This is a genomic window from Paraburkholderia sp. BR10936 (assembly GCF_040965735.1).
Lineage (GTDB): Bacteria > Pseudomonadota > Gammaproteobacteria > Burkholderiales > Burkholderiaceae > Paraburkholderia > Paraburkholderia nodosa_A.
In genome coordinates this window covers 1-56,789 of the sequence record NZ_JBFRCM010000011.1, presented here as the reverse complement: position 1 = coordinate 56,789, position 56,789 = coordinate 1, and the positions used below count along the sequence as shown (strand labels likewise).

At 63.9% G+C, this 56,789-nt stretch carries 51 protein-coding genes and 1 pseudogene; 20 read left to right on the top strand and 32 right to left on the bottom strand.

Annotation, left to right across the window (positions count from 1 at the left end):
- Window positions 1-53: 53 nt before the first annotated feature.
- Window positions 54-1,205 carry a branched-chain amino acid ABC transporter substrate-binding protein gene (locus tag AB4Y36_RS22545; RefSeq protein WP_069261996.1) on the bottom strand — a complete coding sequence of 384 codons (1,152 nt, stop codon included), beginning with the start codon at window positions 1,203-1,205 and terminating at the stop codon, window positions 54-56.
- A 496-nt stretch (window positions 1,206-1,701) separates the two neighbouring features.
- Between AB4Y36_RS22545 and AB4Y36_RS22540 the strand changes: the two genes are divergently transcribed.
- Window positions 1,702-2,325, top strand: coding sequence for a helix-turn-helix domain-containing protein (locus tag AB4Y36_RS22540; protein WP_069261997.1), 624 nt, complete (start codon window positions 1,702-1,704; stop codon window positions 2,323-2,325).
- A gap of 10 nt (window positions 2,326-2,335) precedes the next feature.
- On the opposite strand, the gene AB4Y36_RS22535 is transcribed toward AB4Y36_RS22540, so the two are convergent.
- A complete protein-coding gene (locus tag AB4Y36_RS22535) occupies window positions 2,336-3,361 on the bottom strand; it encodes a DUF1338 domain-containing protein (protein WP_069261998.1) in 1,026 nt (341 codons plus the stop codon).
- Between the two features lie 155 nt (window positions 3,362-3,516).
- Here AB4Y36_RS22535 and AB4Y36_RS22530 point away from each other — a divergent pair, with 155 nt between their 5' ends.
- The 4 genes from AB4Y36_RS22530 (at window position 3,517) to AB4Y36_RS22515 (ending at window position 7,894) form a co-directional block, all read left to right on the top strand.
- The gene (locus tag AB4Y36_RS22530) at window positions 3,517-4,428 is read left to right on the top strand and encodes a LysR family transcriptional regulator (protein WP_368684115.1); all 912 of its coding nucleotides are present in this window, start codon (window positions 3,517-3,519) and stop codon (window positions 4,426-4,428) included.
- Window positions 4,429-4,530: 102 nt separating this feature from the next.
- Complete coding sequence (locus AB4Y36_RS22525; protein ID WP_368684114.1) at window positions 4,531-5,772, top strand: NAD(P)/FAD-dependent oxidoreductase; 1,242 nt, start codon at window positions 4,531-4,533, stop codon at window positions 5,770-5,772.
- A gap of 61 nt (window positions 5,773-5,833) precedes the next feature.
- A complete protein-coding gene (lhpI, locus tag AB4Y36_RS22520) occupies window positions 5,834-6,742 on the top strand; it encodes a bifunctional Delta(1)-pyrroline-2-carboxylate/Delta(1)-piperideine-2-carboxylate reductase (protein ID WP_368684113.1) in 909 nt (302 codons plus the stop codon).
- Between the two features lie 72 nt (window positions 6,743-6,814).
- Entirely contained in the window at window positions 6,815-7,894 is a 1,080-nt protein-coding gene (locus AB4Y36_RS22515; protein WP_368684112.1) for an asparaginase, read from the top strand.
- A 45-nt stretch (window positions 7,895-7,939) separates the two neighbouring features.
- Here the strand turns inward: AB4Y36_RS22515 and AB4Y36_RS22510 are convergent, their stop codons facing one another.
- Window positions 7,940-10,219 (bottom strand): amylo-alpha-1,6-glucosidase, encoded by a 2,280-nt coding sequence (locus AB4Y36_RS22510; protein WP_342946042.1) that lies wholly within the window; start codon window positions 10,217-10,219, stop codon window positions 7,940-7,942.
- Between the two features lie 247 nt (window positions 10,220-10,466).
- Entirely contained in the window at window positions 10,467-11,768 is a 1,302-nt protein-coding gene (gene gltA / locus AB4Y36_RS22505; RefSeq protein WP_069262004.1) for a citrate synthase, read from the bottom strand.
- A gap of 371 nt (window positions 11,769-12,139) precedes the next feature.
- Between gltA and AB4Y36_RS22500 the strand changes: the two genes are divergently transcribed.
- Window positions 12,140-12,541 carry a hypothetical protein gene (locus AB4Y36_RS22500; protein ID WP_028203504.1) on the top strand — a complete coding sequence of 134 codons (402 nt, stop codon included), beginning with the start codon at window positions 12,140-12,142 and terminating at the stop codon, window positions 12,539-12,541.
- Window positions 12,542-12,639: 98 nt separating this feature from the next.
- Here the strand turns inward: AB4Y36_RS22500 and AB4Y36_RS22495 are convergent, their stop codons facing one another.
- The 3 genes from AB4Y36_RS22495 to AB4Y36_RS22485 all read right to left on the bottom strand — a co-directional run bounded on the left by AB4Y36_RS22495 (window position 12,640) and on the right by AB4Y36_RS22485 (window position 15,719).
- Entirely contained in the window at window positions 12,640-13,425 is a 786-nt protein-coding gene (locus AB4Y36_RS22495; protein WP_368684111.1) for an alpha/beta fold hydrolase, read from the bottom strand.
- A 236-nt stretch (window positions 13,426-13,661) separates the two neighbouring features.
- Window positions 13,662-14,717 carry a rod shape-determining protein gene (locus tag AB4Y36_RS22490; protein WP_069262005.1) on the bottom strand — a complete coding sequence of 352 codons (1,056 nt, stop codon included), beginning with the start codon at window positions 14,715-14,717 and terminating at the stop codon, window positions 13,662-13,664.
- 351 nt (window positions 14,718-15,068) lie between these two features.
- Window positions 15,069-15,719, bottom strand: coding sequence for an alpha/beta hydrolase (locus AB4Y36_RS22485; RefSeq protein WP_069262006.1), 651 nt, complete (start codon window positions 15,717-15,719; stop codon window positions 15,069-15,071).
- Between the two features lie 276 nt (window positions 15,720-15,995).
- Here AB4Y36_RS22485 and AB4Y36_RS22480 point away from each other — a divergent pair, with 276 nt between their 5' ends.
- Together AB4Y36_RS22480 and AB4Y36_RS22475 are read left to right on the top strand one after the other, a co-directional pair.
- Complete coding sequence (locus tag AB4Y36_RS22480; protein ID WP_342946041.1) at window positions 15,996-17,567, top strand: DHA2 family efflux MFS transporter permease subunit; 1,572 nt, start codon at window positions 15,996-15,998, stop codon at window positions 17,565-17,567.
- Between the two features lie 107 nt (window positions 17,568-17,674).
- The gene (locus AB4Y36_RS22475; RefSeq protein ID WP_069262008.1) at window positions 17,675-18,601 is read left to right on the top strand and encodes a glutaminase; all 927 of its coding nucleotides are present in this window, start codon (window positions 17,675-17,677) and stop codon (window positions 18,599-18,601) included.
- Between the two features lie 56 nt (window positions 18,602-18,657).
- On the opposite strand, the gene yfcF is transcribed toward AB4Y36_RS22475, so the two are convergent.
- Together yfcF and AB4Y36_RS22465 are read right to left on the bottom strand one after the other, a co-directional pair.
- Window positions 18,658-19,290, bottom strand: coding sequence for a glutathione transferase (gene yfcF / locus AB4Y36_RS22470; RefSeq protein ID WP_368684110.1), 633 nt, complete (start codon window positions 19,288-19,290; stop codon window positions 18,658-18,660).
- A 92-nt stretch (window positions 19,291-19,382) separates the two neighbouring features.
- On the bottom strand, window positions 19,383-19,652 hold the full coding sequence (locus AB4Y36_RS22465) for a hypothetical protein (RefSeq protein WP_069262009.1): 270 nt from the start codon (window positions 19,650-19,652) through the stop codon (window positions 19,383-19,385).
- Between AB4Y36_RS22465 and AB4Y36_RS22460 the strand changes: the two genes are divergently transcribed.
- Window positions 19,639-19,890 (top strand): hypothetical protein, encoded by a 252-nt coding sequence (locus tag AB4Y36_RS22460; protein ID WP_368684109.1) that lies wholly within the window; start codon window positions 19,639-19,641, stop codon window positions 19,888-19,890. The genes AB4Y36_RS22465 and AB4Y36_RS22460 overlap by 14 nt on opposite strands.
- A gap of 177 nt (window positions 19,891-20,067) precedes the next feature.
- On the opposite strand, the gene AB4Y36_RS22455 is transcribed toward AB4Y36_RS22460, so the two are convergent.
- Complete coding sequence (locus tag AB4Y36_RS22455; RefSeq protein WP_368684245.1) at window positions 20,068-20,712, bottom strand: response regulator transcription factor; 645 nt, start codon at window positions 20,710-20,712, stop codon at window positions 20,068-20,070.
- Window positions 20,713-20,754: 42 nt separating this feature from the next.
- Window positions 20,755-21,660: a S1C family serine protease gene (locus tag AB4Y36_RS22450; RefSeq protein WP_368684244.1), complete on the bottom strand. Its 906-nt coding sequence runs from the start codon at window positions 21,658-21,660 to the stop codon at window positions 20,755-20,757.
- Window positions 21,661-21,822: 162 nt separating this feature from the next.
- On the opposite strand from AB4Y36_RS22450, the gene AB4Y36_RS22445 reads away from it, so the two are divergent.
- Window positions 21,823-22,755: a hypothetical protein gene (locus tag AB4Y36_RS22445; protein ID WP_368684108.1), complete on the top strand. Its 933-nt coding sequence runs from the start codon at window positions 21,823-21,825 to the stop codon at window positions 22,753-22,755.
- A 185-nt stretch (window positions 22,756-22,940) separates the two neighbouring features.
- On the opposite strand, the gene AB4Y36_RS22440 is transcribed toward AB4Y36_RS22445, so the two are convergent.
- Both AB4Y36_RS22440 and AB4Y36_RS22435 read right to left on the bottom strand, forming a co-directional pair.
- Window positions 22,941-23,570, bottom strand: coding sequence for a glycine zipper 2TM domain-containing protein (locus AB4Y36_RS22440; RefSeq protein ID WP_141710563.1), 630 nt, complete (start codon window positions 23,568-23,570; stop codon window positions 22,941-22,943).
- Between the two features lie 203 nt (window positions 23,571-23,773).
- A complete protein-coding gene (locus AB4Y36_RS22435) occupies window positions 23,774-24,019 on the bottom strand; it encodes a hypothetical protein (RefSeq protein ID WP_342946036.1) in 246 nt (81 codons plus the stop codon).
- A 303-nt stretch (window positions 24,020-24,322) separates the two neighbouring features.
- On the opposite strand from AB4Y36_RS22435, the gene AB4Y36_RS22430 reads away from it, so the two are divergent.
- On the top strand, window positions 24,323-24,511 hold the full coding sequence (locus AB4Y36_RS22430; RefSeq protein WP_342946035.1) for a hypothetical protein: 189 nt from the start codon (window positions 24,323-24,325) through the stop codon (window positions 24,509-24,511).
- Between the two features lie 24 nt (window positions 24,512-24,535).
- Here the strand turns inward: AB4Y36_RS22430 and AB4Y36_RS22425 are convergent, their stop codons facing one another.
- Window positions 24,536-25,567, bottom strand: coding sequence for an alpha/beta fold hydrolase (locus AB4Y36_RS22425; RefSeq protein WP_368684107.1), 1,032 nt, complete (start codon window positions 25,565-25,567; stop codon window positions 24,536-24,538).
- Window positions 25,568-25,841: 274 nt separating this feature from the next.
- Between AB4Y36_RS22425 and AB4Y36_RS22420 the strand changes: the two genes are divergently transcribed.
- Together AB4Y36_RS22420 and AB4Y36_RS22415 are read left to right on the top strand one after the other, a co-directional pair.
- On the top strand, window positions 25,842-26,384 hold the full coding sequence (locus tag AB4Y36_RS22420) for a hypothetical protein (protein ID WP_069262016.1): 543 nt from the start codon (window positions 25,842-25,844) through the stop codon (window positions 26,382-26,384).
- Between the two features lie 483 nt (window positions 26,385-26,867).
- The gene (locus AB4Y36_RS22415; RefSeq protein ID WP_368684106.1) at window positions 26,868-28,229 is read left to right on the top strand and encodes an MFS transporter; all 1,362 of its coding nucleotides are present in this window, start codon (window positions 26,868-26,870) and stop codon (window positions 28,227-28,229) included.
- 17 nt (window positions 28,230-28,246) lie between these two features.
- Here AB4Y36_RS22415 and AB4Y36_RS22410 read toward each other — a convergent pair whose 3' ends face one another.
- Window positions 28,247-30,475: a SulP family inorganic anion transporter gene (locus AB4Y36_RS22410; protein WP_368684105.1), complete on the bottom strand. Its 2,229-nt coding sequence runs from the start codon at window positions 30,473-30,475 to the stop codon at window positions 28,247-28,249.
- Window positions 30,476-30,662: 187 nt separating this feature from the next.
- Between AB4Y36_RS22410 and AB4Y36_RS22405 the strand changes: the two genes are divergently transcribed.
- A complete protein-coding gene (locus AB4Y36_RS22405; RefSeq protein ID WP_368684104.1) occupies window positions 30,663-33,977 on the top strand; it encodes an adenylate/guanylate cyclase domain-containing protein in 3,315 nt (1,104 codons plus the stop codon).
- Window positions 33,978-34,014: 37 nt separating this feature from the next.
- On the opposite strand, the gene AB4Y36_RS22400 is transcribed toward AB4Y36_RS22405, so the two are convergent.
- From AB4Y36_RS22400 to AB4Y36_RS22365, 8 genes are all read right to left on the bottom strand, one after another.
- Window positions 34,015-34,800, bottom strand: coding sequence for a DUF899 domain-containing protein (locus AB4Y36_RS22400; protein ID WP_368684103.1), 786 nt, complete (start codon window positions 34,798-34,800; stop codon window positions 34,015-34,017).
- Between the two features lie 190 nt (window positions 34,801-34,990).
- A complete protein-coding gene (locus tag AB4Y36_RS22395; RefSeq protein ID WP_368684102.1) occupies window positions 34,991-36,406 on the bottom strand; it encodes an aspartate ammonia-lyase in 1,416 nt (471 codons plus the stop codon).
- Window positions 36,384-37,385 (bottom strand): LysR family transcriptional regulator, encoded by a 1,002-nt coding sequence (locus AB4Y36_RS22390; RefSeq protein ID WP_368684101.1) that lies wholly within the window; start codon window positions 37,383-37,385, stop codon window positions 36,384-36,386. The genes AB4Y36_RS22395 and AB4Y36_RS22390 overlap by 23 nt, the downstream gene beginning before the upstream one ends.
- Window positions 37,386-37,461: 76 nt before the next feature.
- The gene (locus AB4Y36_RS22385; RefSeq protein ID WP_368684243.1) at window positions 37,462-38,823 is read right to left on the bottom strand and encodes an MFS transporter; all 1,362 of its coding nucleotides are present in this window, start codon (window positions 38,821-38,823) and stop codon (window positions 37,462-37,464) included.
- 308 nt (window positions 38,824-39,131) lie between these two features.
- A complete protein-coding gene (locus tag AB4Y36_RS22380; protein ID WP_368684100.1) occupies window positions 39,132-40,220 on the bottom strand; it encodes an asparaginase in 1,089 nt (362 codons plus the stop codon).
- Between the two features lie 281 nt (window positions 40,221-40,501).
- Window positions 40,502-41,026, bottom strand: a complete 525-nt coding sequence (locus AB4Y36_RS22375; RefSeq protein WP_368684099.1) for an AAA family ATPase — start codon at window positions 41,024-41,026, stop codon at window positions 40,502-40,504.
- 695 nt (window positions 41,027-41,721) lie between these two features.
- The gene (locus tag AB4Y36_RS22370; RefSeq protein ID WP_368684098.1) at window positions 41,722-42,174 is read right to left on the bottom strand and encodes an SgcJ/EcaC family oxidoreductase; all 453 of its coding nucleotides are present in this window, start codon (window positions 42,172-42,174) and stop codon (window positions 41,722-41,724) included.
- A 29-nt stretch (window positions 42,175-42,203) separates the two neighbouring features.
- Entirely contained in the window at window positions 42,204-42,455 is a 252-nt protein-coding gene (locus tag AB4Y36_RS22365) for a hypothetical protein (protein ID WP_368684251.1), read from the bottom strand.
- A 151-nt stretch (window positions 42,456-42,606) separates the two neighbouring features.
- Between AB4Y36_RS22365 and AB4Y36_RS22360 the strand changes: the two genes are divergently transcribed.
- The 3 genes from AB4Y36_RS22360 to AB4Y36_RS22350 all read left to right on the top strand — a co-directional run bounded on the left by AB4Y36_RS22360 (window position 42,607) and on the right by AB4Y36_RS22350 (window position 44,631).
- Entirely contained in the window at window positions 42,607-43,113 is a 507-nt protein-coding gene (locus tag AB4Y36_RS22360; RefSeq protein ID WP_069262399.1) for a GNAT family N-acetyltransferase, read from the top strand.
- A 236-nt stretch (window positions 43,114-43,349) separates the two neighbouring features.
- Window positions 43,350-43,577 carry a hypothetical protein gene (locus AB4Y36_RS22355; RefSeq protein WP_069262027.1) on the top strand — a complete coding sequence of 76 codons (228 nt, stop codon included), beginning with the start codon at window positions 43,350-43,352 and terminating at the stop codon, window positions 43,575-43,577.
- Window positions 43,578-43,809: 232 nt separating this feature from the next.
- Entirely contained in the window at window positions 43,810-44,631 is an 822-nt protein-coding gene (locus AB4Y36_RS22350) for a DUF4377 domain-containing protein (RefSeq protein WP_368684097.1), read from the top strand.
- Window positions 44,632-44,873: 242 nt separating this feature from the next.
- Here AB4Y36_RS22350 and aroE read toward each other — a convergent pair whose 3' ends face one another.
- The 5 genes from aroE to AB4Y36_RS22325 are packed head-to-tail and all read right to left on the bottom strand — an operon-like array spanning window position 44,874 to window position 48,728.
- Window positions 44,874-45,710, bottom strand: a complete 837-nt coding sequence (aroE, locus tag AB4Y36_RS22345) for a shikimate dehydrogenase (RefSeq protein WP_342946021.1) — start codon at window positions 45,708-45,710, stop codon at window positions 44,874-44,876.
- Between the two features lie 6 nt (window positions 45,711-45,716).
- Window positions 45,717-46,928: a CaiB/BaiF CoA transferase family protein gene (locus AB4Y36_RS22340; protein ID WP_368684096.1), complete on the bottom strand. Its 1,212-nt coding sequence runs from the start codon at window positions 46,926-46,928 to the stop codon at window positions 45,717-45,719.
- Window positions 46,928-47,386, bottom strand: a complete 459-nt coding sequence (locus AB4Y36_RS22335; protein WP_368684095.1) for a MaoC family dehydratase — start codon at window positions 47,384-47,386, stop codon at window positions 46,928-46,930. Before AB4Y36_RS22335 ends, AB4Y36_RS22340 begins: the two co-directional genes overlap by 1 nt.
- A gap of 2 nt (window positions 47,387-47,388) precedes the next feature.
- Window positions 47,389-47,781 carry a VOC family protein gene (locus AB4Y36_RS22330; protein ID WP_069262032.1) on the bottom strand — a complete coding sequence of 131 codons (393 nt, stop codon included), beginning with the start codon at window positions 47,779-47,781 and terminating at the stop codon, window positions 47,389-47,391.
- Window positions 47,778-48,728 (bottom strand): ketopantoate reductase family protein, encoded by a 951-nt coding sequence (locus AB4Y36_RS22325; RefSeq protein WP_368684094.1) that lies wholly within the window; start codon window positions 48,726-48,728, stop codon window positions 47,778-47,780. The genes AB4Y36_RS22330 and AB4Y36_RS22325 overlap by 4 nt, the downstream gene beginning before the upstream one ends.
- A 106-nt stretch (window positions 48,729-48,834) precedes the next feature.
- Between AB4Y36_RS22325 and AB4Y36_RS22320 the strand changes: the two genes are divergently transcribed.
- Both AB4Y36_RS22320 and AB4Y36_RS22315 read left to right on the top strand, forming a co-directional pair.
- Window positions 48,835-49,740: a LysR family transcriptional regulator gene (locus tag AB4Y36_RS22320; RefSeq protein ID WP_069262034.1), complete on the top strand. Its 906-nt coding sequence runs from the start codon at window positions 48,835-48,837 to the stop codon at window positions 49,738-49,740.
- A gap of 141 nt (window positions 49,741-49,881) precedes the next feature.
- Window positions 49,882-50,169: a DUF1330 domain-containing protein gene (locus tag AB4Y36_RS22315; protein WP_342946016.1), complete on the top strand. Its 288-nt coding sequence runs from the start codon at window positions 49,882-49,884 to the stop codon at window positions 50,167-50,169.
- Window positions 50,170-50,345: 176 nt separating this feature from the next.
- Here the strand turns inward: AB4Y36_RS22315 and AB4Y36_RS22310 are convergent.
- Window positions 50,346-50,480: pseudogene (locus tag AB4Y36_RS22310) on the bottom strand (RidA family protein); the annotation flags it as partial.
- 71 nt (window positions 50,481-50,551) lie between these two features.
- A complete protein-coding gene (locus AB4Y36_RS22305) occupies window positions 50,552-53,491 on the bottom strand; it encodes a GH92 family glycosyl hydrolase (RefSeq protein ID WP_368684093.1) in 2,940 nt (979 codons plus the stop codon).
- 365 nt (window positions 53,492-53,856) lie between these two features.
- Between AB4Y36_RS22305 and AB4Y36_RS22300 the strand changes: the two genes are divergently transcribed.
- Entirely contained in the window at window positions 53,857-54,201 is a 345-nt protein-coding gene (locus AB4Y36_RS22300; protein ID WP_368684092.1) for a cupin domain-containing protein, read from the top strand.
- A 139-nt stretch (window positions 54,202-54,340) separates the two neighbouring features.
- Here the strand turns inward: AB4Y36_RS22300 and AB4Y36_RS22295 are convergent, their stop codons facing one another.
- Together AB4Y36_RS22295 and AB4Y36_RS22290 are read right to left on the bottom strand one after the other, a co-directional pair.
- Window positions 54,341-54,745 (bottom strand): SRPBCC domain-containing protein, encoded by a 405-nt coding sequence (locus AB4Y36_RS22295; RefSeq protein ID WP_368684091.1) that lies wholly within the window; start codon window positions 54,743-54,745, stop codon window positions 54,341-54,343.
- A gap of 862 nt (window positions 54,746-55,607) precedes the next feature.
- Window positions 55,608-56,261: an isochorismatase family protein gene (locus AB4Y36_RS22290; protein WP_368684090.1), complete on the bottom strand. Its 654-nt coding sequence runs from the start codon at window positions 56,259-56,261 to the stop codon at window positions 55,608-55,610.
- Between the last annotated feature and the right edge of the window lie 528 nt (window positions 56,262-56,789).

Below are 56,789 nucleotides of genomic sequence, written 5' to 3'. Positions count from 1 at the left end.
CATTGGGGCGCCGGCAGTGCCGGCCCCCTTCAAGGTAGCAGAGGCGTGTGATCTCAGTCCGCGGTTCGCGTCGTGACCGGCACCCACGCCACGTTCTTGACCTGATACAGCGTCGAACTCGGGCTCTTCAGGTCGCCCTGGGCGTTGAAAGCGATCTTGCCCGTAATGCCGTCGTAGTTCGTGGCCTTGAGCGCGGCGTTGAACTGCGCGGGCGTCGCCGAGCCGGCCTTCTCCATCGCCGTGATCGCGACCCACGCCGCGTCGTAGGCGAACGGCGCGTAGGCGAGCATGTCGATGCCGTACTTCTGCTTGAACTTCGCCTCGAAGCCCCTACCCTTGGGCAGCGTGCCGAGCGGCTGGCCGTATTCCCACACCGAAGCGCCATCGGCGGAATCGCCGGCGAGCTTGATGAAGTTCGCGTCCATGACGCCGCCGCCCGCGAGGAATTGCGCTTTCAGGCCAAGCTGGCGCATGCGCTTGACGATCATGGCGGCCTGCGCGTCGAGGCCGCCGAAGAACACGAGATCCGGATTCGTGCGCTTGATGCTCGTGAGCTGGGCGCTGAAATCCACCGCCTTGTCGTTCGTGAACTCGCGCGCGACGATCGTGCCGCCGCTTGCCTTCACGGCCTTCTCGAACTCGTCGGCTTCACCCTGGCCGAAGGCCGTGCGGTCGTCGATGATGGCAATGCGTTTCGCCTTCGTCACTGTCGCCGCATAGTTGCCCGCGTTGCCTGCGTTTTGCGAGTCGGTGGCGATCACGCGGTAGATGGTCGGCGCGCCGCTTTGCGTGATGGCCGGGTTGGTGGCGGCCGGCGTGATCATCGGAATGCCCGCCTTCGCGTAGATCTTCGAGGCCGGCAGCGTCGTGCCCGAATTGAAGTGGCCGATCACGACCGCCACGTTGTCATCCACGAGTTGCTGCGCGACCTGCACGCCGATGCGCGGATCGCTCTGGTCATCCTGCGAGTCGATCACGAACTTGACCGGCTTGCCGCCGATGGTGGGATGCGCGGCGTTGGCTTCGTCCACGGCCAGACGCACGCCGTTCTCGATGTCCTTGCCATACGCTGCCCCGCCGCCCGTAAGCGGGCTGGCCACGCCGATCTTCACGACCATTTCCTGTGCGCTCACCGCGCCGGCAACCAACATCAACGACGCTGCGATCGCGCAGCCACGACGAGAAGCGAGGAAACGAGGAGACATGCGATATTCCTTCGGTATCTGGAGCCGGCACGTGATGCGTTCGAATGGTCGCGCGGACCTTCGGACGCACTGGATTCATCCCGCGATGCCGAGCGGCGGGACGTAAGCGGATTGTCGGCAGCCGTGCAGGCGGCATCAAACGAAATCTAATCACCACGTAATGCGCTTTTCTCATCAAGCCCGTCCACGCGGGGAATACGGCAAGGCGTGACGCGGGCCCCGCTGGCATTGGGAAATACCCGATAACGCCGATATGCCCCCTGTGCGTGGATGCCATGCGAGCCCGGATCGAGCGCACGCCAGCCCTTGCGCCGTCTGGGTTTGCGTCAGAAATCATCAACTTCCGGGTGATCGATTTACTTAGCCATGCTTGTTAATTGCCGGATGCCGCAGCAGACGTCGCGCGATACGCAAATGTTATGATCGGAAACATAGAGTACGATACGAACCATCAGTGAGCACCCGCGAACCATCAGCGAGCACTTCGAGTTCCCGAATGGAAACCCCGTCCCTCAAGGCCGCCGAGAATGCTTCGGCGGAGCTGGGCAAGCGCGTCAAGGCGGCCCGGCTGAAGCACGATTACACGCTCGAGGCCGCCAGCCGCGTGTGCGGCGTGTCGCGCTCCACGCTCTCGAAGGTGGAAAACGGCGTCATGTCGCCGACGTTCGACGTGCTGCAGAAGATCGTTCACGGTCTGAAGATCGACCTCGGCGAACTGTTCGGCTCTGCGCCCAGGCCGCGCGCGAGCGGACGCCGCGCGCTCACCCGCAAGGGCGATGGGCAACAGCATTCAGCAGGCTGTTATCAGATGGAGTTGCTGGCGACGGAACTCGCCCACAAGGCGATGCACCCGTTTCGCATTCGCGTGACGGCGCACTCGCTCGACGAGTTCACGGAATGGGGCCGGCATGAAGGCGAGGAATTTCTCTTCATATTGAGCGGCTCGGTGTGTCTCTACTCCGAGCTTTACGCACCGACACATCTCGAAACCGGCGACAGTCTCTATTTCGACAGCCGCACGGGGCATGCGGCCGTCTCCACGAGCGAAGAGGACGCCGAAGTCCTCTGGCTCATCAACGAACCGCACCCGGACACGCAGGACGGCGCGCCGGGCGTTTGATCCTTCATGCTTACGCGGCGTTCGCGGTCATCTTGAAGATGCCCGTGGCGTTACCCGCATCGAAGCGCAGATCGGTCTGCCAGCGCCGCGTGACCTGATCGAACGTGCGCTTGCGCGTGATGAACTCGTAGAACGAGCCCGGCACCTCACGCGTCACACGCTGGCCGTCCGCCGCGCGAAACTCGCGCGTCACGGTGTCGGCTCGATAGGCCGTCTGAAACACGCGGCCCGAGCGCGAAGTCTCGACGCTGGGCTTCATCGGGCGCCCCTTGGCCTTCTCGTCGTCCGAAAGCTGAAATACGTCTTCCACGCGGTCGGTCGCGTGATTGAAGGCGTTGCCTTCCGTGGCGATCCATGCCATTTCCGCCGATTCCTGCAGCAATGTCTCGTAGTCCGAAATAGATGGCACGTCGTGCTGTCGTGCGAATGCACCGACGATCACGGGCAGCAGTTGCAGCGCCGCGTCGAGCGGCAGCGAGCCGTCGCGTTCCAGTTCGGAGAGCTGCGCCACGGCCAGCGGCGTAAGCGGATCTTTCGATGCGCCCACCACGTTCGTCACGGCTTGCTGGAACGCCGCCGAAAAGCGCTCGGGGTGCAGCTCGCTCACGAAGAACTGCGCGATCTCGTCGGGTGCGTCTTCGTGGGCGTAGGCGCGCCCCGTCATGCCGAGCTTGTCCAGCGGATAGCGGCCATTCAGGCGAAAGCCGAGCGGCCGCAGAATGCGCGTGAACGCCGCTTCGCCGGGGGGCAGCGCGCCGTTCTGTGCCCAGCGCACCGTGCGCAGCGCGCCATGGTCGAAGTACACCGCACCGCCCTGCGCCACCGTGTCGTTCGTGTACGTGCGGCCGTTGGGAGAGCGCTCCAGCAGGTCTTCGAACAGCGCCATGTTCATCGCCTGGGCGAGTTCGGCACGCGTGACGGTGCCGCTTTCCCAGTCGCCGAGCATCGACGGAAAGTTCAGCGTTGCAAACAGGGTTTCAGTTTTCTCGCGGCCCAGCAGCGCGGACAACAAGCGTTCTACGTTCGAATTGCGCATCACCAATCTCACAGGAAACGACCGCCTGGCGGCAGTCATCAAAGGGGCCTCTGGCCATCGGTTTCGGCCAGCTATACGTAAAACGCATTATTCAAATGGTTGCGCACCGCGTAAAGCGAGTTTAAATTGTCACTTGATGAGTTTCTGGAATCACCATGCGCAAGTTCAAGATCCCGAATATCGGCGCGCTGACGGCCTTCGAAGCCGCGGCGCGGCACGAGAGCTTCACTCACGCCGCCAAGGAGCTGTTCCTCACCGAAAGCGCGGTCTCGCGCCAGATCGCCACGCTCGAATCGAATCTCGGCGTGCGCCTGTTCGTGCGCGCCAAACAGCGGGTCGTGCTCACGCGCGCGGGCCGGCTCTATAGCACCCAGGTGCGGCGTGCGCTCGAAAACCTCGATCGCGACACGCTCTCCATCATCGCGCACGGCAGCGGCGGCGGTTATCTGGAGCTCGCCGTGCTGCCGACCTTCGCGTCCGAATGGCTGCTTCCGCGCCTCAAGGACTTCTACGACCGCACGCCCGACGTGCGCGTGAACATGGGCGTGCGCACCGAGACGTTTTCGTTCGAGGAGTCGCATTTCGAAGCCGCGATCCACTACGGCAAGCCGACCTGGCCCGGCACGTCCTCCGACTTTCTGTTCGGCGAGGAAGTGGTGCCCGTCTGTTCTCCGTCACTGCTTGCGCGCCCCGTCAAGAAGGCGCACGAACTGCTCGCCTACCCGCTGCTGCACTCCACCACGCGCCCCGACGCCTGGACGCGCTGGTTCTCCGACCTCGGCGTGGAAGACAACGCCACCATGCACGGCGTGCGCTACGAGCTGCACACGATGCTGATCGCCGCGGCCGCCGCCGGCCTCGGCGTGGCGCTCGTGCCGAAGTTCTTCGTTGAAGGCCAGCTCGAGCGGTTCGGCGTCGTCATTCCGTTCGAAGCCCCTGCTATTGCCGATGGCGGCTACTACTTCGTCTATCCCACCGAACTCAGCCACGGCAAGCCACTCGAGATGTTCCGCGCGTGGCTGCTCGAGCAGGCGAGCGCCTACCACGCTTCGCAAGTGCAACGCTGATCGGCGGGTCGAGTACGCGTGATATACGATCAGAAAAAAGTTTCCTATAGGAAATAGTTGAGTTAGCATCGGACCAAATCACTTCTTCGTCGCGAGACTGACATGGAAGATGTCGTCGTCATCGGTGCAGGCATCATCGGGGTCTGCGCCGCCCTCAATCTGGCGCAGCGTGGCATGCGCGTACATATCGTCGACAGCGCGCCGCCCGGTTCGGGCTGCTCGTTCGGCAACGCGGGCCTGATCGCGGTCGATCACGTCGCGCCGCTCGCGAGCCCCGAGACGATGGCCGGTCTGCCCCGCATGCTGCTGCGCCGCGACAGCCCGCTGCGCCTGCACAAACGCAGCCTGCCGCGCATGGCGCCGTGGGTGCTGGAGTTCGCCGCGCAGGCGCAGCGCCCGCGCTTTCGGCGCAACACGCGTGCGCTCGCGAGTCTCGTGACCGGTGCGGCACAGGCCTGGCGTCGTCTGCTCGATCAGCGCATCGCCGCCGACCTCTTTCGCGACATCGGCTCGCTCTACGTGTTCGAGCGACCCGTTGCGCACGCAACGGAATGCGCGCAACTCGATCTGCTCGACCGGTACGGCGTGCGCTACGTGAATCTCACAGCGGAGCAGGTACGGCGCGACTATCTACCGTCGCTCACGCCGCATATCAACCATGCGCGCTACTTTCCCGGCATGGCCTCGGTCACGAATCCGCAGCAGGTCGTCGAGCGCATTTTCGAGGCGGCGCTCGCAGCGGGCGCGAGATTCACGAGCGCTGCCGTCGACGCCTTGCGCGCCCTCCCCGACGGCCGTATCGGCGTCACGCTGAACGGCGCGACGCACCCAGCCGCCAAGGTGCTGATCGCAGCCGGCTCGCGCAGCGCCGAACTTGCACAGCAACTGGGCGCCAGGATTGCGCTGACCAACGAGCGCGGCTATCACGTCCAGCTCGGCGCGCCCTCGCAAGACACGCTGCGCGTGCCCGTGAGCTTCGTCGAGCGCGGCTTCACCTGTAACCCGATGGCGCAAGGCATCCGGCTTGCCGGCACCGTCGAACTCGGCGCGCGCGGCGCACCCGACTGGCGCCGCGCCGATCTGCTCGCCACGCAATTCCAGACGCTCTTTCCCGGCGCGCCCGCGGTGCAGGTCGCAAGCCGCTGGTACGGCGAGCGCCCCACGCTGCCCGACTATCTGCCGATGATCGGCGAGATGCGCGGCGCGCGGAACGTGTTCGTCGCGACCGGCCATCAGCATCTGGGCCTCACGCTCGGGCCGCTCAGCGGCGAACTCGTCGCACAATTGATGGCGCGCGAGACGCCCGCCGTCGATCTCGCGCCGTTTCGCATCGACCGCTTTTGAGGCCGGCGGCAGGAACGCACGCCGCCCCACACACGCATCATTCATCAGGAGAGAAGATTCGATGGAGCCCATCGCGATTTACGACGCAACCGCCACGGCGCGACTGCTCGACTTCGGCGTGCTGCTCGACGCCCTCGCCACGGCCGCGCAGGATCACGACGCGGGCCGCATTCACGCGCCCGTGCGCACGGGCGTGCCGCTCAAGGGCAACGGCGTCATGCTTTCGATGCCCGCCAGCGCCGACGACATTGCCATCCACAAGCTCGTGAGCGTGTGCCCGGCCAACACGGCGCTCGGCATGCCGACCATCTTCGGCGCGGTGACGGTGTGCAACGGCGCGACGGGTCAGCCGGAGTTCATCCTCGACGGCCCGACCGTCACCGGGCGCCGCACCGCGGCGCTGTCCATGCTGGGCGTGCGCCTCTTTCACCCCGGCGCGCCGCGTGCATTCCTGGTCATCGGCACCGGACAGCAGGCGCGATTTCATGCCCAGGCGATCGGCCAGCTGTATCCGTCGGCGACGCTCTACGTGAAAGGCCGGACCGAAGCGTCCGAAGCGGCATTCCGCGCCCACTTCGCGCAGGCTGGCGTGGACGTGACGCCCGCGCACGGTGCGGCTCCGAAAGAAGTCGACGTCGTCATCGCCGCGACAACGAGCAAGACGCCCGTGTACGACGAAGCGGCACGCAAGGACCGGCTCGTGATCGGCGTGGGCGCCTTCACGCCGGACGCGGCGGAAATCGCCCAGGACACGGTGCGTGCGAGCTGCGTGTTCGTCGACGATTTCGCAGCCGCGCGCGAAGAAGCCGGTGACCTGCTGCAGGCAGGCGTCGACTGGGCGAACGTGCGCACGATCGGCTCCGCTGTAACGGACGGGGCGGCACATGACGGCGGTCCGGTGCTGCTGAAGACCGTCGGCAGCGGCGCCTGGGATCTCGCCGCGTGCCGCGTGGCCCGGCAAATGCGCTGACCCGAACACGCGGATTAGAATCGCATCGACCGCGCAGCACGATCCCATCCGAGACCCAAGGCAAACGGCACCATGACGACGAGCGCTCCCCAACCCGCCGTGAAAGTCCTGCGCGGCGATGTCATCGAAACCACGCATATCGCCCACATTGCCGTGGTCGACGCTCAGGGCCGCCTGCTCTACGCGCTCGGCGACCCGCATCGCATGACGCTCGTGCGCTCGGCGGCCAAGCCCGCGCAGGCGCTCGCCGTGGTCGAAACCGGCGCGCTCGAGCGCTTTGGCTTCGACGACGCCGATCTCGCGCTCATGTGCGCCTCGCATAGCAGCGAGGACCGCCATACCGAGCGGACGCGCGCGATGCTCGCCAAGGTGTCCGCCACGGAATCGGATTTGCGCTGCGGCGGCCATGTGCCGATCTCCGACGCCGTCTACAAGGCGTGGATCAAACGCGACTTCACGCCGGGCGCGGTGTGCAGCAATTGCTCGGGCAAGCACGCGGGCATGCTGGCCGGCGCCCGCGCCATCGGCGCGGCGCTGGCCGATTACCATCTGCCTTCACACCCCTTGCAGCAACACGTGAGGCGGGTCGTGGCCGAGGTTTGCGATCTTCCCGAGACGGGCGTCGAGTGGGGCATCGACGGCTGCAATCTGCCCACGCCCGCCTTCCCGCTCGACCGGCTCGCCCGCCTGTTCGTGAAGCTCGCCGATGCGCAGGACCACGCGGCCTTGCCGGGCTCGGCCGCGGCCGATGCGCGCTCGCAGGCGCTCGCCCACATCTATCGCGCCATGACGTCGTATCCGGAACTCGTGGCGGGCGAAGGCCGCTTCTGCACGACGCTCATGAGCGCGTTCGAAGGCGCGCTCGTCGGCAAACTCGGCGCGGCGGGCAGTTATGCGATTGGCGTGCGCGCAAACGCGGCGACCGCAACGCATACGGGCGGCCCGGCATTGGGTATCGCGGTGAAGATCGAGGACGGCGATTTGACCGCGCTCCATGCCACCGTCGTGGAAGTGCTCAGACAACTGGGCATTGGCACGCCACAACAGCTGGCACAACTAAGCAAATTCGAAGCCCCGCGCATCGTCAACACGATGGGCGTCGAGACGGGTTGCGTCGCGCCGCAGTTCTCACTCGAGCGCGTCGCTTCGTAGCCAGCACAAAATGAGCGCGCGGGCTTTGCAAGCCCGCGCCAAGATTCACAGCAACGCCACGACTTTCACGTCGCTGCGATCGGCCGATGCCACCACCTTGCCGTCCACACGGCGGAACATGAGCGTCACCGTATTCTTGCCCACACGCAGATCGTCCACTTCCAGCCAGTCGATGCCTTCGGGCAGCATGGGCTGCTCGACACGCACCTCGTTGCGCGCCGCGTCGATCGTCACGCCAAGACACGCTTCGAGCATCATGAACGGCGAGCCCGCGGCCCAGGCTTGCGGCAGGCAGGCCACCGGATACGCGGTGGGCGGCTCGCCGCGCCGGCGCGGGAACCCGCAGAACAGTTCGGGCAGACGCATGTCGAAGGTCACCGCAGCCTCGAACAGCGCCTGCAAGAGGCGCACTGCTGCCGCCTTGCGGCCATAGCGCGCGAGACCGCGTGCGCACAGCGCGTTGTCGTGCGGCCAGACCGAGCCATTGTGGTACGCCATGGGGTTGAAACGGGCCTGGCCCGCCGCGAGCGTACGCACGCCCCAGCCCGTGTGAAACAGCGCCGATTCGAGCACTTCCGCCACGGCGCGGCCGCGCTCCTCCTCGGGCAGCCCGAAGGCGAGCAGATGTCCGGCGTTCGACGCGAGCACGCGGCACAGATCGCCGTGGCCATCGAGCGCAATGCCGTAGAAGTCCGACTCCGGCATCCAGAACTTCTCCTCTACGCAGAGGCGGATTTTGGCGGCGCGTGCGGCGTAGCGCGCTGCGTCTTCGATCTGGCCGCGATGCGTGGCGAAGCGCGACATCGTTTCGAACGCAGCGCTCGCATATGCCTGCACTTCGACGAGCGCAATCGGGCCATCGGGGAAACGGCCGTCCGCGTGGAATACAGAGTCGTGGCTGTCCTTCCAGCCCTGGTTCGCGAGCCCGCCCTCCGATTCGCGCCGGTAGTCGAGCAGACCGAGTTTATTGCGGTCGCATACACCTGCGACCCAGGCCGCCGCACGCTCCAGCGCCGGCCATAACTCGTCGATCAGCGAAACGTCGCCCGTGCGTTCGACATAAGCGCCCGCCAGCACGACGAAGAGCGGCGTGGTGTCCACCCCGCCGTAGTAGAGCGCAAACGGCACTTCGCCTGTGGCGGCCATCTCGCTCTTGCGCATTTCGTGCATGATCTTGCCGACCGCCGCGTCGCGGAACGCCGAATCCTCGCGCGCCTGATGTTCCGCGAGAAAACGCAGCACGCCCTGCGCGAGCGCGGGCGTGAGCCACAGCGTCTGCAGCGAGGTGATGACCGCGTCGCGGCCGAACGGCGTGGAAAACCATGGAATGCCCGCATACGGATACGGGCCGGTCGGCAGGTCGGTGGTGAGCAGACCGAGGTCGGCGATCGAGCGGTTGATCCACGCATTGAAGAGCGGATTGCTCGAACGCAAGTGCGCCGCCGCTCGGCGGCGTTCGCGCATCACGATATGCGAATCCACCAGCGCGGCGCGCTGAGCGGCGCGGCCCACGCGCTGCTCCTGCGAGTCCGCGAGGCAATGCGGCGGCTGGAAGATGCCCGCGCTCTGTGTGCCGGGCGCGGCGCCGGGCATGGCCTCGACTTCGATCGCCACCGTGAGATAGATCGAGACGCAGGCCTGCGCGGGCAGATCGACCGTGAAGTCGGCGCGATCGGCGAGGAGTTTGTTCGGCGTGGGCGAGAACTCGATACGCACGCGCCGCGCAACCTTGTCGAGGCCGATGTATTCGAGCCGGACTTCGCCGTCTTCGACTCGCGGCGGCATGAGCGTGCCGCGTTTTTCGCGCTTCAGGCCGCGTACTTCGAACATGTCGCGGAAGTCGCTCGCGAACGAGATGGAAAGCGGCACCACGGCGTCTTCCGTGCCGTAGTTCGTGAGCTCGATGGCCTCGGTCATCATCGTGCCGGAGAGCACGCGCTCGCGCTGCACGTGAATCACGCCTTCGGGCGTGGTACTGCCGCCGAGCGGCGGCAGCGGACGATTGGTCAGGTGGGCCGTGAACACGGCGTTGTCGCTGCTCACGCTGCCCGAGAGCAGTGAAGGCACGCGTCCGCCGAAAGTGAGGCGCAGCGACGAGAGCACACGCGTGTCGTTGACGAACAGGCCGTCGTCGATGCCGGTGATGTCGCCGAGCGGATCGTTGACGATGAAGGTGCCACCCGACTTCAGCACATGCTGGTCGGCGCTTGCGACCTCCGGCGTTTCGGGCGCGATGAACGCGCTGTCGGTTTCCCGCGTGTCCTGGTCGGGATGATCCACGCCGCTTGAGCGCGTGACGCCGCCGAGTGTTTCAGGATCCTGCATTGCGTGCCTCCTGGGTGCCATGCAAAGGGTTACGGTACGGTTCGCTTGCGGTTGATTGTAGTGGCTTCGGCGCACGTGTTGGGCGAATGCGCAAAGAACGGCCGAAAGATACGCGCGAAATGAGTGGCAAATCGCAGTGCGGAGCAAGGAACGTGCGCGGAAAAAATTGCGGGCGCCGGCACGACGTAACGTGCGGGCGCCCGTGGAGGCCATGCGCTCGCGCCGGAAGCGGCGCGCGCCGTGAGGATCAGCGTTGCGAAATCGGCTTCGCGACGCGCGGCGTTTCGCCGATGAAGAGTTGGCGCGGACGGCCGATTTTCTGCTCGGGGTCGGCGATCATTTCGTTCCACTGCGCGATCCAGCCCACCGTGCGTGCCATCGCGAAGATGCAGGTGAACATCGAGGTCGGGATGCCCAGCGCGCGCTGCACGATGCCCGAGTAGAAGTCGACGTTCGGGTACAGCTTGCGCGACACGAAATATTCGTCTTCCAGCGCGATCTTTTCGAGCTGCATGGCGAGCTTGAACAAAGGATCGTCGTGCAGGCCCAGTTCGTTCAGCACTTCGTAGCACGTTTCGCGCATGAGCTTCGCACGCGGGTCGTAGTTCTTGTACACGCGGTGGCCGAAGCCCATCAGCTTCACGCCCGAGTTCTTGTCCTTCACCTGCTCGATGAACTTCGGGATGTTATCGACCGAGCCGATTTCTTCGAGCATGTTCAGTGCGGCTTCGTTCGCACCACCGTGCGCCGGGCCCCACAGGCAAGCGATGCCCGCGGCGATACACGCGAACGGATTCGCACCCGACGAACCGGCCAGACGCACGGTAGACGTCGAAGCGTTCTGCTCGTGGTCGGCGTGAAGGATGAGAATGCGGTCGAGCGCGCGCACGAGCACGTCGTTGACCTTGTACTCCTCGCTCGGCGCGGAGAACATCATGCGCATGAAGTTCGCGCTGTACGACAGGTCGTTCTGCGGATACACGAACGGCTGGCCGATCGAGTACTTGTACGCCATGGCGACGAGCGTCGGCAGCTTCGCGATCATACGGATCGCCGACACCTCACGATGCTCCGCGTTGTTGATGTCGAGCGAGTCGTGATAGAACGCGGACAGCGCGCCGACCGCCGCCACCAGAATCGCCATCGGATGTGCGTCACGGCGGAACCCCCGGAAAAAGAAGTGCATCTGCTCGTGAACCATCGTGTGGTTCGTCACCGAGGCCACGAATTCGTCCTTCTGCTGCTGCGTGGGCAGCTCGCCCTTGAGCAGGAGGTAGCAGCTTTCGAGGAAGTCGGCGTTTTGCGCGAGGTTGTCGATCGGGTAGCCGCGGTAGAGCAACTCGCCCTTGTCGCCGTCGATATAGGTGATCGCCGAGTTGCACGACGCCGTGGACATGAAGCCCGGGTCATACGTGAACATGCCGGTCTGGCCGTACAGCTTGCGGATGTCGATCACGTCCGGGCCCTGGGTGCCCTTGTAGACCGGCAACTGCACGCCTTCAGCGTGGCCGGGGATCGTGAGCGTGGCGTGTGTCTTCGAGTCGATCATTGTGTGTCCTTGAATTGCTGTCACATCGCAATACTTCGCGCATAACTTCGCGCAACAGGACGCAGCCGCCGGAATGGCCGGCATCGCTGCGACCGCTTGCCGCATTCTACGGCGCGGTGCAGCATCGATTGATAGTGCAGCCAGCAACAATCCCTCTTCAACGCCGCAACACTGCGAAGCTTGCGGCTTCCTTAACGCCGATTCCTGCAACAATATTTTGCTCTTGCAGCGCAACATGTCGCACCCCATCTTTGCGATACTGCTTGACATGCAAGGGTTTTCCATTACTTGCATTTTGTAATCCAGCCGGATCTCACGGGCGGCCGTTTTCACCGCCACACGCGCTTAAAGCAAACGTAAGGAAGCAACAGATGAACATCTCGGTCGACACCCTGTTCGCAGAAGACGAACAAGCAGAGGGCGCCGTTGTCACGGCACTCAATCACCAGGACATCGTGGTCGCACTGTCTGCTGCGCTCGCCAGCGAACGCGTGGCCGTGCTGCACATGCTGTATCCGCGCACCGACGCGCGCACGCACCGCAGCCTCGATCACCTCGTGGACGCGCTCAACGGCCACGGCCTGCACCAGGTCGCCCGCCTCGTTTCGCAGGAAGCGCACTATCTCGTGTTCAAGGATCCGGTGAAGGCATGGAAGGCCTTTCACGAAATCCGCAACGATTCGCTCGCGATCGGCGTGCACCTCTACTACGCGGGCCTCGTCGGCGAGGCGGCCGAGCACAAGCTCGACGCCCACGCGCACGGTCGCGACTAGGCGAGAGTCCTTCGGACTACGGTATTTCTCGCAGCAACGAAAAGGGGCGGCCGCATCGCGTGGCCGCCCCTTTTTCGCATCGCGTGAATCAGCGCGCGTCAGCGCCCGTGGCCGCTCACGAAGCGGTCGATCAACTCGTTGAACGCCGCGGGCCGCGCCAGATTCATCCCATGCGATGCGCCCGCCACACTCGCGCGGCGCGCATCGGGCAGCCAGGCGTCGAGCGCGGCCACGGCCCGATGAAACACTTCCGGGCTCAGCTCGCCGTCGATCAGCAGCACGGGGCATTGCACCTCGGCGGCTTGCTCGCGCGAGTACGCAAGCAGCGGATCCTGAAACTGCGGCCCAAGCGTGTGCGCGTTGTCGGTGGCCATGCGGCGAAACCCATGTGTGCTCTTCGCCCAGAAGCCGGGCCGGCTCACCGAATCGACGAACAACTCCAGCCCCGCGTCCACCTGGCCCGACTCGATCAGCGCCACGGCGCGGGCGCGCAGCGCATTGACGTTCTCGGGCAGCGTGGCGAGCGTCTGGCCCGGCTGCTGGACCGGCCCGCCAGGATCGGCGAGCGTGAGCGTGCGCAGGTGCTGCGGATGGCGCCGCGCGAACTGGAACGACACGAGGCCGCCGCGCGAATGCCCGATCACATGCGCCGGGCCGGCGCCCAGGGCATCGACGAACGCCGCAAGCTCATCCGCATGCTGCCGCCAGCTGAACGGCAGGCCGCGTGCCGCCTCCGCGGCGGGCCAGTAGTGCGTGAGACTCACCGAGACACAGCGATACTGCTGCGCGAGGCCGGCCAGCTGTGGCTGCCAGTAGCGGTAGTCACAAAGCGAGCCGTGCACGAAGAGAAGAAGTTCGCCCGCGCCTCGTTCGACATAGGGCATGGGCAGGCCTCCGGGCAGTTCGATGAACGTACCGGGGGCCGGAAAGGCGGCTGGATTCACGGCTGGACGATGTGGAGACAACGGGACAGCGGCGCATTGCAACGGACAACGGCCTACGGGCAGTCCATCGCGGCGCATGCCGGCAAAGTGGCGTATTGTCCCATGCCCGCGGCGCCAACAGCGGTCAAGCCGGCGCCCTCGCGAAGCGGCCTTGCCTCGTGCGCCGGCTTGGGCCGTTATTCGACCATTTCGAAAGCGTGCTCGCTCATGAGCGAGGCCGCCGCGCCCGCGCCGCGCACCGCGCAGGTGAGCGGCTCGTCGGCCACGCGCACCGTCACGCCAAGTTCGGCAGCTAGGCACTGGTCGAGCCTGCCGAGCAGCGAACCGCCGCCCGTGAGCACGATGCCGCTATCGGCGATATCGGTGACGAGTTCGGCGGGCGCCGTCTCCAGCACCTGCCGCACCGTGTTGATCACCACGCGCAAGGGCGCGGCTAGCGCGTCCACCACGTCGTGGCTCGTGATCTCGACCGTGCGCGGCAGACCGTCTTCCATGCTGCGTCCGGTCGCGCGTATGCGTTCGATGGGTTCGCCGTAGAGCGCGCAGCCAATCGTCTTTTTCACGTGTTCCGCGGTCTGGTCGCCCAGCACGACGCCATAGAGCGTGCGCACATGATCGACGATGGCGCGGTCGAACTGGTCGCCGCCCACGCGCACCGAGCCGCTGCACGCCACGCCGCCTAGCGCGACGATGCCCACTTCCGTCGTGCCGCCGCCGATATCGACGACCATCGAGCCCGTCGCCGCGTGCACCGGCAAACCCGCACCGAGCGCCGAAGCCAGCGACTCGCCGATCAGGTTCACGCTCGCCGCGCCTGCCGCGAAGGCCGCCTCGCGAATCGCGCGGCGCTCGACGCGCGTCGCGCCCGCCGGCACGCACACCGTGAATGCCGCACGGCGGCCGAGCAGACGGCGCGGCTGCGCCATCGCCACGAAGCGGCGCATCATGTGTTCGGCAGCGGAGAAATTGGCGATCACGCCGTGCGAGAGCGGCCGCACCGTCTCCATATTGGCCGGGGCGCGGCCAAGCAGATCCTTCGCCTCGCGGCCCACCGCCGCCACCGTCGTCTCGCTCGCCCCCGCGCGGCGTTCGAAGCAGACCACGGAGGGCTGATTCAGCACGATGCCCTTGTCGGCGGTGTAGATGAGCGTGTTGGCCGTACCGAGATCGAGCGCCACGTCCTGGCGGAACAGCCTTTTGGAAAAAATGGATTGCGGCTTGGCTCGGGCCATATTGGTCTGAAGTTCAGTTCTTTTTGGCGACCCGGCAGACGACGCGCCGCCGGATGGCATTCCCGATGGCGGCCTCGTCCAGGCAGCGCGAACCAGCCGCGCGCCGGGCGGAACGGGCCTACGCGGCCCATAAGGTCGCGGCGACTCCCCGTATTAACGGCCGCGACCGGCGCGAACTTTAGCCGGTCCAAAAACAACTGCCTAGGTTATGCGGAAAATATGGCCGAAATACGACACTACGGGCTTATGCCACTGCCAATTTGTACCGATTTAGCCCGCCGATGCCGGCCGATACCTGCTGATTAACGGGGACTGACCTCGTCCCCGCCAGCGACCGGATCGGTCTCGCGATTAGCCGCGCGCGAGCGCGCGCACCAGGGCGTCGCGCCCAAGCATGACGCCCTGCGGCGTGATCGTGTGGCCGACGCCCGGCAGCGCGAAAGCGGTGACCGCGAAGCCCGCGTCGCTGAACGCGGCTGCGGCGCGCTCCAGTTCGCTCGCCGGAATCACTTCGTCGTCCTCGCCGTGCACGAGCGTGAGCACCGTGCGGCTTTTCGCGACCACGGGCGTAACGAGCCGGCCCGCATACGCGACCACGGCCGCCGCGCCCGCCGCCTGTGTGGCCACGTGGTACAGCGACATGATCGAGCCTTGCGAGAAGCCCACCAGCGCGAGCGCGTCGTGACCGAGCCCCCAATGGGCGAGTTCGGCGGCGAGCCGCCGCTCGAACACCTGCGAGGCGGCAACGACGCGCGCCTCGCGATTGGTCTCGCTGATGTCGCGCAGGCTGAACCACTGGCGTCCGCCGAAGCCGCCGTCGAACGGCTCGCTGCCGTCGAGCGACGAGAACGCGACGCCCGGCAGCGCGTCGCGCCACACGTCGGCGAGCGGCGTGAGGTCCTGTGCGTTGCTGCCTACCCCGTGCAGCAGCACGACGAGCGCGTGCGCGGCGCCATCGGCCGGCGCCAGACGCCAGCCCCCTTCGAATGCTTCCCAGCTCATGGTCGGACCTCCCCTGTACTGACGATCGTATTGTGTGTCCAGCGCACGCATTTTGCGCGGCGCGCGGCAGGCGCAAGGATACGCTCGCCGCGCTACGCGTGTACGAAAGACTCCATTTCCCGGCGTTACATAAAGCCGCAACGGCAGCCCGATCGCGCGCGAAAGCCATTCGCAAGCCCCATGACCCTGCGCCGCATGGGGATGCTCCGCGGCTGGCGATGACAAAAGGCGATTACAGGTATCCTGTGCCGCAAACCGAATACGCGGAGAACACGCTTGAATCAGCCCGCCGCATCATCGGCGCCGCCCGCGCCGCCGCCGCCGCTCCAGGGAGGCAGTCTGGTCCTCGGCACTATCGCGGTCTCGCTCGCGACCTTCATGAACGTGCTCGACACGTCGATCGCCAACGTCGCCATTCCGACCATCTCCGGCGACATGGGCGTTTCCGTCGACGAAGGCACATGGGTCATCACCGTGTTCGCGGCGGCCAACGCCGTTTCCATTCCGCTGACCGGCTGGCTCACGCAGCGTTTCGGCCAGGTGCGCCTGTTCGTCACCTCGATTCTCTCGTTCGTGCTGGCGTCGTGGCTGTGCGGCATCGCGCCGACCCTGCCGTTCCTGCTCGTCGCGCGCGTGCTGCAAGGCGCCGTGGCCGGCCCGCTCATTCCGCTTTCCCAGGCCGTGCTGCTCGGATCCTGGCCGAAAGACAAATCGTCCACCGCGCTCGCCTTCTGGGCGATGACCACGACCGTCGGCCCGATCGCGGGACCGGCGCTCGGCGGCTGGATCACCGATAGCTACAACTGGTCGTGGATCTTTTACATCAACATTCCAGTGGGCCTCTTCGCGGGCTTCGTCACGTGGACGATCTATCGCAACCGCGAGTCACCCACGCGCAAGCCGCCTATCGACATCGTGGGCCTCGGTCTGCTCATCACCTGGGTTGCTTCGCTGCAGATCATGCTCGACAAGGGCAAGGACCTCGACTGGTTCAACTCGCCGGTGATCGTGACGCTCGGCATCCTCGCGCTCATCAGTTTTGCGTTTTTCCTCGTGTGGGAGCTGACCGAGGAGCACCCGATCGTCGATTTGCGTTTGTTCGGACAACGTAACTTCCTCGGCGGCACGATTGCGATTTCAGTGGCGTACGCGGTGTTCTTCGGCAATCTGGTGCTGCTGCCGCAATGGATGCAGGAGTACCTCAATTATCGCTCCGTGGACGCAGGCCTCGTGACCGCGCCGCTCGGCGTGTTCGCGGTGATCCTGTCTCCGGTCGTGGGGCGCCTGTTGCCGCGCTCCGACGCGCGCATCATCGCGACGATCGCGTTCGTGATGTTCGCGGGGGTGTTCTACATGCGTTCGCAGTACGTGATCGAAATCGATACCTTCCATCTCGTGCTGCCCACGCTGCTGCAAGGCATCCCCATGGCGCTCTTCTTCGTGCCGCTCACCGCGATCATTCTCGCGGGGCAGCCGCCGAGCCGCGTGCCGGCGGCGGCTGGCCTCTCGAACTTCGTGCGCGTGTTCTGCGGCGCAGTGGGCACCTCGATCGCGACCAACGCCTGGAACAACCGCACGATCCTGCATCACGCGCGACTCACGGAACAAGCCTCGGTCAACAACCCGACTTTCGTGCAGGCGATGGACCAGACCCAGAAGGTGCTGAATATGAGCGAGCCCTCCGCACGCGCGCTGTTCGACTTCCAGCTCACCACGCAGGCCGCCATGATGGGCCTGAACGACATTTTCCATATCTCGGCGATCATCTTTCTCGTGATCATTCCGCTCATCTGGATCACGAAGTCGACGAAGGGCGGCGCAGGCGGCGGCGCAGCAGGGGCGCATTGACCCGAGAGGTCGAGTCAGGGCGCGCAATGAAGCCGTGGCGGTAAGCGCGAGCCGCTACAATCGCGGGACCGCGGCGGGCGCTCTGCCGCGATTGCCTGGCTCCCTCCATGAATCACACGTTCGACTACACGCCCATCCTCGACGCCATCCATCGCGACCTGCAGCCGTATATCGGCACGGGCCGCGTTGCCGACTACATTCCCGAACTCGCCACGGTGCGCGCCGATCACTTCGGCATGGCTATCGTCACGGTGGACGGCCAGGTGTACCGCACCGGCGACGCCGATGTGCGCTTTTCCATCCAGAGCATTTCGAAGCTGTTCGCCTGCACGCTCGCGTTCCAGCTGCTCGGCGACGTGCTCTGGCAGCGCGTGGGCCGCGAGCCTTCGGGCACGGCATTCAACTCGCTCGTGCAGCTCGAATTCGAGGCGGGCAAGCCGCGCAACCCGTTCATCAACGCGGGCGCGCTCGTCGTGACCGACGTGCTGTGCCGCCGCTTCGTGCAGGCGGAAACCGCGCTCGTCGATTTCATGCGGCGCCTTTCGGGCGAGCCCGGCATCGGCTACGATCTGCGCGTCGCGCAGTCGGAACTCGCGCACGCCGAACGCAATCGCGCGATGGCGCATTTCATCGCAAGCTTCGGCAACCTGGAGATGCCCGCCGATACCGTGATCGACGCGTATTGCCGCCAGTGCGCGATCTCGATGAGCTGCGTGGAACTGGCGCGCGCAGCACTCTTTCTGGCCAACGGCGGCGTCTCGCCCGCGAGCGGCGAACCCGTGCTCGACGCAAGTTCGGCCAAGCGCCTTTCCGCGCTGATGCTGACCTGCGGCACCTACGACGCGGCCGGCGACTTCGTGTACCGCGTCGGTTTGCCCGCGAAGAGCGGTGTGGGCGGCGGGATCATCGCGGTGCTGCCCGGCGAATTCGCGGTGTGCGTGTGGTCGCCGGGCCTCGACGCGACGGGGAATTCGCTGGTCGGCTCGCTGGCGCTGGAGTGGTTGACGACGCGCACCGGGCGCTCGATTTTCTGAGGCTGGGGTAAACGTCATCCGGTCAGCATCCGCAAGCCCTGCGTGACGACACAGCCTTAGAGCGGCGGCCGCTCGAGCGTGAGCCAGCGCTGCACGGAGGGCCTCTGCCACTGAGCCAGGGCGTATTGCGCCAGCCGATGCGGCACCGGATCGCCGTTCAGCACCAGACGGTTCAGCATCAACGCGAGGTCCACGTCGGCGATCGACCACTCGCCGAAAAGATGCTTTTCGCCTTGTGCGAGCAGCGCGTCGGCCATCGCGAAGAGTTTCTCCGCCGCGAGTTGCGCCGCGCCGGAAAGGGGCGCCGTGGTCGGGCCGTAAAACACGACCTCGGTCGAGCGCTCCTGGCGGATCGGCATGAGATCGCTGCGCAGCCACGCCTGAACCTGGCGCGCGCGGGCGCGCTGTTGCCGGTCTGCCGGATAAAGCGCCACGCCGGGGAAGGTTTCTTCGAGATACTCCGTGATCGCCGAGGACTCCGAGAGCGCGAAGCCGTCGTGGATCAGGGTCGGCACGCGCCGCGTGAGCGACTTCGCCGCGAATTCCGGCTGCTGGTTTTCGCTCTTCGCGAGATCGACCGTCGAAAGCTCGAACGCGAGCGCCTTTTCGTGCAGCGCGACGAAGACGGACATCGCGTAGGGACTGGCGTACTGGGCGTCGGCGTAGAGGTGGAGAGCGGGGTTGGTCACAGTCGGCTCCGTTGTTGGCGCCGACGATAGTAGCAAGCCCAGCCGCCGTTGCGCTCGGCCACCGGCAGGCTGATCGACTCAGCCTGCCCCGCCTAAGCCGTCGCCGAGACCAGCCCCGTGGTCTTGCCGCTCGCGACCATCAGCTGCGCCAGCGAAGTCTGCACGCTCGCCAGTTGCGACGCGATCTGGCTGACCTGGCTCGCGTCCGATTGCGACGCCGAGCTCAACGCGCTCTGCGCATTCTGGATCTGCGCCTTGATCTGGCTGACCTCGCCCGAGTTCGAGCCTTGCGCCGCGGCGCTGGATGTCTGCGACGACACCTGCGCGAGCTGCGCCTGAAGCGACGCGATGAGCGCGTTCAATTCGTCGACTTCGCTCGAAGACGAACTGCTGGAGGATGCCGCTGCGCCTCCACCGCCGCCGCCCGACTTCGAAGACGCCGAAGTGCCCTGCGTCGAAGTCGACGTCGACGTGGTGCCGCTGCTGGGTGTGCTCGTCGACGAACTCGTCGTGCTGCTGTCATTCGGGTTCGACGATGCCGCGCCCGAGGAAGCGCCGTTGCCTGCGCCGCTCGTCGAAGCCTGCGTGCCGCCGCCGTAGGCGGTCGTCGTGGTCGTCGTCGCGGTAATGGGTTGAATCTGCATGGAATCTTTCTCGCCGTAAGTCAGGGGCTGCGCAGCGCTGCCGAATAACGCCCTATCCGTGTGTTATCGGCAAGCTTGACGGTTTCTTGAGCGCTGTCCGTGCCGCTTTTATCGCGGGGCGGTCGTGGCCTGCTTACACCATGATGTATCCGTGCCGCATGCCGAGCATCACCGCCTCGGTGCGATTGGTCGCGCCGAGTTTGCCGAAGATGGACGAGAGGTGCGATTTCACCGTGTTGTCCGAGATGTCGAGTTGCCGGGCGATCTCCTTGTTGCCGAGTCCGTCGGCGAGCATCGCCAGCACTTCGATCTCCCGTAGCGACAAGGCTTCGAACGGTCCGCCGGATGCCGACTGGCGCAACGGTTTTCGTCCAGCGAGCAGCCTTGCGAGGATGTCGGGCGACAGCACGCACAGGCCGGCGGCCGCCGCTTCGATGGCCGCGACGATCTCGGCGGGCGTCACGTCGCGCGACAGGATTGCCGTCGCATAGGCGGGCAGTTCGTCGAGGAACGCGTCGCTATCCGGGTCGTCGAGCAACAGGACCAGCGCCGCTGGTGCGTGGCCTGGGTCGAACAGCGTCTTGAGCGCGTCGCTCGCCTGAGGCTCGATGTCGGCTACGACGACATCCGGCACCGAACCGGCGAGGTAAGCGGCGAGCGTTTCGGCGTCGGCGGCGCTACCGAGGAACGCGAGTGCCGGCTGCGCCTCGACGATCGCCTCGAGGCTCCCACGCACCTCCGGCGATGCCGCGATTACCGCCACCCGCACCGGCCCCATGAGTTCCATCGTTCCATCCCACATATCGCCGTGTCCCGGACCTCACCTGCATGCATGCCGTTGGGGCCGTTCGCCCACGGCGACCGTGCACGCGTGGCGCTCGCCGCCCCGGATCAACGTGACTGGCAACGGCTGCCCGATGCCCGTCGAGCCCAGCGCGGCGTGCAGGTCACCGATGTCGCGGCAAGGTTGGCCGTCCAGTTCGATCAGCACATCGCCGATGAGCACGCCTGCCTGTTCCGCAGGACCGCCCGGCGCAAGCGAGCTGATCAGCAATCCGCTATTGAACGACAGGTTCATTTTGTCCACCCATGCGTTCGGCAGGCTGACCTGCTGTGTGCCGACGCCAAGATAGCCCCGCGAGACGCGTCCCTTGGCCAGCAGTTCGTCGGCGACACGCTCCACCGTCATCGCGGGAATCACCATGCCGGCGCCGCGCATCAGTCCCGAGGTGCAGATGCCCACGACCTGACCGCGCATATCGGCGAGCGCCGCGCCCGAGAACCCCGGGCGCAGACCGCCGTCCAGCCGCACGAATGCGTCGAGCTGGCCGCCTCGCCACGTGCGCCAGGCACCACCCGTGCTGCCGATCACGCCAAAATCCGCGCTGACGCCGAGTTCGTCGGCACGCGCGACGGCGAGCGCCAGATGACCCGGCTTCAGTGAGCCGGCATCGCCGGACTCGACCGGGCCCAGGTCCACGCCGTCCAGCTTCAGCACGGCGAGGTCCGTGCCCGGATCCTGGCCTGCGAGGACCGCGGCAACCGTACGACCGTCGCTCAAGGTGATTTCGATCCCCTCCTCGCGCCGGATCGTATGGGCAGCCGTCACGACGACGCCATGGCGCCAGATTACGCCACTCGACGGCATGCGATGCCGGCCATGGATTGCCACGACGCTCTGCCCGACTCGCGCGACAATGTCGGCCAGACCGTCCGAGAGAGCCATCAAAGGATTTGCGCCCGAAGATGTCGTTTCCATTTCACGTCTCCTGCCAGTGTGGGTTCACCATTCGTGGGTTCACAATGACAGAACGACGGGCGGCGCGCACCACCCAAATGGGTAGTCGTAGCGATGCAGATCACACGGAGTCAACGTGGGAGGAAGGCCATGAGTACGCTTGCCAGATTCACATCGGGCGTCCGGTGCACGCGCCTGTGGTGGATGGCCGCGATGACCGCGGCGCTCTGTTTGCTGGGCCAGGGCGCTTTCGCGCAAGCGGACGTCAGGGCGACGAGCCTGCGCGAAAAGTACCAGAGTCTCACGCAGCAACTCGCGCAAAACCAGTTCCAGCGCCCGCTATACCTCGAATCGCAGGAGTTGCCTTCGGCACTCAAAGGGGACATTTACGGTGTGGTCAACTTCCCTTTCGCGACGGTCAGCGACACGCTCAACCATCCGACTCAAGGGCCGGCCAACTGGTGCGATGTGCTGATCCTGCACTTGAACATCAAGTACTGCCATGCCTCGACCGGCGCGAGCGGTACGGTGCTCGCGGTGAATATCGGCAAGAAAACCGAGGAATCGCTTACCTCATCTTACCGCGTGCAATTCGCCTGGAACCAGGCAGTGAGCAGCCCTGATTATTTTCGCGTGGAGCTTTCCGCCGCCACGGGTCCGCTGAGTACGAAAGACTACCGGATCGTGGTGGAGGCCATACCCGTGGGCGACGATCGGACCTTTATTCATCTGACTTACGCCTACGGTTACGGCACGGCCGGCCGGCTTGCCATGAAAGCCTATCTGGCAACGATAGGCAGCGACAAAGTCGGCTTTTCCACGACCCGCGATCCGTCGACGAACGAAACGCGATACATCGGCGGCGTACGCGGTCTGGTCGAACGCAACACCATGCGCTATTACCTCGCCATCGAAGCGTATCTCGATGCGCTTTCCAGCCCGCCCAATGGCCGCCTCGACAAACGCCTCACCAAGTGGTTCGATGCCACCGAGCAGTATCCGCGCCAATTGCACGAGGTCAGCCGCGCCGACTACATGCAAATGAAGCACAACGAATATCAGCGTCAGCAGATCGCGCAGTAGTGCGCGTATGAGCCCGTGCGGCGCACGGGCGTTACGGCGCAGGTTTTCCACACTCCCGCTGCGCTCGCCCGTTGGACGAACGCAGCCGACGCCTGCTCCACGAGCGCCGCGTTTTGCTGCGTCGCTTCGTCGATCTTGCGTGGCGGCAAACGCCTCCGTGACGTCGGATGAAACAGCCGCCGGAATCAGTAGCGCGCGAGCTGGCTGCCGTTGACCTGTACGCGATCGCCTGGGCGCAGGTCGCCGGGCGTCGGCACGTTGAACGCGCGGGTCGAGCCGTCGCTCAACTGCACGTCGATCTGGAATCCTGCGGGCTGGCCCATCTGCTGGCCGATCCGGTTGCCTGCATAGGCTCCCCCGAGCGCGCCGATGACGGTCGCCGCGTCGCGGCCGTGGCCACCGCCGACCTGATTGCCGAGCACGCCGCCAACCAGCGCGCCGACCACGGTTCCGGCGATGCCCGAAGCACCCGTGGCGTTGCTCAACGGCCGGATGCTCGAGATCGTGCCGTACTGCGTACCGTATTGGTTGCCGTATTGCGGGTTGTACTGCGCACCGTACTGACCGTTGCTTTGCGAGTCATACGGCTGTTGCGGCGCAGGCGGCGGTGCGTAGGCGGGTTGCTGCACGGTGCCCGGTTGTGCGTAAGCGGGCTGGCCGTACGCAGACGCCGCCGGTGCTGCATATTGGCCCTGGTAGCCTTGCTGCGCGCCGTACTGCGAGTAGCCCGGAGCAACGCATGCGGACAACGAAAGACTGGCTGCAGCGACAAGCGCGGCGGTGAGGGCGGACTTGGTAGAGAGCATGGACGTCACGGTGGGTTCGCATTGCCGCCGCTGCGGGCACGACAAGCATGAGGAGGAGTGGCGATTGCGCGGCAGTATAAGCAAAGCCCGCCCGGACGTCCGCTGGGCGCGGGTAACAACGTGTAAAGTTCGTTGCCGGATGAATGGCGGCGCGCCGAGCGCGGTGCCATTCATCCGTTGGAATCAAGCTGGCGCCGGATTCCCCGAAAGTTTCAATGCAGCGTTTGGACGCTGCCGATGGTGTCGGCACCCGCATCTTCGGACGCGGCCTGTTCGATGATCGCGCAGCGGAAATCGAACTTGACGCGAAGGATCGCGGATTCGACCCGTGCGTCGCCGCGATGGCCCTTCAGGCGAGTATCGATCGCCTCCTCGACGGCGAGAATCGCCTGCTCGATACTCTCCGGATCGTCGCTGTCGAAGCCGACCTCGACCTCTATGCTCTCCAGCAGGTTCAACGCGGTTGCAATGTCTTCGGAAGCGACGAATAGCGTCTCGGCGTTCTCTCTCATCTACCCTCCCCGTTGGATTGTCCAGCTCAACAGACAGCTGCGAGTTGCACGTCTATCGTTGCACATCCGGAACAAATCTGCCGGCGACGACGGCCGATGTTGGGTTCGAAACAACGGAAGGGTTGCCGTCCACCGTGAAGCGAATAGAATCGAAGGTTCCAGCCGATAGCGTAAAGGCAATCGAGCCGGCTTCGGGCGCGGTTTTGACCTGCTAGACTGGAAGTTCCCCCGCGAACCATGGAGGGAATCATGACGACTGTCTACGTGGTAAAGACTGGCGAGCAGTACCTCTGCTGCGCAGAGGACGGCGATATCGGCATGGCGCCGGAGATTGGCGGGGCCAAGTCCTTCGTCTCATACGAGGAAGCCGAAAAGGCGGCGTCCGAGAACGCCGACCCCGGATACGAAATCGTCGCCGTCAGTGTTGCCACACACTGACGCGCAAGGCGGCTCCGCCTCGCCTTACCGGAACTTGCCAGCCGGTGCTTTCGGCTGGCTTTCGGCTGCGCCGCCGGCCAGCGCGTGAACCGATCCGGCGAGGAAGTTCAGGATGAATTCGTTCACCTCGTCCGGACGCTCTTGTTGCACCCAGTGACCCGCCTTCGCGATGAGATGCTTCTTCCATAGGTTGGGAACGTTGCTCTCCAGCGCGTCGTAGTCCTTCGCGGCCATTTTCACGACGCCGTCCAGCTCTCCCGCGAGAAAGAGCGTCGGTTGCATGATCCGGGCGCCGTCGAGGAAGCTGGTGAGCGCCCAGTTCCGGTCGATATTCCGATACCAGTTGATTGGCCCGCGAAACCCGCTGCGCTCGAACTGAGCGACGAAATATTGCAGATCCGTTTCGGTCAACCATCGCGGAAGCTCATCGGGCAACGTGAGGTTGTCCACGAATCGAGTCGATTTGGGAAAGATCGCGAAATTGGCCGGCTGTCCTTTCACCACCGGGTCTCCCGACGCCGAGTAGAGAATGCCGAGCATCGAGCGACGGACATCTTCTTCCAGTTCACGCTCGATGCGTCCCGGCAACTGAAAATAGTCCTGATAGAAGTGACACTCCTGCGCGATCTGCGCAAAGCGCACCGATGGGCGCACCGGACGTCGAGGCATGTAAGGCACGCTCAGCAGGCCGAGAACGGGAAACAGGTCGGGGCGCAGCAACGCTGCGTAAGCAGCGACAGCGGCGCCCCAGTCATGTCCGATCAGAATCGCCTGCTCTTCACCGAGCGCCTTGACGAGGCCAACGAGGTCGCCGACCAGGTTCAGAATGTCGTAAGCCTCGATCGCTTCCGGGGCCTCGGTGAGCCCATATCCGCGCTGGTCCGGCGCAACCGCGCGATAGCCCGCAGCCGCCAGCGCATCGATCTGCCAGCGCCACACGTACCAGGACTCCGGCCAGCCGTGGCAAAGCAGCACGAGCGGGCCCGTGCCTCTTTCGACGTAGTGCATGCGGATGCCGTTGACGTACGCGAACTTCTCCTGGAACCCGTTCATCATGGAGTCGACCTCGTCTCACGCGGTGGGAAAGCGCCTGGCGGTCATTGTGAATGCAGTACCGCAATGCTTCAACCACATCAGTCGTTTTGAGCGTGAGCCGGATATCAAGGATCGACGCGTGCCGTGCGGCCCTCCCCCCACGCAATGACGCTCAGGTAACCGGCGTGTCCATGTCGACGACCTCCGGGGGCCGTACGGCGGCGAAACGCAGACGCTCTTTACGTCAACCGGCCAGTCTTCTTCGTCCTAGAATTCCTTTCAGGGGGGAGGCGACATGAAGCGCGAAGTGGTCACTGGGCTGCTGTGCGGCGCACTACTCGCCGGCTGCGTGACGGCCGGCGTCGAGGTCAGGCCCGAACAGATGGCGAACTTCAGGCACGGTGTGACGACGCTGCAGGACGTGATCGTCGCGCTCGGCCCGGCGTCGGTCGAGACCGCGTTGGACGACGGCTCGACGCTGCTCGTCTACACCTACGTGACGTCGCGTCCGCACCCGGAAAGCTATATCCCCTTCATCGGCTCGCTGGTCGCCGGCGCCGACACACACTCGTCGGCGGCCGTGTTTCTGTTCGATTCGCACGGTCTTCTCAAGGGCGCCAACAGCACGGGCTCGAACGTCGGCACTGGCATGACCGCGGCCCATAGCGCGGAGCCCCGAGCGCCCGTGCCGGTTTCAGACGCGCCCGTTGTTGGCAAGGGCGTCCCGCCGCCCGCCGTTCAGACCGCCCAGCCGACGCCGGAAGAAGACGCCGCGCCCGCGTCGCAAATGCCTGGCGAACCGCTGGAAATCAACGTTCAGCCGGCTCCCGTCGAATAGCCATATCCCAATGTCAAACTTGCCCTGGCTTTCGCAATATCCTGCTGGCGTTGCGGCCGACGTCGACCTCGACGACTACCCTCGATGGCAGCCCTGCTGGAACAGGCCGTCGCGCGCTTCGGCGACAGGATCGCCTTTCAAGGCGCGCGGAGTACCCGTCCAGTTCGCGATAAGTGAGATTCACGCCGAGCTGATGCGGCGACAATTGCGAGGCCGGTTGGTGAATGAGATCTGACTTTTCCGCCGCCGAAGAACCAAACCATTCGAAAAACGACGTTGTCTTGCCCTCCCGCGACGGCACCAGTCCGATGTCGCTTCCAGCGCGTCACCCTGTCGGCTTCGTTCTAGGAGCGACATTTCTGGTCGCATTAACTGTGCAAATCATTACCGTGCGACTTCAGCGTTAAAACCGCTCGCCTCCCATGGCTTCACCATTCGGGGTGATACGCACGTCTTATTCAACGCACAAGGGACGGCCAGATCATGAAAGCGTATCAGCCCAAAGTGGACCCAAAGACGCTTCGCAAGGTGATCGTTGCCGCTGCGGTTGGCAATTTCGTCGAATGGTTCGACTTTGCCGTTTATGGATTTCTGGCGACCCTGCTGACTCGCCAGTTCTTTCCGAATGGCGACCCGGCGATCGCGTTGATGAAGACCTTCGCGGTGTTCGCCGTCGCCTTTGCATTCAGACCGCTCGGCGGGGTCTTCTTCGGCGTGGTGGGAGACCGGGTGGGCCGCAAGAAAACGCTCGCCCTGACCATCTTGATCATGGCAGGGGCAACAACGGTCATCGGCTTCCTGCCGACCTACGCATCGGTCGGCATGCTCGCCCCCTTGCTGCTCGCAATCGTGCGCTGCGTGCAAGGTTTTTCCGCCGGCGGCGAATACGCCGGCGCCTGCGCGTATCTGATGGAACATGCGCCTAAGCACCAGCGCGCGCGATACGGGAGCTTTCTTCCGGTCTCCACGTTCCTGTCGTTCGCGAGCGCCGCAGTCGTGGCGTCGGGACTGGACGCCGTGCTGTCGCCAGAGGCGATGAGCAATTGGGGCTGGAGAATCCCGTTCATCGCCGCGGCGCCTATCGGTCTGGTCGGACTGTATCTGCGCACGCGCCTTGGTGAAACGCCATCGTTTGCTGCAGTCGAACACGATCACGACCTCGCTCATGCCCCGCTGCGCGAAACGCTAAAGACCCAGGCAGGCGCGATCGTGCGCCTGGGTGCCTTGGTGTCCGTGACTGCGCTCTCCTTCTATACGTTCACGACCTATTTCGCGACGTATATGCAGGTCGTCGGTCATCTGAGCCGGGCCAACGCGTTATTGGTCACGGTCTTCGCACTCGTCTTCGCCGCGGCCATCTGCCCGCTCGCCGGCCTCTACTCCGATGCCGTGGGAAGACGAAAAACCGTCTTCACGGCATGCGCCATCCTGATCGCGGCGGTGTACCCCTCTTTTTCGCTGGGAGGCTCAGGGGATTTTCGTTCCGCGATTGCTGGCGCATGCATGCTTGCGCTCGGCGCGGTCCTGTCGGGTGTGGTCACGGCGGCACTGCTCTCCGAAATCTTTCCGACCCGCACCCGTTACACCGCTTCGGCGATCACCTACAACCTGGCCTACACGATCTTTGGCGGCACGGCGCCGCTTGTCGCCACCTGGCTGATCGAGTCGACGGGTAACAGCATCTCGCCCGCTTACTACCTCATCGCCGTCTCGCTGCTGGCACTGGTTGGCGGGTTGTCCTTGCCGGAAACGTCGCGGATTTCGCTCGACGATCCCCCGCATGAAGGTGTAACGGAACACGTTGCGGCGCGAAGTCTGCAAGACGCACCGCACAATTCAGTCTGACGTGAACCCTCCGCTGCTCAGTAGGCCGCGCGCAGGGCCTCCGTGGCCAAGGCAAGGCGCGACGCAATGACCTTCACCAGAAAGCGATGAAACTGCTGGGCGGCCACGGGGTCGTCCCGCTCGAGCGCGACGAGCGCCGCCAGCGACAGCCTGCGCACCCGCGTCGGCGCCTCGGCGAACACGTCCGCGCTGCGCGGTTGCTGCGTGTATACGGCCATTTCCCCGATGACCGTGCCCGGCAGGCAGGCGCGCACCCGCACCGACCGCCCGTTGCCGAGCGGCAGCGAAACGGCGAGCCGCCCGCGCTCGATGAGGTACAGCGCGTCGCCCGGGTCCCCGCGAAGAAACAGCGCCTGGCCCGCCTGCAGATCCTTCGCTTCGAGCCGCGTGGAGAGCGTGTTCAGCGCGCTGGCCGTGAAATGCGGCGCGAGCAGTGAATTGAGGTCGTCACCGGGTTTCGGCGCGAGCGCACTCGACGCGAGCAGCTGGTCTTCGACCCATTCCAGGCCCGCATCGAGCGTGTCGAATTCGCGAATACGCAGATTGAGCGTGCCGGTTTTCGTCAGCAGATCGCGCGAGCGCGACGGCAGCGCGGTCAGGATCAGGTCCGCGTCCGTCGCCGCGCAGAGCTGCCGCAGCTTGACGAAGCTGATCGACACCGACGCGTCGATGCCCTGGGTCGCCGCGAAATCAAGTACAACGAATCGAACCCGCACCGGAGTGCGCGCGGCGAGGCGCTCCCGTATGCGCTGGAGGATCGAATTGGCCGTGCCGAAAAAGAGAAACCCTTGCAGGCACATGCCGCACACCTGCGCGCCGAGCCCGCGCAACGCTTCGGTCTCCTCGATGTTGCGCTCGACATTCGAGGTCCGGGTGCGCAGGTCGAACGCCATGCGAATGCAGCTCACGCGGCCGTAGAGCAGCGTGAACATCACGCACGCGGCAATCACGCCCGCGCCCACGCCGATGAGCACGCCCCAGCCCGCGATCGTGCAGAGAATGACGGGCACGAGCAGATACTCGTACCAGGCGAGCTTCGCCCAGGCGCCGACCACCCATTGCACGATGAGGCGCAGCCCCATGAAAAGCTGGAGGCCGACGAGCACCGGCACGGGAAAGAGCGCGACAAAACCGGGCGACGCGGCCAGCACGACGAGGCATGCGAGCGAGGCGAACACGCCCGCCAGCCGGCTCGTCGCGCCCACGCGCGCGTTGAGCATCGAGCGATTGAACGACTGATAACCGACCATGCCGCCCAACAGACCGCTCGCGAGATTGGCGAGGCCCGCGGCCCGCAGCTCGCGATTGAGGTCGACTTCCTCGCCCGTCGCCGCGCCGATCGCCGTCGAATTCATCAGGATCGTGACGGCCGAAACCGAGGTGACCACGAGGCTCTCCGGAAGGTGTGCGGTGATCGCCGTCCAGTCGATGCCGCCCTGCCCGAGCTGCGCGCGCAGGTGCAGCTCCGGTAGCCCGGTGAGCCGCAGCGCCGCGCGCGGCAGCAGCAGGCCCATGGCGCGCGCGTCGTCGATCGACAGGCCCGCGGCACGCAGCAAAACGTAGAAGAGCACGATGCCGAAGGCCAGCGTGAGCGGCAGCGCGGCAACGTGCTTCCAGCTGCGCATCAGGATCGTGGCCAGCACGCCGACGACGAGCGCGGGCAACCATGCGAGCCAGTGGAGATGCGTCAGCAACGCGAGCGTGCGCCATTGCAGCGACTCGCCCGTCATGACGCGAAACGCGCCGGCGAGCAGCAGATAGCCCGTGCCGGCGAGGAAACCGCCGAGGACCGGGTAAGGCAGGAACTGCAGCGAGCGGCTGCGCTTCGACGACCCGATTGCGTAGAGCACGACGCCGGTCACGAGCGAGCAAAGCGCGATGGCAATCAGCACGGTGAGCAGCAGCGTTTGCGGCGAACCGCCGTCCGCCCGCACGCTGCTCGCGACGCCTGCCGCCACGCCCGCAAGAAACGCCGCCGCGTTGCTGTCGGGGCCGCCGATGTTCAGGCGCATCGAACTCGTCAAGGCGATCACGAGCGCGGTGACGACACAGCTGACGAGCGCGGTGGGCACGCCGAGCATGGCGTAGCGGGCGAGATCGGCGCTGAAGATCAGCGTGCCGAGGCTCATCGCGTAGCACAGCATGACGAGCGCCGATACCGCACCGGCCGCCAGATCGCCGGGCAGCGCCGCGATGGGCGAGCGCGGCGGGACGTCGGCGACAGTAACGGTCTTGCCCGGCTTCACGTGAATTCCCGGTGGAATGCGCGAGGCGCGATGGGGAGCGATCCAGTATCCGTCCGCGCCGGAAAGCCTGTCAAACGCCGTACGCGGCCCGTGGCGCGCGCCTACACTGGAAATTCACCGGCACGATCCCCCGACGGGCTCGGGGCGGTTCGCATCAGGCAACCGGCATCGCATCCAGGCGGCGAACATGGATATTGAGCAATGGCTGCACGCCCTGGGACTCGAGCAGTACGCGCAAGCGTTCGCGGCTAACGATATCGATCTCTCGCTGCTCGCGCAGCTGACCGACGCGGATCTGCGGGAACTCGGCGTGCAGTCGCTCGGCCACCGCAAGCGCATCCTCGCTGCCGCCGCGCCGAACCCGCCAGCCGCGGCTTTGCCCGTGGCGCAAACGGCGGTCGCCCCCCACGCGCTGGAGATCCCCGCGGACGAACGCCGGCAGGTCACCGTCCTGTTTGCCGATCTCTGCGGCTTCACCGCGCTTTCGCGTACGCTCGATCCCGAGGAGGTGCGCGCGTTGATCGGCCGCTTCACGGCGCTCGTCGACGGCATCGTGCTCGCCTGGGGCGGGACGACGGACAGGCATATCGGCGACGCGGTGATGGCGCTGTTCGGCGCGCCGCGCGCGCACGAGACGGACACGCTGCGCGCCGCGCGCGCGGCGCTCGAGATCCATGAGGCGCTGACGCCATTGAGCCTGCAGGCGGCACGCACGTTGCAGGCCCATATCGGCATCGCGAGCGGCGAAGTCGTCGCCGGCGCGCTCGGCTGCGTCGACGCGCGCGACTACACCGTCACCGGCAGTCCGGTGAACCTGGCCGCGCGCCTGCAGGTCGCAGCGGCGGCCGGCGAGACCTGGCTCTCCGATGACGTGGCGCGCGCGCTCGGCGACGCCGCCGTCTGCGACGCGCTCGGCGAGCAGTGCTTCAAGGGCATCGACACGCCAGTGCGCGCATGGCGGCTGCGCGCGATTTCGAGCGACCCGGCGAGCGAATCGGCGAAGACGGGTCAGAGCCTTTTCGTCGGACGCGAGGCCGAGCTCGAGCAGTTTCACGGTATCGTCCGCGCGTGCGTCGCGAGGCGGGCCGGCCACATCGTCCATGTGCGCGGCGAAGCGGGCATCGGCAAGACGCGTCTCGTCGACGAGATGCGCCGCCATGCGCAGTCGCAAGGCTTCGAGATCCATCGGGGCCTCGTGCTCGATTTCGGCGTGGGCAAGGGGCAGGATCCCGTGCACACGATCGCCGGCAGTCTGTTCGGTCTGCCGGCCGGCGCATCGAGCGACGCGCGGCGCGCCGCCGCCGCGCGGTTCGCCGCTGAAGGCAGCCTCGAGGCCGGGCAGCATGCGTTCCTCCACGACCTTCTCGACCTGCCGCTCGCGGACGAATGGCGAACCGTCTACGACGCCATGGACCACGGCGCGCGCAAGCGCGGCAAGCAGGCGCTCGCCGCGAGACTGACCGGCGACGCCTGCAGGCGGGCCGCCACGCTGATCGTCGTAGAAGACCTCCATTGGGCCGAGCCCGAAATGCTCGACTATCTCTCGGCCTTCGCCTCGGGCATCGCGAACGGCCCGGGCCTGCTCGTGACGACCTCGCGCGTGGAAGGCGACCCGATCGATGCGGCGTGGCGCGCGCGCTGCCGCGACATCCCGTTCGCGACGATCGACCTCGGGCCCTTGCGCCAGGACGAGGCACTGAGCCTCGCAGGCAACTTCATCGACGCGACGCAACGGGTCGCGCTCGCCTGCATCGAGCGCGCGGGCGGCAACCCGCTGTTCCTCGAGCAGCTCTTGCGCAACGCCGAGGAAGGCAGCGGCAACGCCGTGCCAGGTTCGATCCGCAGCCTCGTGCTCGCGCGGATGGACCGGCTCGCGCCGCGCGACCGTCTGGCGTTCCAGGCGGCTGCCGTGATCGGGCAGCGGTTCGGCATCGCGTTGTTGCGGCGGCTCATCGACGACCCCGGCTACGTCTGCGACGGCCTGCTCGCCAATGCGCTCGTGCTGCCGGAGGGCGAAGAGTTTCTGTTCGCCCACGCGCTGATCCAGGAGAGCGCCTATTCGACGCTGCTGCGTGCGCGCCGACGCGAGTTGCACCGCTGCGCGGCCGACTGGTTCGCGCACGGCGACCCCACGCTGCACGCCCAGCATCTCGACCGCGCCGAGGACGAACGCGCGCCGCAAGCCTACCTGGCCGCCGCGCTCGCGCAGCGCACGGCGCACCTGCTCGAGGCCGCGCTGCGCCTCGCCGAGCGGGGCCTCGAGATTGCGCAGAGCGAGACGGACCGCCACAGCCTGAGCTGCTGCAAGGGCGAACTGCAGCGCGACCTCGGCGACATCGCGGGATCGATCGCGACCTGGCGCGCGGCGCTCGCAGCCGCCCCCGACGACGCCAGTCTGTGCCGCTGCCAGCTAGGACTCGCCGAAGGCCTGCGTGTGAGCGAAGGCCTCGACGAAGCGCTGGACCTGATCGAGGCTGCGCAGCGGATCGCGGAGCGCGATGACCGGGTGGCCGAACTCGCGAGCCTTCACTATCTGCGCGGCAACATCTACTTTCCGCTCGGCAAGATCGATGCCTGCAGCACCGAACACGAGCGCGGGCTCGACTATGCGCGGCGCCTCGGCCTGCCGGAGGCCGAGGCCCGCGCGCTCGGCGGCCTCGCCGATGCCGCCTACGCGCAAGGGCGGATGCGGACCGCGTTCCGCCATTTCAGCGATTGCGTGGCGTTGAGCCGCGAGCACGGGTGCGGCCGGATCGAAGTCGCCAATCTGTCGATGCAGGGCTTCAGCCGCATCTATCTGAACGAGCCGCGGCAGGCGCGCGAAGACGCCGTTGCCGCCGTGCGCGCCGCCGCGTTGATCGGGCAGCCGCGCGCGCAATTGCTGGGCGAGACGCTCGGCGTGTTCGCCTGCTACGAGCTAGGCGATATGCCGGCTACGCAGGTCCATCTGGAGCAGGAAAAGCGCGTGATCCGGCAATTGGGCGCGCGCCGGTTCGAAGCGCAGAACCTGGAAATGCAGGGACGTGTCTGGCTCGCCGATGGACGCCGCGGCGAAGCCGTCGATGCGCTGCGCGAGGCGCTTGCGATCTCGCGCGAGGTCGGCACGCAAGTCTCCGCGCCGAAGAATCTGAGCGCCCTCGCCCGCGCAGTCGACGAGCATGACGAGCGCACGCGCCTGCTCGCAGAAGGCGCGGACCTGCTGCGCCTCGGCACGGTCGGCCACAACCATCTCTGGTTCTACCGCGACGCGATCGAGGCGATGCTGGCGGCCCGCGATCCGGCCGGCGTGCTGCGCTACGCGAGCGCATTGGAGGACTACACGCGGCACGAACCGCTGCCCTGGGCCGAGCTGTTCGCGGCACGCGCACGCGCGCTAGCGCGCGTCCTGCAGGCACCCGCCGACGATGCCGCGCGTGGCGAGCTCGCGCGCGTGCGCACCGTGCTGCTGCAGACCGGCTTCCAGCAATACCTGGCTGCCGTCGATGCAGCGCTTGCTGCTTGAGGCATGCATACGGCCGAACACGCTTCGCCCAGGGCGTTCATTCCTTGTGCTCTTTGCGGAACGCAGCCTCGCCTGCATCCGATACCTCGACCCACTTCTTGTCGGGCGGCGCGTCTGCGGTGTAGCTGTCGTGCCAGTTCCACCACTTGTAGGTTGGGGTCTGGGGATAGCCCTCGGGCGAGTCCTCCCAGAGCTCCTGGCGACCCAGCGGCGTCATGTCGAGGTAGTCCCAGGTGCCCCCCATCTGTTCATCGCCGCGATTGTTGATGAAGTACGTACGGAATACGCGCTCGCCATCGCGGTAGAACACGTTCGTGCCGTGCCACTCGTCGACACCGAAGTCGGCGTCGAAGCTATCCGTAATGGTGAACCATGGCATCTGCCAGCCCATGTGCGCCTTCAGTCGCGCGATGTCGGCCTGAGGCGCACGCGAGACGAAGACGAGCGTCGTGTCGCGGGCGTTCAGGTGAGCGACGTGGGCGACCTGATCCGCCACCATCGAGCAGCCCCGGCAGGCGTGCTCGGGCCACCCGAACACGCCCGGTTCGAAGAAAGCGCGGTAGACGATCAGTTGACGCCGGCCGTCGAACAGATCCAGCAGACTGAGCTTGCCCGCGGGACCTTCGAATGCGTAGGCCTTCTCCACCGCCATCCAGGGCATTCGCCGGCGCTCGGCGGCCAGGGCGTCTCGAGCCCGGGTCAGCGCCTTTTCCTTTACTAACAACTGCTGGCGCGCTGCTTCCCACGCTTGCGATGAGACGACCGGTGGAGTGGCCATGGCGGGCTGGCCGCCTTTCCTTCCGTTTTCGGCTGATGAACTCATGGCTTTTGCGACCTCCTGAGTAGGGCAAATTCCTGCGGCGCGATTGCGTCCGCTACGCGTCGCTCATTGGGTGACATGAGTAGTTTGCTACCGGAAATCGGAGGTTGGGAGTAACAAGTGTGGCGGTATTTCGAGGGCGTGCTGAGTGCGGTCGCCGGGCCGGGTCCAGGTTGCCTCAATCCAGGGTCGATTACCTCGGCTCGAATACCGGGTACGAGGCCGTATCGATCAGCGACAGGGTATCGTCGCGCGAAAGCAGCCCGGATTCGTCGAGAATCTGCACGAGTGGCCGACCTTCCGCAACCGACTGTCGCGCCAGCTTGCTGACACGAGCATATCCAAGCTTCGGCACGAGCGCTGTGGCCACAGCCATCGAGTCCATCAGGTGTCGCTCGTTGCATGCACCGTCGGCGGTGATGCCGGCGATACACTTCTGCGTGAATCTCTCGATGCCGTTGGTCAGCAGCATGATGCTGTCGAACACACGGGAGGCCACTACGGGCTCGAAGTGATTGATTTCCAGTTCTCCATACTGAACCGCCTGAGCCACAGCGACATCATTGCCGATAACGGCAAAGCTCAACTGGATCATCGCCATCGGCAGCACAGGATTCACCTTGCCCGGCATGATCGACGAGCCGGCCTGCGCCTCCGGCAAGCGCAACTCCCCAATTCCGCCCACGGGACCGGAGGAGAGCACCGTCAGGTCCGATGCGATTTTCGCAATGGACGCCGCACAGGTGCGAAGCTCACCCGAAACGCGCGAGAACACGTCCATGTTCTGCATCGCGTCGAACGAGTTTGCCGGCGCGACATAGTCGACGCCTGCGATATCCGCGAGGTGCCGGTAGACCGCAGTTCGATACCCGGCCGGTGCACCAAATCCCGTACCGATAGCCGTACCACCGAGCGGCAGCGTACGCAGCTTGTCGCGAACCGCCATCAGTTCTTCCGCGAGACGTCGTGTGAGCGACGCGTAACCGCCGAAAAGCTGACCGAGACGCATCGGCTGCGCATCCTGCAGACAGGTACGGCCGAGGTGAAGGACGTCGGCAAACTCGATAGCCTTCTGATCGAACTGCGCAGCCAGTTTTTCCACTTCCGCAATGAGCGGTCCGAGCATTGCGTAGGTCGCAATCTTCAGCGCAGCGGGATACACGTCGTTCGTGGACTGCGAGCGGTTGACATGATCGTTGGGATGGATCACGTCGTACGAGCCCGGAGCGTGACCCAAAAGCTGCTGCGCCCGATTGGCGATCACCTCGTTGAAGTTCATGTTCGTCGACGTTCCACCCGAGCCCTCGAGCAGATCGACGATCAGTGAGTCACGAAACTTGCCTTCGATGATTTCCTGACACGCGCGGCTGATTGCGTCGCATTGTTCCGGCGTGGTGACATCGGTGTCCCGGTTCGCGAGCGCGGCCGCCCATTTGCACTGCGCGAAAGCCACCGCGAACGCCGGGTAGTGAGCAATGCTGAGAGGAGAAACCGTCAGATTGTCGACGCCCCTCACCGAGTTGACGCCATACAATTTCTCGACCGGAATTTCGACTTCACCAACGTAATCGCGTTCGGTACGCGTTTCAGCTTTGGCTTGACTGTTCATTTGAGTTCCTGTTTCCAATATCAATCAGTTGTTCAATTTCCTGACCGAGAGCCTTTTTCACTCGCGGGAGGAACGATGTTTTGATCACTTCGGACGCCGTGTCGCATGCATCTTCGAAAAACGCGCTGTATTCGTCGCGCCGCGCTACCAGATACAGCGACCGTTCGAGGCCCAGTCTGTCGACAACGTGGCGAGTCACTCCATCCGCGTAAGCCGCACCCTGAAGCAGACACATCGGCGAGGTCACGGCCCAGCCGATGCCTTCGGCCACCATCGATGTCAGCGCGTCGGCGTTGTCGAGCTCGAGCCTCGTCGGCGTACGCACTTCAATTCGACGCAGATAGCGCTCGATCTGCATGCCGGCCTGCGATTTGCGGTTAAAGCGCACGATGGGCAATGCGTCCGCCAGGGCCCGGATGTCCTCCACGGTGCGGACCGACTTGCGGAAATCCCGCGGCGTGATGACAAAGTACTTCTCGGAGAGGAGCCGGAAGCGCACTACGTCATTGGCGTCGATCAACGCGTCGCTCGTGACGATGAGGTCCAGGTCGCGCCGCAGCAGCGCCTCGCCTTGCTGCGGGCTCAATCCCGTACGGATCGACAGTTGCGATACCTTCTCCAGCAGCCGCTTCGTAAGAGCCGAGCCGCAGGTAGCCGCGAACGAGTCGACAAACCCGATGCGAAGATCAGGCTTGATGCCACGCCCCGCTTCGACGACCTGGGCCTTCAGATTGGCGATCTCCTCGCTGAGTACCGCTCCGCGGTTCCTCAATGCGATGCCGTATGGCGTCAACGCGAGCGGACGGGTCGTGCGATTGACCAGCACGACCCCCAGTTCGTCCTCCAGCTGGCGGACGATCTGCGAGACACCCGATTGGGAAACGCCCATGCGTGCGGCCGCCCCGGACATGCTGCCTTCCTCCGCGACTGCGACGAAGACCTGCACCGCATACATATCGATCGGCTTGTTGAGCGACACGATGGACTCTCCCATAATTACTGTCAGCAGACGTTGCCACGAGTGCGCCAACGTGGGAGCGCCACACGCCAGGCCTTCAGTGGCGATGTCCCGCTGTATGCAGGCTCACGTTCGGTGCGCCGTCCACCGCCGGCTCGTTGCTGCCCTGACCAGAACCCATATCCGAAAGACTCTCTTTGCCGGTTTCCGGTGCGAACAAATGACAGAACACGCCGCCGAACACCAATACGGCCACGCACACGCCGAGCGCTGCGTGAATGCCAACCTGTTGCACGGCCACGGGCAGGAGAAACGTACTGATCGCGGAACCGAACCGGCTGGAGGCAACGGCCAGCCCGACGCCTGACGCGCGCAGGTGGGTCGGGAAAAGCTCTGGCGGATAGACGAATTCGAGGTTCGCGGCGGCCGAAAGAATACAGGCGAAAATGCCAAATGCGAGGATTGTGCCGAGCGGACCGAATCCGGCGTAGGCGAGCACCGCCAGCCCGATCGCTGCGAGATAGAAGCTACCAATGAGAAACGCGCGGCGCGAGAGTCTGTCGACGATTAGCAATCCAAAGATCGCTCCGGCGAACAGCAGCACGTTATAAACGAGTCCGCCGACAAAGCCGTCCTTGACCTGCAAGGCTTGCAGTACCTTCGGCGAAAAGGTACCGAGCGCAAAGTATGGAATGACCTGGCACGTGTAGAAAACGCAGCCGACCAGGGTGTTCTTTCTCCAACGGGCCGAGAACAGTTCCGACCACGCACCACGACGTTGCTCGGGCGCGGCTGTCGGTGCGGGCAGAATAGTCTCCGCACCGAACTTTGCACGGATGATCTTCAGTGCCTCGTCCTTCCGGCCGCGCTTCATCAGCCACATGGGCGACTCGGGTACGCCGAGCCGGAACGGGAGAATGAGCAGTGCCGGCAGTCCACTCGCAGCCAGCATGATCCGCCAGGCGTCGGGGCCGATATCGCGAATGGCAAAGCCCGCGAGATACGCGCAGACGTAACCCGCTGCCCAGGCTGCTGCGAGCACACTCAGGAGACGGCCGCGATAGCGGCGTGGGGAAAACTCCGTGACGAGCGATTTGCTTACGACGTAGTCGGCGCCGAGAATGAAACCAAGCAGCACGCGCAACACCAGCAGCTGGGTCGGCGACGTCACAAAGAATTGCGCTGCAGAAATCGCCGCAAACAGCAGCATGTCGAAGGCGAAAATGGTGCGCCGGCCATATCTGTCCGCCACGGGCCCGGCAAACATGCTGCCAAAAAACAAGCCGGCAAGGGACGCCGCACCGAGTGCGCCCATCCAGAGCGCGTTCAGGTGCAGCGCTCCCGCCGCCATGCTCACCGCGATGCCGATGATGCCCAGCACGAAACCGTCGCTGAACTGTCCGCCTGTGCCGCTGAACGCCACGCGCAAGTGGAAACCGCGCAGCGGAACGTCCTCCATCAATATCGGCTTGCTCACTTTCGTCTCCTGGACTCTGGTTGTCAGCGAGGCGCCTGCCTGCGCCTTCTGAAACCAGTGTAGGGACTCGGATTCAAGAAAACAGCATATCCGGTGTCAGTATCAGCAACTCTAATACTATGTCACGCGGAGGTTGAAGTGGAGCAGTTCAACGTACGCCAACCGGTCGAGGCTCGAACCGGGGCCGGCTTCGGGCCTCACGGAACGACATGCGGCGCGGCGGTGTGCTTTGGCAGCACCGTCGCGCCTGAACGAATCATCTTCACCGGCCCTGAGCCGGCAAAAGCGATTCAAAACTCGTGGAGCAATGCCTGGATACTCGCCGGATCTTTGGTCGTCGTCAGCGCGAGCATCAGCAGAATGCGGGCCTTTTGGGGGTTCAGATCGTCACCGAGAAGACCCACATAGGCCGGATCTTCCGGTATGAATCCGCCCCCTGTGCGGGACGAGCGGACCACAATCACCCCCTGGGCGATCGCCTTCTTGATGGACGGAAGAGTGAGAAGCGATTCGCTGCCTGCTCCAACGCCTGCGACGACAATGCCCTTTGCTCCGTGCGCGACTGCGGCGTCGTAGATGTAGCCGCCGTCATTCTGATAGCCGTAGACAATATCGACTTCCGGCAGAGAATCGAGCTTCGACACGTCGAATGGCGTTGCAGTGGTATTGCGTTTCAGCACGGACGTTTCGAAGTGGGGAACCTCGTCCACCAGCGTGCCCAGGTAGCCGGCGTCGTTTCCCTTGAACGTATCCGGTGTCGTGCCGTTGGTCTTCGTGGTGTAGCGAGCCGAGCCGATCCGGTCGTTCAGCACGATCATGACGCCGTGGCCACGCGCCTCCGGCGAGGCCGCAACCGTGACTGCCTGCAGGAGGTTGCTCGGACCATCGGCGCTGATGGCCGTCGACGGACGCATCGATCCGGTGACTATCACGGGCTTGTCGCTCTTGACGACGAGATCGAGAAAATAGGCCGTTTCCTCGAGGGTATCGGTGCCGTGAGTCACCACGACACCTGCGATGTCCGGCTGAGCGAGAAGCTGATTCACGCGCTTCGCCAGTTTCAGGAGGATATCGTTGGTGATGTTCTCACTCCCGACATTCGAAATCTGTTCGCCGGACACCTGTGCAATCTTGCCCAGTGACGGGACTGATTTGAGAAGCGCATCGGCCGTCAGGACGCCGGGCTTGTAGCCCGTCGTCTGCGTCTCACTGCCCGCGGTACCTGCGATCGTGCCACCGGTTGCCAGCACCGCTACGTGGGGCAGTTTATCGGGGGATGTGGATTGCGCCATGGCCGGGGCCACTGAGAACAGGCAGAGTGCAAGCCCGGCTAGAAGCCGGCCTAAGTCGTTGCTCATATGAGCGCGGTTGTGTTTCACGGGATGTCTCCAGATTGGAAGAGTGAAACTCTGGATAGCCATCGAGATTGGCGTATCGCTGAAGACGAGTGTAGTGACACATTCAGGAAATCAAATCAGGCGCGGGCCATCATTAAGGAAACTGATAGTGCGGTGCACGGAAGATGAAGATGTGCGCATTCCCCGCGCTGCTCGCGGATGCGTAGTCTCGACGCACAAAAAACAGCTGCGTTGCGTCCAAGCGGTTGTTGAAGCCCTCGTGCGATCCCCTGATGTCCAGGAGAAATGTATTTTCTCGAACGCTAAAGCAATCGCCCCTCTGGAGATGACATCGAAAGGCGGTGGATGATGGCGTCGACGGCCTGCTCGACAGAAACGTTAGCTGTGTCGACAACGAGATGCTCAGATTCCCATGCTTCATATTGGCGTTCAAGCACGCTCTTCCACGTCGGCAGCTTGTGGCCCGGAATATCGGCTCGCCGTCCCTCGACCCTCAAACGGTGCGTCGTCGTATCAGAACAAACCAACTCAATCTCGAAGATTTGAACACCGGCTTCGAGCGCGACACTTCGCCAGGCGCTGCGCGTCATATGCAACGCGTTGACCGAGTCGGCGACGACGGTCAAACCAAGGCGCAAATTATCTTTCGCAACTCCATATCCGGCCAGATATCCGGCAGGTCCGATATCCGCCGCTGCGCCCGCGGCCTCGATGAATGCCTGTTCCAACGTATCGATGCGCAGATAGACCGCGGCCAGTTTGCGAGCAAGTGTTTGCGATATGGTTGTTTTTCCGGTGCCCGGTAGTCCCCCGAAGGCAATCAGCATTTTCGACGCTCTCAATATTCGAATATTGGCTGATTGTCGCAGGATTTCTGTCGCGACTTCCAGTGTCCGCTCCTGGCGGATCTCTGCTGCCCGCCGCAGCTCAGGCGTGACGGTCGTCGTGCGGCACACCCGCGGCCGTGGGCCCCGACAATTTGCAGACAGTGTCAGGAATATCCGTGACGCGGAGGTAATACCTTGCGAGCGGTCGTTGAGAGGCCGAGCAAGCGAGGGGCCGGAGTCTGTCGGGACAGTGCCATCGCTCCCGGCCCGCTTTCGAAGTGTCGGTACCTGAGGTGTTGAATCAGTTGTCGTCGCTTCTGGACGGGAGATGCTCGTGAGGCTCGGGCTCTGCCGCGTCGGCGTCAGGAAGGTCGTCTGGGGCCGGATTTTTCAGGCCCTTTGGATCGGGCTGCCGCGTTGTGCCGGCGGAGGTTGGCGCGGGGTTGAGGGGGGTGCCGGTCGGCTCACTGGATGGATTCGACGTCATGATGTGCTCCTGCGCTGATGAATACATCTCCCGATCATGATAGTACGCCTGGTCGCCTTAAGCCGATGCCCTGATTCCGGTTGGACTTACTGGCTTTGCCAATCTTTGGCCATCGCCGACGAATGAGCGACGGCACAGAGTCGCTCAGCGACCGTTGCACTGCATGCTCGACGGAATTGCCAGATCGAGTGAGACGATTCCTGCGACCTCAGCGTGCCACCGGGGACAGCGTGTTGGCGTCGCGGGCCAGAAGCCAGCGGCCATCGGGCTGTTTGCGGTATAGGGTCATCCGATGACCGGCCAGCTCCGTTGCTTCTCCGCCGGCGCGCGGTGTCACAGATAAGGAATCCCGGCACAGTGTGTAGGCGACTTCGCCGACGATCACGACCTCTTCCAACTCGCTGATGCAGCGAATCCGAGATTGTTGGTGGGCGGCCGAGAAGCCGACGTGGAATCGCTCCCGACCGATGGGCGCTCGACCCGGATTCAAAAACACGACATCGTCCGCCATCAAGGTGAGCAAGCGGAAAAGATCGCCCGCGTTGACTGCATCAATCCAGGTTGTGTGCACCTCACGAATAGCGCGTTCATCGGATCCCATCTGGAACCTCCATTGCCAAAACAGTTCGATTACGACGACCATCAGGGCGTCGGTCAGCATCGATCGCCATCCAGGTCGGGAGCGCGGCATTATCCGAGGCTGTCGAACTTCCCGGTCTGAGGATAAATGGTTTCGCCGCGATTCAGCATGCCGATGAACTCCTCGATCTTGCCCACCGGCGTTGCGGGCTTTTTGGCATTCCGCATCCGAAACAGGATAGCGTAGGGGTTGCAGGCGACGAGGACGCCTGCTTGCCCGGTCACCATCAACTTCCGGGCGAGCCTGCCGTTATAACGGTGCAGCAAACCGAAGGGCACGGCCCCTTCTTCTTTCAGGGTCATGTCGACGCACTCAAGCGTCAGCCAGCAGCCAGTACGGCTCGCGCAAGAAACGGGGCCGGACGTGAGTAAACCGCAGACAATCATCAGCAGTGTTGAGCCGGCATGGCTTCATACTTTCGCGCCGCGCGGGCTCCCACTCCCGAGCATCCTGATGGCCACAAAGTCGAGCCCCGTTCTAATTCGCCCGACCTCGGAAGAAGACTGGCAAATCTTGAAGACGGTCCTCCTTGCCGCGCTGCTTGACAGCCCAACGGCGTTCGGTCTGAATTACGCCACCGCGGCTGCGTATAGCGAGCAGCAATGGCGCGAATGCGCTTCAGGTCAGACGCAGCCGCAATATCTGGTAGCCATGGTGCAAGGGCAAGCAGTCGGTCTTATCGGCGATGCGATAAGCCGCACGCGCGAATACAACCTGATTGCCATGTGGGTTCATTCGAAGTGCCGGGGTTTGGGAATTGCAAGTCGCCTGGTCAATGCAATCCAGGCGCGCGCGATTGAACGCGGACAGCGAAGAGTCGTGTTGAGAGTCTCGCCAGACAACGCCCGCGCTGTAGGTCTCTATCGCCGACATGGTTTCCGGTTCTTGCCCGAACGAGAAGCACTAGCCAATCAGCCGGGCATCAGCGTGCAGAAAATGGAATGGAATAGCGGTGGCTGACTGTCGGTGCGATATCTCATCGAGAGGGTCCAGACAGGCAAAACCGGGGATGGAAACGCCCTTGCTGGATTCGCGGCTCATCGGGTCAGCCGGCGTGCAGATGACTCGATCCTTGCGCTAGTATGGAAGGGCAAAAGATGCATCGAAGACAGCGCGCCGGCCCGGTGCTGACGTCACCTGCCCGCTTTGCCCTGGTATTCAGCCGCTAGCATCGCCGCGTTCAGACGGAGGTCGACATGAACGAACAATCCGTGCTCGGTATCATCCATGCGCAGGAACTACTGATGGTGTCCCTCATCCGCGTACTCCCGCCCGACGAGCGGCGCAAAGTTTCCGAGGAGTTCCACCGCCAGGTCGAGCTAGCCGAAGCGCCGCATCTGAGTGACGGCCATCACCGCGAGATGACCGAAGCGTTCAAGGCGCATATCCGCAAGCTGTCGATCTTGCTGGCATCGTTGAGTTGATCGGGCCGACGTTCGCGCCACCGTCAACAGCCAAGAAACGCGCCCGTCATGCACTGACCGTCGCCGCGTTCGCCCGGGCGTGGCGAGCCACGCCCGATCCAATGCGCCACGCCCCGTGGTTGTATCATTCACTAGCTCTTCTGGTCTCCCCATTGGCAATCGGACTACGTCGCTAGCTTTTTCAACGCGACAAGCTGCCTGAAACATCCACCGAACCAGCTGAGGTACCGCCGTGAAATGCAACCTGCTATTTCTGCTCCTCGCCCTTGCCGCATGCTCGCAAATACCCGACGCGCAAAGCCCGGCGCCTTCAACGAGCGCGTCGACTGCTGCCGGCGCGAGCGCGGTACCGGCGATCGAACCTGGGATACTCAGTCAGTATCACTGGCAACTCAGCGACGCGTTTGACAGCAAAGGCATGCGCATTGATGCGTTGTTTGTCAGTGCAGAAAAGCCCGTGCAACTGGACTTCAGCGCCGACCGGCTAAACGTAGTCAATAGCTGCAACAATATGGGCGCCAGTTACAGTGTCAAGAAAGGACGGCTGCAGATTGGCCAGATGGTGAGCACCATGATGGCTTGCCCTGACGCCGCTCGCGCCGCCCTCGACGACGCCATTGCCAGGCGCCTGCATGGCAGCCTCGACGTGAGCCTGCTGGCCCGTGGCGACACCCCCCGCATGCAACTGGTTACGGATAGCGGCGACACGCTGACATTTATCGGCGTGCCCACTGCTCAGACCCGTTTCGGCGGCGCGGGTGAAACGACCTTCCTCGAAGTGGCCGCGCAATCGGTGCAGTGCCACCATCCGCTCATTCCGGACAAGCAATGTCTGCTGGTGCGTGAGCGCCACTTCGACGAGCACGGTTTGCCAACCGGAACACCTGGCGCATGGCAACCGCTGTATCAGGAAATCGAAGGCTATGCCCATACGCCTGGAATGCGCGATGTACTGCGCGTCAAGCGCTATACCATCAAGAACCCGCCCGCCGACGGACCAGCGATTGCGTACGTGTTGGACATAGTGGTTGAATCGGAAAAGGTGGAGAACTAGCTTTCCCGACCTGTCAGTTTCAGCACTCGGCCTTTCACCACCGGCATTCCACCCGGATCAGTCGGGCTAGTCCTGCGCAATCCACCACAACCGCGCAGGCAAGTTCGACGATGGTGACGAGCCCTACCGCTCCCGGGTGCTGCAACGCGTGATCGCCAGGGGCATCCTCCCCAAGGGCACCAAGCTGTCCCCGCTGGATTCTCTTCCCCCAGGTGTTGCGAATCAGGCGGATTACAGCGCGCTCAGTCGAGCGGCACGGTGAGGCGGTCGATGACCGCGGCCGTCAACGGTCGAACGCCGCGCCACCATGCAAAGGCTTCGGCCGCCTGTTCGACCAGCATGCCCACGCCGTCGGCGACACCGTGTACGCCGGCGTTGCGCGCGAGCCGCAGGAACGGCGTGAGCCGCTTTCCGTACGCAAGTTCGTAGGCAGTGCCCTCCGGGCTGAACACGCCCGGAGGGACGGGTGGCAGGTCGCCCGTCAAGCTTGCTGACGTCGCGTTGACCACAAGGTCGAAGCGGCCTCGCGTCGCGAGATCACCATAGCCGCAGGCGCGTAAGCCCGTACCGCGCGAGCCGACCTGGGCGACCAGCGCGCAGCCTTTGGACACGTCGCGGTTGGCGAGGACCAGTTCGGCGGGACCCGCGGCGAGAAACGGCAGCAGCGCGCCGCGCGCTGCGCCGCCCGCGCCGAGCATCAGCACGCGTTTGCCGGCGAGCGGGACGCCAAGATTGACTTCGATATCGCGCAACAAGCCAATGCCGTCGAAATTCTCGGCAACGATCCGGCCGCTCTCGAACTTGAGCGCATTGGCGGCACCCGCCAGTGTCGCGCGCTCGCTGCGCGCGTCGGCGAGCGCGAAGGCCTTGAGCTTGAATGGTGCGGTGACGTTCATGCCCTTGCCGCCATCCGCAGCGAACTGGCGCACGGCCCTCGCGAAGCCATCGTCAGGGTCGAGCGGACCTTCGATTGCGACGTAGGACATCGCCTGTTGCGTCGCTTCGGCAAACAGGCGGTGAATCAAGGGTGATTTCGTGTGTCCGATCGGGTGGCCGATCACTGCATACGGGTCAGTCATGGTGTCTCACTTCGCGTAGAGAACGCCTTCGCACTGCATCGCGTCGATCTCGGCAGCGGAAAAGCCGAGCGATTGCGCGACCTCCGTGTTGTGCTGCCCGAGATCCGGCGCGACGTCGCGAATGGTCGTGTCGCAATCAGAAAAGCGGAAAGGCAGGTTGGGCAAACGCAGCGTTCCATAGCGCGGGTGATGCTGCTCGACCACCATGCCGCGCGCCTGGATCTGCGGATCGTCGAGCACCTCGTCGATGCGCTGCACCTTTGCGCAAGGCACATCGATGCCATCCAGCAGTTCGAGCACCTGCGCGACGGGCCGCGCGGCGACCCACGGCTGCACGACAGACAGAATCGCCTGCCGGTGCGTGTTGCGGCCGACGCTATCGTAGAAGCGCATATCGCTGCCGAATCCGGCGGGCCCGCCGTGCGTTTCGATCAGCGCGGCGAGGCGCTTCCACGCGTCGTCCACCTGTGCCGCGATCACGAGGTCGCCGTCCGCGGCGCGAAACACGCCATAGAGCGTCGAGGTCGGCATGTCGTGCCCCGTCTGCTCCGGCAGCACGCCTCGAAGCGTGTAGCACTGCACCGCGTATTCGTGCATCGAGACGAGCGTGTCGTAGAGCGCCATGTCGATGTGCTGGCCGCGGCCGCTCTTCTCGCGTCCGAGCAGCGCCGCGTTGATCGCCGCCACCGCGTGAATGCCCGTGTACATGTCGCCGAGCGAAATGCGCAGCAACGGCGGCGGCTCGCCCGGCGTGCCCACCATCTGCATGATGCCGCTCTTCGCCTCCGCGATCAGCCCGAATCCGGCGCGATGCGCGTCGGGGCCGGTATGGCCGTATGCCGAGATCGAGCAATAGACGAGGCGCGGATTGCGTGCGGATAACTCGGCATAGCCCAGTCCGAGCTTGTCCAGCGCGCCGGGACGGTAGTTCTCGACGAACACATCCGCCGAATCGCACAAGCGGCGCATGAACTCCTTGCCGCGCGCATCTTTCATGTTGACGCTGACGCCGCGCTTGCCCATGTTCAATTGCAGGAAATAGCCGCTTTGCTGGCCGTCCAGCACGGTCGCGTGCTGGCGTCCTGGGTCACCGCTGCCCGGACGCTCGACCTTGATGACTTCGGCGCCGAGCGCAGCGAGACAGCGGCCGACGTAGGGACCGGCGAGGAAGTGGCTGTAGTCGACCACGCGAATGCCTTCGAGAGGACGGCCCTGCATCAGTACGCTCCCGGCCGACGCGGCACCATCAGACGATGTTCGCCGCGCTGAACCACCTGGTTATCCTGATTGATCAGTTCGGAGGGCAGCACGGCGATGCCCCAGCCAGGGCGGCTGTTGCTCGGCCGCATGGCGCCGACGCGAAATTTCACGTGCAACACATCGTCGACCTTGATCGGCAGCAGAAAATCCCACGTCCACCCGAGCGACATACCGGGCAGAAAGCGATAGTCGCTCTGTGTCTTGAGGCCGTCGGCAATCGACAGACCGAAAAGCCCATGCGCGACCAGGCAGCCGAAGTGGCTCGCTTTGGCGTATGCCTCGTCCACATGCACGGGCGTATGGTCGCCCGTGAGGTCGGCGTAGGCGAGGATGCGTTCCTTCGTCACGGTGTAGCTGGGGCTCACGCACTCGTCGCCTTCGCGGGCGTCGTCCCAGTACTTCTCGATGATCGTCATGCTTACGCCTCCGCGCGCGGGTTGATGGTCAGCGCCTGCGCAACACAGGACGCGGGTTTGGCTTGAATCAATTCGACGGCGAGGCCGCCGGGCAGACGCAGCCAGTTGCGCCCTTGCGGCATTTCGCTGACGTCAAAGGCATGGGCCGCCGCCAAAGCGGCTTCGAGGTCTTCGCACATGACGCCCAGATGCGCGAGGCGCCCTTCGGGGCCATCGTGTTGCGGCGCATGAATGAACTGAAGACCGCCGAGCGTCCAATACTGGCGCGGCGCGTCGACGGTGCCGTCGACTTCGCGCATGGTCATGCCGAGCACGTCTTCGAAGAAGCGGATATGCCAACGGATGTCGTTCACCCAGATCGCGACATGCTCCAGGTAAGCCTTCGAGCCGCTCATGCCGTCGTCTCCTTGCGCGCTTCATCGGCCATCGCGCGCTCGATGCCCTTGATGCAGGCCACCAGCGTCGCGTTGACGGGCGTCGGCACGCCGAGCCGTTGTCCCCAGCGCACCACCGAACCGTTGATGAAATCGATCTCGGTGACCGAGGCTTTTTCGAGGCTTTGCAGCATCGACGTCTTGAACGCCGGAGACAGACCTGCGGCCGCGAGTGTCCAGGCCTGCTCGGGGTCCGTCATCGAGAGCCTGATGCCGGCCGCCTGTGCCGCCGCTATTGCCTCGGATACGGCCGCGAGGGCCGTCGCTTTCAGCAGCGGCTCGTCATAGAGCTGGCCGTAAGTGAGGCGCGTAATGCCGGTAATCGCGCCCGTAGCGACGTTGACGAGCAGCTTGTCCCACATCGTGCCCATGATGTTGTCGCTGACGATGGTCAGCAGCCCCGCTGCGTTGAAGGCCTCGGCGATCGTCTTCGCACGGCGCGTGAGTTGGCCATCCAGTTCGCCGATATACGTCGCCTTGCCGGTGACACCCGACTGGATACGCCCCGGACCGCGCAACACGCCGCCCACATACGTCTTGCCCGCCAGCACGCGCTCGCGGCCCACGATATCGGCGAGCACGTCTTCATGCCCGAGGCCGTTCTGCAGCGACAGCACGAGCGTTTCGGGCCCGATCAGCGCGATTGCGCCGCGCATCGCCGCATCGGTGTGGAAGGACTTGACCAGCACGATCACCACGTCGGCTGCCCCGATTTCGCTCGCCTGGATCGCCGCGCGCACTGCGATGCGCCGCGTGCCTTTATCGTCGTCGACCTGCAGACCGTCGCGGAGCATCGTTTCGACATGGACGGGCGAACGGTCCAGCAGCCAGGTTTCGTGGCCACCTTCCGTGAGCGCGGCGCCGATCGCGCAACCTAGTGCACCGGCGCCGAGAATTGCAATCTTCACAGGGTTTCTCCTTGAGGTATAGGCACACGATAGGAGTCGCCGCTCATATCGACAATGCAATGACTACAATGACGTCATTGCGCCAGACAATAATGCTCGCTACGCCATGATGCCGACCGATTTGCCTGATCTGAAGCTGCTACAGCTGTTCGACCTTCTGTATGACGCGCGCAGCGTCACGCGCGTTGCCGGGCAACTGGGGCAAAGCCAACCCACCATCAGCATCTGGCTCGGGCGCCTGCGTGAGTATCTGCAGGACCCGCTTTTCATCCGCACCCCCGGCGGCATGGCGCCGACCCCGCAGGCCGATGCGCTGATCGGGCCTTGCCGCGAGATTCTCGAATCGCTCAGGCGCTTCGCCGCGTGGGAGATCACGTTCGATCCGGCGACCGCGCAGCGGCGCTTTCGCATCTGCATGACGGACGCGAGCCACATCACGCTGCTGCCGAGACTGCTCGCGCACGTACGCGCCCAGGCGCCCGGCATCCGGCTCGAGGCAGCGGGAATCGACGGCAACACGGAACGGGCGCTGGAGTCGGGCGAAGCCGATCTGGCTATCGGCTATGTGCCCTGGCTAAGCGGCGGCATCTACCAGCAACAGCTTTATCAACAGAATTGGGTGTGTCTGACGAATCGGCACCATCCGCGCGTTCGCGCGCGGCTCGGTTTGAAGCAGTACCGCTCGGAGGGACACGTCGCGATCGAATCGGGCACGGGTGCTCAATTGCTCGAACAGGCGCTGGCGCGCGAGCGGATCGAGCGTGACGTCGTGCTGCAGCTGCCCGGGTTCCTGGGGCTCGGCACGATCGTCCAGACAACCGATCTGATTGCCACGCTGCCTCGCCACATTGGCGAAACCCTGGCGCAGGCCAACGATCTGGCAGTCCATTCGTGCCCGATTCCCGTGGATGGTTTCGCCGTCCGGCAACATTGGCATGCCCGGTATCATCACGAGGCCGGGAATCGCTGGCTGCGTGGCGTGGTCCTTCAGCTGTTTGGAGTGTCGCCGTGAAAATGACACTAAGGCGCCGTCGATCCGGCAGCTCTCTCGACCCGTGATGGGACGACATCTGTGCCGACACGGCGTATCGAGGCCCGATACGATTTCATGGCATCATCGTGCGGACCTTCACACAACCTGAGGAGCGACACGATGGCGACCTATATTGTCTTCACGAAGGAAAGCACGCAGGATCAGAGTGAGCTCGATATCTACCAAAGCAAGGTGGGTGCGACCTTCAAAGGTCATCCGGTCAAGATTCTCGCTGCCTACGGACCACAGCAGGTTCTCGAGGGCGAAGCGCCCGAGGGTGTCGTGATAGTAGAGTTTCCGTCGACTGAGGCTGCGCGTGCGTGGTACGACAGCCCGGCGTATCAGGAAGCCGCGCAGCACCGCTTCAAGGGCGCGCGCTATCGCGCCGTTCTTGTCGAAGGCGTGTGACAATCTCGACGTAACCATCGATGTGCATGCGCTCGCCTGCCATCGCGATGAGCTGCCCTCGTTCGCGGATTCCGATGTCGTTGCCCGTCTCGTGCGTGCGTCTGGCGAAAGGACCTCGCCCTGTATAGCGTTGCACGAGCCGCCACATTGCGGTCTCCGCGGGCTGGAGACATTCGAAATGAATTCTTCGCTGCGCCTGCCACGAAAGCGTCAGTAGCCGTCGCGTAGTAAACGAGCGAAATCACGTCAGTCATTTGCCCACCCATCGCCGCCAGCACGTCGCGAATATTCTCGAGAACCTTGCGCACCTGTAACGCACCGAACGGCGACCAGACATCTGGAAGATTCACGTTGGGCGCCGCCTGCGCGACGCCCAACGTATTCAAGGCGCTGCCGCGATACCGAACACGTGCAACTTGCCTTCGCTGGACTGCCTTGGCAATGTCACGCTCGCCACCAGCTTGCCGGGTGTCAGCGGCACCGACTGCGCAAACAGATAAGTCTTGACGCCGTCGGTCGAACCGTTGCCGCCATTGCGATACCCGGTGGTCAACGCGATCGGGTCCACCGGCGCCGCGCTGCCTCCATTGAGAGTCCAGTCGTCAAGGGCGAGCGTGAACGGCGTGGTCGTCCCGTCTGTATAGGTCACGAGCGCGGCTCCCGAGCCTGGGCCGTTGTTGGCCGAACCCAGCAGAACCAGCGAGTGACCGGTCGTGCCGGGCGGCATCGCAATCGTCTGTCCTACCGCCACCGCGTTATCGAGCGGTCCATTCGACAGAACGAAGCTTGCTCCGCCGACAACGAACGGCTTGCCCGGCGCGGCGCCGGCCGCAGCCAATGCAGTCGACGAGTAGCTGAACAGAGAGCCGTCGAAATCCGAACCGAGGCCGTCGGTGTCGGTGCTGCCGTCGGCGCTGATGCCGTGGTTGTTGAAAGCATCCGCCACGTTGCGCGCGACCGGCACCCCGTAGGACGGAGGCGCATCGGCCGGGTTCGCGCCCCACTGCGAAGGTGACGAACCCATCGCAAAGTTCAGCGTCGCGCCATTGGCGAGTGCGTCAACGTCCAGCCAGGAACGATTGTGAGCGCTGCCATTGACGGTGAGCCCCTGCACATAATTCGCGCTGGGCGCGCCGGGTGCATTGATGCGCAACGTCTTGCCGTTGCCGAGATGAACGACGATCGAGGAGAATTGCGGGCTGCCGATCGCAAAGCCCCCGACGCCCGGGATCTCCGGATAAAGGCCCAGCGCGCCCCACACATACCAGCCCGACACGGCGCCCAGGTCGTCATTGCCGGGCAAACCGTTCGGCCCCGTGCCAAAGGCGCTCGCCATGATCTGCTGGACGACATTCTGCGTGCCCGATGGCGAACCCGCCCAGTTATACAGCCAGGGCACCTCGAAGGTCGGCTCGTTGCCCATATAGAAGTTGGGCAGCGTCGTCCCCGCATTCAGCACGGTAAAGAACGTGTTCAGCCGCGACACCACCGGCGTATTTCCGCCCAATTGCGCGAACAAGCCAGTCGGGTTGAACGGCACCATCCATGTGTACTGCTCAGCGTTGCCCTCCACGTAGTTGTCGGTGCTGCCCTGGTTCTCCGGAATCCACGTGCCGTCGGAGTTGCGTCCGGCAATAAGAGGCGGCGTCAGGGAAGTGTTGAGCAGGTTCTGCCAGTAGCCCGAGCGGCTACGCAGCATTTTCTGGATCGCCGTGTTGCCCAGTGCTCCGGCAAACTGTGAGATCGCGAAATCGCTGCTGCCGTACTCCAGCGTGGACGAAGCCTGCCCCCATTCACCGTTCGTGATGTAGCCGAACTGTAGATAGCTGGCGCGCCCGCCGTTGGTCGTCACGCCGTTGCAGGCGGTGCCGGGAATGTTGGCCATCTGGATCATATGCCTCAAGGCGCCCGCCGTATCGAACTTGCGCGCACCGAAGGCATACGCGCCCGCCACGATAATCGAGCCGGCGTCGCCCGGCATCACGCCGTCTTCGACGTTGTCATTCACCCAATGTGGAATTGCCCCGCACTGATCCGCATCGTTGACGAGCGACTGCGCCATATCGCTCGTTTCCTCAGGAAACAGCGTGGCTTTGAGCGGTATCAGCGAACGATAGATGTCCCAACCCGAAAAGCTGGTGTACTGCGCAGCATGGCCAGCGCTGACCTGATGGACCTTCTGGTCGAAGCCGATATATTGGCCATTCACATCGCTGAATACGCTCGGTGCCCATGATGCGTGATAGAAGGCCGTGTAGAACTTCGTCAACGCCGTGGTATCGCTACTGCTCACCTGAATGGTGTTGAGGCGCTGATTCCATATCGCATCGGCAACCTTCTTGACGCCATCAAAATCCCATGAAGGATTTTCTGCCTGGAGATTATTTTTGGCGTTTGCGATGCTCACATATGAAATGCCGATTTTCATCAATACTGTGGCGCCTTTTCCAAAATTCATCACGGCAACGCCATTGTTAAAGGATGATGTCTTTACAAATGGCTGACTGAACTCCGCATAGAAGTACACCGGAACATTCGTTGAATTACCGCAAAAGTGGCCTCCCGTGGAACTGCCCGAAATGGTTCTCGCGTCGACCTGCGCGACCGAACCGGCTACGCTCGTCTGCGTGTTTGTATACGTCGTGTTGAGCACGAGCGTCGAAGGCTGATTGTCAGGATACGTGAAGCGGCCAAAGCCGGTACGCAGGGTTGCAGTCAACTCGACCTTCACCTGGTTATCGAGCAGTACCGCATAGGCGCCCGCTACCGACTTCTCGTTGGTATGGCTAAACGTCTGCGCGAGCGGCCTGGTGGCATCGAGCGTCGGCATGACGGGGAATTCGCCGTCATTTCCCGAACAACCGGCACCGCTCATATGTGTGAGACTGAAACTCTGGATCGAGCCGATGTCGTAGTAGTAACCGGCCGGCGAACCGGGCTCCGCACTGTTCGAGGGAGCCGAGGTGGTATTCGTATCGGGTGCCCACTGCACCATGCCGTTCGGCAGGCCCGCCGCGGGTACGACACTGCCAGCCTGCCCTGCTGGCACGGGGTTGGGAGAGTTGCTGGCCAACGTGCCGATCAGCGGGTTGACATACCGCGTCAATTGCATGGTGCCATGATCGGAAACGGGAATTTGCTCGGCGGCAGCGACAGCCGCGTTCGCACTGCTGGAGCCGGTACTGGAACTAACCTGAGCTGCTGCCTTGAGCTGGTCAGCCGCGACAGCGGCGGAGCCGGACTGGCCTGGACTATCTCCTCCACAACCCGCCAAAGAACCAATGATGATCATGGCGGCCGCAAGACGGCGTAAATCTATCATGGCTGTCTCCTGAGTATCACTACGCGTATCTGGTTTTGTTTAGTTATCCTGTTTATCCATGTGGCATGTGGTATCTGGCTGGAAGTCATGCTATACGAGACATTTGAATCGCGTCAATTGATTATCTGTTGGCGTTTTGTGTTTATCAGAAATTACTAAACAAGTGAATTCATGACGCAACTTCACGTGTTAGTCGCTGCGCATAATCGGTCCAACATGCAGGAGCATCTTCACATGCGACGACGACTGAATTCAGGCGTGTCATATTTTCACGCAACCGCGCATCTTCGCTAAAAGTGCCGGAACGGTGGCAGGAACACTCGATGCGTGGCGTTCTCATCAACCCCAAAGGCAGGAGCGAGCACATGATTGAACCTACTGACTTTCTGGCCATGACGACTGCCCTACGCGACGGTTATCGCAATGAGGTCGTCACGACGGTCAACGATCACGACATTCATGTCAGCGCGATGGAGGTGCCGTACTTCTGGCATTTTCATCCCGACTCCGATGAGACGTTCATCGGAATCGAGGGCGTATTGCTCATTGACTTTGAAGAAGGGACAACGGAGTTGCGCGCGGGTCAGTTGCTGACCATCCCCGCAGGCGTGCGCCACCGCACGCGCCCGGGCGGTGCACGCTCGATCAACCTGACGGTGGAAAGAGCCAATGCCACGACGATCCGCTGTGACGCACCCCGGGAAGGGTGACTTCATTGCCGTTCGAACGGCGGGGCAATCGATGCCTCAGGCCTGTCCGGCAAATCGAAGTCGCTGGTAGGACTACCAGGTAGTACGCAGCGGCAATAATAGGCGCTGCACTAGCGACAAACGCCCGCGCCATCGCGCCTCATACGCCCAGAACGTCCTGAAGCCGCTGAATCACGTCCGGCCATCCTTTGCCCATGCCCTGGAAGGCTGCCTTGCCGAGCGGCGAATCGAGGTCGAAGCCCTTGTGCTCGAGTGACAGGCGGGTACCGCTTCCTTCGGGTTCGAGCCGCCAGGTGACCGTCGTGTTCAGCGTGCCGGGTGCGAACGAATAGCACAACAGCCGCTCATGCTCGACGGCGACGACCTCGCAGGGCTGCAGGCCCCACGGTCCCATATCCAGCATGAAGCGATGCCCGACAACCGCGCGCACATCGCCAGCAGCCCACCATCTGGCGTGAATCGCAGGGTCGGTCAGTGCAGTCCAGACCTTGGCCGGCGAGTGCGGAATGGAGCGAGTGAGCTGGATGAGTCCGGGTTCTGTCATTGCGTGTCCTTGCCGAGTATTTCAGTGAGTGCATCGAGGCGCTGCTCCCAATACTGCTCGAACGGATGCAGCCACTCCGAGTGTGCGGAAAGCCCGCCCCGTGGGCGTTACACCAGCACCATTGCAAAGGGTCAAATAGTGCTTGCGCTGCATCGCAAGAACTCACTATGCGTCCAAGTCAAGTATGGGATGTATCCGATTGGAGCCGGTTTTCGATCTCCGTCATAAACCATTGCGTCCGCAACCAGGTCCCCGACACTCTTCTAAATACCTCCACGCAATCGATTTCACCAGTCAATCGCCAATAACTATTAAAACGACAACAAACTCGATGCGCGCCGTGTGAACTGTTTCACTAGGGAGCAAAGCGCAACGCGAACGTCTCCCGTTCGCACGTTGCTCCCTTGCAGGTGCAGCTCGTATGGACTAACCATCAACAGAGTTCATGAATTCGATTCCCCGAATTCGCTCTCGTTGCTCGCTGCTAAATCTACTTCTTCGCAACCCAGCTGTCCGTATAGCTTCATCGCAGTCACCCAACCGTTGCTCCGACGCCAAGGTGACAAGCCAAGAAATGACCCGTTCAAGATAGGCCGGACGGGATTCAACCAGTCCCAAAACGCTCTCAAACGGTCTGTTCCGGCTGGATACTCGACAAAAACCTGCTCTTTCGAGAATGGCCCCTCGAGTAGCTCTAATCGGGGGTTCAGTCGATATTAGTCCATGGAACGCCTCGCGAATCTGGTCGGAGGTTGGTTGCTTCAGCCGAACCGCCCCTTTCGTTCGCCCAGGTGACCGGTGGCTGCGATTAAATGTGCCGTCGGAAAAGGCCGATCTCAGCAGGGCCAGAACGCTATTGAAACTATTTTTGCGTCATGGCTTTCACGACGTCCTGCGTCGTGACGACGGCATGTGCGAGAAACGCGTAGTTGACCAGCGCGGCTCTATAACCGTCGCCCCACGTCGGATGGCGGGGCCCAGCTGTGGCATCGGCGACGACGGCTACCTCGAAACCCTGCTCGATCAGATCGCGCAGATGAGCCTCGACACACATGTTGGCCAGCATGCCGCCCAGTACGACTTTCTGCACATTGTGCTTCCGAAGTTGCAGCGTAAGGTCGTTGGTCTGTGGACCGAAAACCTTGTGTGGGCTCACGACGATAGTTTCGCCATCGTCGATGAACGGCTTGAATTCTTCCAGCCAGTCGGCACCCGATTTTTCGAACCCGCTCAGGTTTAGCGCTCCTGTGCGTGCGAACGTTCCCGTCTCGAACTCGCCCGCCTCAAGCGGGCCATTAAATTGCCATCGACGGTCAGTCGGATAGAAGTAATGGGGGGAGATGAAAACACTGAACTTTCCCGCTTTCGCCGCCTTGAAGATTGCCAGCATATTTTCGACGGTCCGGTTTTCCGTCACGCTTGTGCACAGGACGCCCCAGTTCTTCCCGTTTGGGCTGAGTACGTCGTTTTGTGGATCGGTGAACACCACCGCGGTGTCGGCGGGATCGTAGTTCATAATGCGCACTCCAGTGAACGGATGACGGGACGCGTGCGTCAGAACGGCTTTGTCGGAGCGGAACTTCAACGTTGGGTCAACAACGCCGCCTGAGCAACCACGTCTACGTTTTAGTTCATCGCGCCTATTTTTGCGTTGGAGCCGCAGGTTGAGCGAAGGACGCCGAAAATGACGAGACTCGAGCGTTATGAAACGTCGACGTGGTTTTTTCCAGGGTCACGGCAAGCCGGCGTAGCGAGGTCGCGACGGTCGATAATGGCCGCCGCACATGAACTCAATTTGCGGACCGTCTTTGAAAGGGGCAAATGGCCGAAACGCGGCGAGTTTCTGCCACCCGTCACTGTCGGGCGAGCGTCGCTTCATGGCCCGACCGCCGCCGGCCGTGGACGGCTCAGCTCGACCCAGCCTGTGTGAAAACGTGTTAGTCGCCTAAACTGAATCAACGCACTGAGATCTGGGTGACTCATGAAGCGATTCGTTGAAGGCGATGACCGCAAACAGGTCGCACTACTTCCCGAATGTGTCGAT

Bases quoted from the DNA above. Each gene is read 5' to 3' on its own strand.
- AB4Y36_RS22545 (WP_069261996.1), bottom strand. From the start codon at position 1,205: ATGTCTCCTCGTTTCCTCGCTTCTCGTCGTGGCTGCGCGATCGCAGCG.
- AB4Y36_RS22540 (WP_069261997.1), top strand. From the start codon at position 1,702: ATGGAAACCCCGTCCCTCAAGGCCGCCGAGAATGCTTCGGCGGAGCTG.
- AB4Y36_RS22535 (WP_069261998.1), bottom strand. From the start codon at position 3,361: ATGCGCAATTCGAACGTAGAACGCTTGTTGTCCGCGCTGCTGGGCCGC.
- AB4Y36_RS22530 (WP_368684115.1), top strand. From the start codon at position 3,517: ATGCGCAAGTTCAAGATCCCGAATATCGGCGCGCTGACGGCCTTCGAA.
- AB4Y36_RS22525 (WP_368684114.1), top strand. From the start codon at position 4,531: ATGGAAGATGTCGTCGTCATCGGTGCAGGCATCATCGGGGTCTGCGCC.
- lhpI (WP_368684113.1), top strand. From the start codon at position 5,834: ATGGAGCCCATCGCGATTTACGACGCAACCGCCACGGCGCGACTGCTC.
- AB4Y36_RS22515 (WP_368684112.1), top strand. From the start codon at position 6,815: ATGACGACGAGCGCTCCCCAACCCGCCGTGAAAGTCCTGCGCGGCGAT.
- AB4Y36_RS22510 (WP_342946042.1), bottom strand. From the start codon at position 10,219: ATGCAGGATCCTGAAACACTCGGCGGCGTCACGCGCTCAAGCGGCGTG.
- gltA (WP_069262004.1), bottom strand. From the start codon at position 11,768: ATGATCGACTCGAAGACACACGCCACGCTCACGATCCCCGGCCACGCT.
- AB4Y36_RS22500 (WP_028203504.1), top strand. From the start codon at position 12,140: ATGAACATCTCGGTCGACACCCTGTTCGCAGAAGACGAACAAGCAGAG.
- AB4Y36_RS22495 (WP_368684111.1), bottom strand. From the start codon at position 13,425: ATGCCCTATGTCGAACGAGGCGCGGGCGAACTTCTTCTCTTCGTGCAC.
- AB4Y36_RS22490 (WP_069262005.1), bottom strand. From the start codon at position 14,717: ATGGCCCGAGCCAAGCCGCAATCCATTTTTTCCAAAAGGCTGTTCCGC.
- AB4Y36_RS22485 (WP_069262006.1), bottom strand. From the start codon at position 15,719: ATGAGCTGGGAAGCATTCGAAGGGGGCTGGCGTCTGGCGCCGGCCGAT.
- AB4Y36_RS22475 (WP_069262008.1), top strand. From the start codon at position 17,675: ATGAATCACACGTTCGACTACACGCCCATCCTCGACGCCATCCATCGC.
- AB4Y36_RS22460 (WP_368684109.1), top strand. From the start codon at position 19,639: ATGAGCGCGTTCAATTCGTCGACTTCGCTCGAAGACGAACTGCTGGAG.
- AB4Y36_RS22455 (WP_368684245.1), bottom strand. From the start codon at position 20,712: ATGGGGCCGGTGCGGGTGGCGGTAATCGCGGCATCGCCGGAGGTGCGT.
- AB4Y36_RS22450 (WP_368684244.1), bottom strand. From the start codon at position 21,660: ATGGCTCTCTCGGACGGTCTGGCCGACATTGTCGCGCGAGTCGGGCAG.
- AB4Y36_RS22445 (WP_368684108.1), top strand. From the start codon at position 21,823: ATGAGTACGCTTGCCAGATTCACATCGGGCGTCCGGTGCACGCGCCTG.
- AB4Y36_RS22430 (WP_342946035.1), top strand. From the start codon at position 24,323: ATGACGACTGTCTACGTGGTAAAGACTGGCGAGCAGTACCTCTGCTGC.
- AB4Y36_RS22425 (WP_368684107.1), bottom strand. From the start codon at position 25,567: ATGATGAACGGGTTCCAGGAGAAGTTCGCGTACGTCAACGGCATCCGC.
- AB4Y36_RS22420 (WP_069262016.1), top strand. From the start codon at position 25,842: ATGAAGCGCGAAGTGGTCACTGGGCTGCTGTGCGGCGCACTACTCGCC.
- AB4Y36_RS22415 (WP_368684106.1), top strand. From the start codon at position 26,868: ATGAAAGCGTATCAGCCCAAAGTGGACCCAAAGACGCTTCGCAAGGTG.
- AB4Y36_RS22405 (WP_368684104.1), top strand. From the start codon at position 30,663: ATGGATATTGAGCAATGGCTGCACGCCCTGGGACTCGAGCAGTACGCG.
- AB4Y36_RS22400 (WP_368684103.1), bottom strand. From the start codon at position 34,800: ATGAGTTCATCAGCCGAAAACGGAAGGAAAGGCGGCCAGCCCGCCATG.
- AB4Y36_RS22395 (WP_368684102.1), bottom strand. From the start codon at position 36,406: ATGAACAGTCAAGCCAAAGCTGAAACGCGTACCGAACGCGATTACGTT.
- AB4Y36_RS22385 (WP_368684243.1), bottom strand. From the start codon at position 38,823: ATGGAGGACGTTCCGCTGCGCGGTTTCCACTTGCGCGTGGCGTTCAGC.
- AB4Y36_RS22375 (WP_368684099.1), bottom strand. From the start codon at position 41,026: ATGCTGATTGCCTTCGGGGGACTACCGGGCACCGGAAAAACAACCATA.
- AB4Y36_RS22370 (WP_368684098.1), bottom strand. From the start codon at position 42,174: ATGCTGACCGACGCCCTGATGGTCGTCGTAATCGAACTGTTTTGGCAA.
- AB4Y36_RS22365 (WP_368684251.1), bottom strand. From the start codon at position 42,455: ATGACCCTGAAAGAAGAAGGGGCCGTGCCCTTCGGTTTGCTGCACCGT.
- AB4Y36_RS22360 (WP_069262399.1), top strand. From the start codon at position 42,607: ATGGCCACAAAGTCGAGCCCCGTTCTAATTCGCCCGACCTCGGAAGAA.
- AB4Y36_RS22355 (WP_069262027.1), top strand. From the start codon at position 43,350: ATGAACGAACAATCCGTGCTCGGTATCATCCATGCGCAGGAACTACTG.
- aroE (WP_342946021.1), bottom strand. From the start codon at position 45,710: ATGACTGACCCGTATGCAGTGATCGGCCACCCGATCGGACACACGAAA.
- AB4Y36_RS22340 (WP_368684096.1), bottom strand. From the start codon at position 46,928: ATGCAGGGCCGTCCTCTCGAAGGCATTCGCGTGGTCGACTACAGCCAC.
- AB4Y36_RS22335 (WP_368684095.1), bottom strand. From the start codon at position 47,386: ATGACGATCATCGAGAAGTACTGGGACGACGCCCGCGAAGGCGACGAG.
- AB4Y36_RS22330 (WP_069262032.1), bottom strand. From the start codon at position 47,781: ATGAGCGGCTCGAAGGCTTACCTGGAGCATGTCGCGATCTGGGTGAAC.
- AB4Y36_RS22320 (WP_069262034.1), top strand. From the start codon at position 48,835: ATGATGCCGACCGATTTGCCTGATCTGAAGCTGCTACAGCTGTTCGAC.
- AB4Y36_RS22315 (WP_342946016.1), top strand. From the start codon at position 49,882: ATGGCGACCTATATTGTCTTCACGAAGGAAAGCACGCAGGATCAGAGT.
- AB4Y36_RS22305 (WP_368684093.1), bottom strand. From the start codon at position 53,491: ATGATAGATTTACGCCGTCTTGCGGCCGCCATGATCATCATTGGTTCT.
- AB4Y36_RS22300 (WP_368684092.1), top strand. From the start codon at position 53,857: ATGATTGAACCTACTGACTTTCTGGCCATGACGACTGCCCTACGCGAC.
- AB4Y36_RS22295 (WP_368684091.1), bottom strand. From the start codon at position 54,745: ATGACAGAACCCGGACTCATCCAGCTCACTCGCTCCATTCCGCACTCG.
- AB4Y36_RS22290 (WP_368684090.1), bottom strand. From the start codon at position 56,261: ATGAACTACGATCCCGCCGACACCGCGGTGGTGTTCACCGATCCACAA.